A 57,671-nucleotide genomic window follows, 5' to 3' on the forward strand; every position below is an offset into this window, starting at 1 on the left:
TACATGGCATCATCTGAGGTGCCTGAAATGGAGCTTGTTGTGGAGTAGGTATAGCCGGGTACAGGTGAAAAATAATTATCGGCCGAAAAGGTGCCTATAGAATTGGTCACCTCCCCCCCTCCGGAGTTGATGCGGTACACTGCAGTGCCCGTACCCCCAGTATTATTATGTCCCTCTCCGGATAACTCAACTGCTAACGGAGTAGTGCTGCCTGAATGTGTTATGCTCATTTTGGCTACTTTTGTTCCCGCTGAAGCAGGTGTAAACTTCACGCTTATACTAGTTGAAGCACCGGCAGCTAAAATGAGCGACTGCGTAAAATTATGTGTAAATTCACTATTATTAGTGCCTGTGATAGAAACAGAAGACATCTCCAATGTGGTGGTTGTGTTATTAGTCAAAGTAACATCTTGTGCTTCGGAAGTAGTGCCAGCCTGCTGGGAGAAGAAATGCAGGCTGTTAGGTGAGGCGGAAACAGCATTTGTTCCTCCACTTAAGGCAATAACACTGCTCCCGTTCTGGCCGGAGTGGTTTATCACCATTTCCGCTCCTTGTGCTTCTGAAGTGGTAGGTTGGTATGTCACCGTTATATTCAAACTTTTCCCAACAGGAAGAACGAACGGAAGGGCATAAGGGGCATTGTAGGAAAAAGAACTGCCGCCGCTTATAGTAATGGAAGTTATAACTATATCCTGGTTGCCTTCTGAATTGCTTATCGTGACAGTTTTGCTACTACTTGCATTTACGTCAACAGTCCCGAAGCTCACTGTTGATGGCGTATTTAACCGGCTTTGCGTTAATGCAACTCCATCAGGAGAAGAAGGAGCATACATGTAAAAAGCTTCCTGAGTGCTTAACTCGGGGCTCCCCCCCCTGCTTCCAGAACCCGCAACAATATAGATGCCGTTATTGCTCGTGATGGCTTGTGTGCCATGTCTGCCCCTTACCAGGTCTGCTAACCTTCGCCAGGAGTTTGTCCGCACGTTGAAGGCCTCTGTTTCCACATGAGCTGTTGACTGTGAACCACTTTCGCCTCCAATCACAAGCAACTCATCTCCGAGCACAGCAGTGGCTGCACCGGCTCTTTGCGTTGGTATGTTACTACTGCCGGGGAGCGTTTCCCATTTATTTGTTTCAAAATCAAAAACGTCTACCTCCGGTACTGTCAATTTGAAGGTTTCGCCTGTGGCATCTGATGAACGGCGACCACCAGCCAGGTACAGTTTGTTATTGATTACTGCTGCATGGTAATGGTCTCTGGCCCGAGGAGCGTCTGGTAGCGTTTTCCATGTGTTTGTGAGCGGGTCATACTCGTCGAACCAGGCGACGTGTCCGGAACTATGCCCATCTGTAATACCACTAACCAGGTAAATTTTCTTATTGTGCACCACTACTCCTGCCGACCCCCTGCGTCTGGTTTCCGGTATTGTGGGCCCATCCAGCCATTTATCTGTTACAGGATTATAGATATACACCTTAGGCACAGGCTTTTCATATGGATAACCTCCTGTAAAAGCTCCTGCCACATATATTAAGCCGTCAATGGTAACCGCCTGGAAATGGTGAAGCTCTGTAGGGGTGCTGGCTTTGTTTGCCCAGGTTTTAGTTGCCGGGTCATATACCTGAACTGGCTTTACTCCCCGGCCACCCAAGAGGTAAAACTTGTCTCCTGCCTGTACAAAAGCGTTTTCATGCCTTGCCGTAGGAGCACCGCTGGCAGGAATGTCTGCTTGCCAATTACCTGTCGTTGTTGCAGGGTCAGTAGTTACCTTTATCACATCCCATGTAGCTGTAAAAGGCACAGCATCACGTGAAGTAGAAATAATACCAACAGCTAAAGCCGGTGAGCCCTGTATGGCCTCTAACAGAGCGCCGCTAACCTGAACAGGGGTCCCTAAGTTTATAACTGCTCCCCCATCCTGGCTGTACTTAGGCTGAACTGTCCCCGCAGCCGGATCTACAGACAAAAAGAGTTCGAGAGATGAGCCAGGCATTCCCCCGGTCAATGCAAACTGCTGGGAGCTAGGCTGCCCCGCATTCTCGTATACCACTTCTATTCCGCCCTGCCCGCTGTTGGCATTCAGCGTTATCTTCAGGTAATTATCCTGGTCGCCTGTGCCGATGTAGAGACCTTGTGATTGTGAATTTTGAGGGACTTTATTATCAAAGAATGGCCCCAGCATAGTGGTTTGCACCGTGAAGGGACCTGTTTTAGAACTTACATTCACACCAAATTGGAAACCGTTTTCCTGATTATTCAGTGTCCCTAATGCATCACCGGCTGAAACTGCCTCCACAGAAAATGCACCAACGGCCCCACCTGCAATCAAGTTTTCTTCAAAGAATAAGTTATACCAATCATTATCTGTCTGTTTATTGCTCATTAGCCCAGTGAATCCTAACCCAAAAAGCCCAGTTCCCGGATGGTTGTTGAACAGCTCGTAGTCAAGGGGAAGATATGTGGAGAGGCCATTCTTGGCATCTAACGCAAAATAATCTATATTATCACCTAAGCCATCGTTATCATCATCAGGGTCGTTTAAATCTGATAAGTAATCTTTGTCGAAGTCCGCAGGCATGCTGGAGGCCGAGCAGAGGTTTGTGGCATTGTCAATTTCATCCGCGTTAGAGTAGCCATCGCTGTCTTCATCTAAAGTAGTACTATACTCGCCGGAGCAGGCTATAAAATCTCCTGGCTCAAAAATGGTAATAACATCTGAACCATATGTGGCTGCCCAAACCGAACCAGGGAATATGTCAGCATCTCCCTGGGCCGTAACATCCAATGGCTGTGAACCAAAACCTGAAGCAAAAGCGATGTCTTGATTTAGCTTATTAGTACTCGATTTTAGATTTGTTACGTCACTTCCATCTTCGGTTAAGTTTATTTTAAAAATGTCACCATTATAGCCGGCAGCCAGTAAGGCCCCTTGCATAGAACCATCGAAGTTAGAGGCGGTATACTCCACCAGCCCATTGGTGGAGGTGGAGAAAGTGAGCAGCGCCAGGTCTGTTTCACCTGGGTTCTGGAAATCCCCCTCAACCGGATTCGCCATCGCTAAGGGGACAGGAGGCCAGTCTGCCGGCAAGGGGTGAGTGCCTGTCTTGCTGGTGCGCCATACGCCTGTTGTGCCGTCATGGGTGTACAGGCCTGCCCCGGCGGGGTTGGCACGCGTAGGTGCTGGGTGGCCGGCATAGTGGCTGCCAGGCACGTAGGTGCCTATGTTTCCGATGTAGTGCAGGTTATCCAGGTTGTTGACCTTCGGGTCGTTGGGCCCAGGGCCTGTAGACCCTGGCTCTCCACTAACATAGTTGTTGGTTACTCTACCGTCAGACCCTTCGTTCTCCGGATGCCCGCCCCAGCCACCGTTCGCCCCGTTGTCGATGGTGTACATCCTGCCTTCCTTCCCGGGTGTTTTGGTGATGACTAAGTCATAGGCATTGCGGTAGCCGGGGGAAAACACCTGCACGGGACCGCCCGCTACCAGCTTTGCCTGGTTCAGCCCGTCGTTTCCGCCGAAAGGGTCATTCACGTCCGAGCCGTCCGGATTGTTGGCCCTGGTAGGGTCGTCTAAAGTCGGCAAATTATACTTGTAAGCCGAACTGCCGCTTCCCTGTGTCGGCATGGCCTCTATGACATCTAAATCGATGGAGAGTATAGCCGCCCCCAGGGCATATTCTGTGATGAATGCGAAATTGTTGGACGGGGAACCTGCATTGGTAAAGCCCCCCACCGCCAGGTAGAGCGTGTTTGTCTGCTCATCGAGCTGCATGCCGTTCACGGCGTGGTTCTCCTCTGAGCGGGGCAATCCCCTTACCAGGTCCACCTTCTGCCATCCGCTGCTTGTCTTGGTCAACCGGGACACGATGCCTGAGTTGGTGTCGAGGTTCTTGTCACCGGAGGATGAGCCGCCGCCTATCCGGCTGTCGCTTGAGCTGACATAGAGGACAGGCTGTGCGGCAGTGCCTGTCACAAGAATGCCTGTTACCTGGCGTGTCTTGACGTTTGTGTTGAGGGCGCCGTCATCGTTGTAATTGGCAATCTGGTTTATCAGACCGATAGTCTCTGTGGCAGTGACAGCATAGTCGTTGGCTGCGTTTCTTTCGATAGTGAAGGCCTTGATGATGCCGTTCTGCTGCGAGACATAAAGCCGGCCGTCAGGGCCAAACTGCAGGGAGGTCGGGTTAACCAAAGACACCCCCTGCAGGCCGCTGGAAGAAAAGCTATATTGTATATTTGCCAACATCACACCGGTTAGGTCTTCCGGAGGGAGCTTCGCCTTTTTCTTCTTTTCCTTTTTTGGCTTATCGTTAGTTTGTGCCCAGCCATCAGGAACAGCAAATAAGAGAAAGATAATGGTGCATATCCAGAAAACAGTTTTCCAGACAGAGCGGGTAGTAAACGTTAGGCTCATAGGAGTAAAAATATAGTTCAGAAGAGGACAGTTAATGCGATAAAATCAGACATGTTCAGGAAGAGACCTCTATAACATCATGAGCAAGATTACCCAATAGGTAACCCTTGAGCAGGCTATTCCCTCTAAATGAAATGCCAGAAACATCGAAAACAATGCTTCTGCTTTTACCAGAGCGTGTAGTAACTGCTCAGAGGAATCCACTATAAATAGTTTCTTAAAATATATAGATAGAAACAGGGTTTCTATCTATATGGTGTGTTAATTATGCTTAATTCAAGATAAATCTGTATTGCTTATAATAACAGTAAATACAAGTATTTGATGTAAACTATTAAATGTATACTTAGTTTAAGCCGTAAAAGATGTTGATTAAACAACTTATACTATGAAATAAGTAATATTTTTTATTGATTTATTTCACAAATGGGTAAATGGCAGGATTTTGCTCGTAGATGGTTTAATATATCTAGTTACTATTAAAAACTACATAATATCATGGTATATTTACCTAATACATATTTAGCTTATTTATATAGAACATTACAATAATTCGTAGTTATAGCGATACTTCTGAAGCAGGAAAATTGCAGAAGTATCTGACAGTAAGAATTAACAAACACAGAGGAGCAATGTTAGGTAGCAAGATGATTTACAGTAAAAGAGACTGTTTCATCTGCACGACAATTGCTGTTATTACAAAATTGGGAAATAGTTTAACCAACATTCAATTTGAATGTATTTACATGAATCCTAGGCCCACTTATACTATTGGCACTACACCATGCTATCCGAAGCTACTATACAAGTAACCATCATTCACGACACTTAAGAAATCAATTACGTGAAATTAACCAACCCTAAAGTTGAACAATACTATAGAGGCAATTAATACTCCCCAGATTTAGGTCCACTATTTTAATTGACGTATAACTTTTAACTTAGTGAAACAATGAACGGGAAAAGAAGGAAATTCAGCGCGGCTTTCAAGGCCAAGGTAGCCCTGGAGGCTCTCAAAGAGCGGGAGAGCCCGGCGGAGCTGTCCAAACGCTTCGAGGTGCACCCGAACATGATCAGCAAATGGAAGCAGGAGTTTGTGGAGAACTCTTGTCTTTGAAAAGGAGAAGGGGATTTGCTACATTTGACTGGAGACTTTTGATAGGCAGATTTATGAAAGGTATTAAATTTGACTATTATGGAAAGACGAGTATTTGACGCCTCCTTCAAGCGGATGGCCATTGACCTCTCCTATGCGAGGGGATCAGTAAAAGAAGTGGCTGATGAGTTGGGGATATACTCTGGCCGGCTGAGCAAGTGGCGGCAGAAAGACAGCTTGACAGTCCGGTCCGCCGAAGGGCTGACAGAGGAGCAGAGGGAGATAAAGCGGCTGAAGGAGGCGCAGCTGGAGCGCGATGGACCCGATGCTGACGCACGTCTGCGGGTTAAAAAAGGCGGTGAGCATCTTCTCCTGGGGAGACGGAGGATATACGGGTTCATAAAGGAGCACCGAAACCAATTCCCCGCCTGAGAAGATGTGTCAGGTACTGAAGGTCAGTGCCAGTGGCTATTATTACTGGCTCAAGAACCCGGTGGGCCTGCGGGAGCAGAAAGAGCAGCACCTCGTAACTCAGATTAAAGAGGTTCATGAGCAGAGCAAGTGCCGCTACGGCTCCCCCAGGATTGCCGTGGAACTCAAAGAACAGGGTATTCACGTGTCGCGCCCCCGCGTGGCCAGGCTGATGCAGAAGCACCGGATAAAAAGCATCGTACGGAAGAAATACAGGGTGCAGACCACTGACTCCAACCATACATATACAGTGGCCGAGAATTTCCTCAACCGGGACTTCTTTGCCGAGCGGCCGGCAGAGAAGTGGGTGTCAGATTTAACCTGCATCAGAACCGGGGAAGGCTGGCTTTACCTGACGGTGGTACTGGATCTGGCCGACCGTAAAATAGTGGGCTGGGCGCTGAGTGAGACGATGGAGGCGGAAGCGACCACCGTGGCGGCCTGGCAGATGGCGGTGAGCAGCAGGCCCCTGTTCCACTCCCTTTTGTTTCACTCCGACCGGGGCGTGCTTACGCCTGCAGTGCCTTCCGGGAGCAGTTAGAGGGGATGCCGGTGCTGCAGCAGAGTATGAGCAGAAAGGGCAATTGTTGGGACAATGCGGTAGCCGAGAGCTTCTTTAAAACGATGAAGGCAGAGATGGTTTACCACCACAAGTTTGCTACCATAGCAGAGGCGAAGCTGGCCGTGTTTAAGTACATCGAGAGTTTCTACAACCGGAAAAGGAGGCATTCAGCGCTGGAATACCTGACACCTTGCCAATATGAAAGCCTGTTGTACAACCAAGCAGTGGCTGCCTGAGAAAGTCTCCAGTGAAACATTGCAATTCCATGGCACTCCTGCTTGATGGTTCGGATACACTCCTCCACATGTCAGTGCTTGGCTTTCACCTCTTCTTAGCGGTCTCTGCTGATTTGCCTGCACTGCTGCTGGTCAGGCAGGTACCTACATAGTGTCTCACGCGGCCTTCTTTGTCCATTATCTGAAACACCGTCACAAAACCGAAGCCCTTGAGGTGGGTAAAAAGGCCTTCCTGCGGCACCCCACCAGCTCATAGCGGCCCGGGGTGGTGGAGACGATGAGGTTTGTCTCCAGCCCTACCAGAAAACCCTCCTCCTGATGGCGGTAAACCCGGAAGTTAACAAGTACGCCTACGCCCAAGGTATCCGTATGAAAGAGTTTCATAAAGTTTAAACCCTTTACTGACCTGTGGTGCCTGCCCGAATAAAAATAACCGACCAACTCAGTGGCGCCAGGATCAGAGAAAGGTTTAACAAGCACCGAGTCATCCGCTGAGAGTACACTCTAATTTCAAGCCCTGCCTGACCACTTTGAAGAGGTCTTTACCGGTAAAGCTGTTGCTCAGGAGGAAGCGGTTTATCTCACCGTGTGACATTTCCAGCACCTTACTGGCCTTCACGCAGCTAACCTTTCGTGACTCGCTCAGCAAATAAGCTATGTATTGAGCAGATTCCATGGCTTTTTATATTCTTCTACGTTCTACCTGATAGGTGCGTATCACGGCACCTTCTGCTAATTATCATACAAAATATGATCGATAATCAAAATTTAAATAATTTTATTTATTCAAAAAAAATTCAAAAAATTATTCACCCTTCATTAATGCTCTTTAGCTAATAAAAGTACTATATACACATCATCAAAGTAGTAAATTTAGTATAAGTTGAAATATTATTACTAAATTTATAATGATTTAAATATTAGTTACTTTGTGAGAGGGTAGTACTATACAGCATTACTTACAATTCCTCTTGCTTTCATGTATTGAATCTATTTTATCCTAACGACACTTACTTTACCCATGAAATCAATTATTACTGCCGATTGATTATTCTGTGATTAATAATATCTGTACTATGGCTCAGAAATATTCCACCATATTTAGATGGATAAATGTCGTAGTGGACTATGCCCTTTTAAATGGGACCCTCTATGCCTCTTTTCTCATGTCAGATCATGATGTTATCTGGGTGGATGTGTATGATTATAAGCTGACGATATTACTTTTAAATTTCTGTTGGTTTTTTAGCGCCAGTACTTTTGACATCTACAGCCATGTCCTTAAGCGCGACGCAGTGCCTACTATGACGGCAAATATTGCCTCATTGTGTGCTTTTATAGCTATGGCTATCATTATCAAATTACTTCTACCTTACATTTATATACCTCCTACCCCTTTTATTTATTATTTTGCTCTATTTCCTGCGCTTCTACTGGTCTGGAGGTTTTTCTTTTTACTATTAAGAAAACACAAACGAAACTTCTGGCTTGGCTCTAATAGTATCGCTATTGTAGGAGCAGGCTCCGCAGGTATAGATCTTTATAACTATATTATGTCTAACCCCGAACTGGACTACCATATAGCTGGAGTTTTTGACGACGACCAAAGTAAGGTTCCGCCTTACATCAAATACCTCGGAAAGGCAGATGAATGCATTAACTATGCAAGTTCAAACAGAATAAGTGAGATATACTGTGCACTGCCCTACGATGAAAGCGAAAGAATAGAGAATTTATTACAGGAAGCGGATAAACATATGGTGCGATTCAGGTTAGTTCCTGATGTTAAAGGCACCATTCATCATAACTTTTTGGTGGAGATGTTTGGCTTTGTACCTGTACTGAAGCCACGAGAGGAGCCATTGGAAAATAAAGCGAATGAGATATTGAAAAGAATGTTTGATATCCTGTTTTCGTCTATGGTCATCATTTTAATTCTAAGCTGGTTGCTGCCTATCCTTGCCTTGGTGATCAAACTAGATTCTAAGGGTCCTGTTTTTTTTAAACAGTTGCGCTCCGGAAAGAACAACAAACCTTTTTACTGCCTGAAGTTTAGAAGCATGACAGTAAACAGTGAATGCGATAGCTTACAGACAAGCAAATACGATGCAAGGGTAACGCGAGTCGGAAGGATTTTGAGAAAGACCAGCATAGACGAATTTCCCCAGTTTATAAATGTATTTTTGGGAGATATGTCAGTCGTTGGTCCGCGGCCCCACATGTTAAAGCATACCCAAGACTATTCCCAGTTGATTGATAACTACATGGTGCGGCATTTTCTGACACCTGGCATTACAGGCTGGGCACAGGTTAACGGGTTTAGAGGCGAAACAAAAGAAACAACCGCCATGCTCAGCCGCGTGCAGGCAGACCTCTGGTACCTGGAGAACTGGTCTATACTACTTGACATCAAAATCATTTTCCTTACCATCTGGAACGGCTTAAGGAATAACGACAATGTTTATTAGCTTCTAATTAGTAGCAAAGCTATCGTAACGGCCTTACCGCTTCGTCTTTATTTACCCGGAAAATTGCCAGGCAACTAAGGCCTAGCGTAACTCAAAATACAGCAAAGCCAGTTTTTATACTCTGGTCAAAAGCATCAAAGGCACTTGTTCATGGGTTCCTATGCACGTCATCGGCCTGCAAACACAACATGCCCAGCGGGACAGCCGTATCACACCTTATAGCAGAATAAAGTAACGACATTTAAAAATAGGAATATATATCTTTATTCTGTTTTAACTCGTAACTCATATATATTGTAAAATTCACCGCTTCGGGTTATAAACACGAGGTGTTAAATTAATGTGAGACTTAAACAAAAAAACAAAATGAAAAAGCTATTTTTTGCAAGTGCCGTTCTTCTTGGTTCAATTAGTCTTTATTCGTGCGATGGCGGTGGAACCACCACAGAAGAAGGCACTGTAGTACAGACTGATACCACTGTATCTGAATTGGAAGTTGAGAGAACTACCATGGAAGTTGATACTACCATGGATACAGAAACTGAAACTATTGATATAGATAATGAGAACCAGTAAGATATAATATAATCTAAAGAATTATTTATAAGGTTTACTAAGTAACCTTTTTTTGAAGGGTGGTAGAGCACACAAAGCTTATTGTAGCTTTGATGCTTTACCACCCTTTATTTTTGAACTCTGTAAGGCCTCCTTCATAAAAAGCTGCTCATTACTTGCAACCCCTTATTCCTGAACATGATAGCCTTTCTGTTATTCAACTAGTCCATCATGGTTAACGTATGAGAAATTCATTCCTATATTATACCCATGCAGGAGAAACCAAGTCTGACAGAAACAGAAAAGCAGCAGGAGATAGCCGCCAATAAACTTGGTGAAGGCAGCGGTGGTGAACCGCAAGCCGCCCTAAGCATGACCGATGCCATAGCAGTGATAGTAGGTATAGTGGTGGGGGCAGGTATATTCCGAACCCCGTCACTGGTGGCGGCTAACACCGAAAGCAGCACCTGGTTTCTAATGACCTGGCTCCTGGGCGGAGCCGTGTCTTTTATCGGAGCGCTCTGTTATGCCGAACTCACCACCACTTACCCACATACCGGCGGCGATTATTATTTCTTAAAGCAGGCATTTGGCAGGCGGCTTTCTTTTCTGTTTGCATGGGCCCGAATGAGTGTTATCCAGACAGGCTCTATTGCGCTGCTTGCCTTTATTATTGGGGATTACCTGGCGCAGATTTACAGCATGGGCGAATATACCTCTGCCTTGTATGCCGTGTTGGTGGTGGTAGCTTTAACAGGCATCAATATTTTAGGGGTGAGTGTGGGAACAGGCGCACAAAAACTACTGATAACGCTGGAAGTGCTGGGGATACTGATCATTCTGCTGGCTGGCTTTTTTTTCGCACCGGCAGAGGCAGCTACTACAGAGCCTGCCTCTGAACAAAGTAACTCCTTAGGCCTGGCTATGGTTTTTGTGCTGCTCACTTTCGGGGGGTGGAATGAGGCAGCCTATATTTCGGCAGAGTTAAAGTCCGGGCACAGAGGCATGGTGAAAGTGCTGCTGTTAAGCATTCTGATTATCACAGCCATTTATGCGCTCATCAATCTGGCATTCCTAAATGTGCTGGGGCTAAATGGCGTAGCATCATCCGATGCCGTAGCAGGTGACCTGATGCGGTACACATTTGGAGAGGGAGGCGTTGTGCTGATTGGGTTGATCGTAACGATTGCGGCACTTACGTCTGCTAACGCCACCATCTTTACGGGCGCCCGCACCAACTATGCCCTGGGAAGAGACTTCAGAATTTTCAGCGCACTTGGCAAGTGGAATACACAAACATCCTCTCCGGCAAATGCTTTTATGGTGCAAGGTGGCATCGCATTGGCGCTGATAGGCTTGGGCCTCTTTACGCGGAACGGCTTCGAAACTATTGTAGAATACACCGCGCCGGTATTCTGGCTGTTTCTGCTGCTGATCGGTATCGCGCTCTTTGTTCTGCGCAATAAGAACCCGCAATTGGAACGCCCGTTTTCTGTGCCTTTGTACCCAATCACACCTATCATCTTCTGCCTTACCAGCGCTTACCTGTTTTATTCAAGCCTTGTATATACAGGGTTCGGCGCCCTGGTAGGAGTAGCTGTTCTGCTTATAGGCGCCTTGCTTCTGCTTGCCCTGCCAAAGCTTGATAAGCAGTCTCCTGCAAAGCCAACTCCTGAACAGTAGCTACACTGCCCAAGGGGATGCTCTTTCTATACCTGCCATCAGATTTATACTCAAAGAAAAAGACGTACCTATCATTCATTTTAACTTCAAGCCTAAACAACTGAATGACAATATAGTGCGTACTTAGAAGGGTTTCTACCGGGAGCCGTGCAAGCCAAAAAATGCCAAAGGCTATAGGGTATGGCATAGAAAAGCCCCCAGGATAATTTGTTTTAGATTTATGTGTTGTATACGGCAACACTTATCTATAGTCAGTGCATTACCTTGAGAACTTAAATAAAAAACTATGAAAGTAATTAAGAATTCACTCTCCACAATATTCATGGCTCTCTGTGCTATCGTTCTTATGCCGGCCCAGGAAGCAATGGCTCAAAACTTAGACGTGCCCTATGTGCCCACACGGCAGGTAGTAGTAGATGCCATGCTGGACATTGCCAACGTTTCAGAAAATGATGTGATATATGATCTGGGGTGTGGGGATGGCCGCATTGTGGTGACTGCTGCCAAAAAACACGGCGCAACAGGCACTGGCGTGGATATAAATCCAGAGCGCATTGCTGAGGCGAACGCCAATGCAAGAGAAGCAAACGTGACCGATAAGGTGAGATTTGTGGAAGGTAATTTGTTCGAGGTGGATCTCAGCGAAGCCACCGTCGTGAGCCTTTATTTACTACCCAAGGTTAACATGCAACTACGCCCAAAGCTGCTGCAGCTAAAGCCTGGTACCCGCATTGTTTCGCATGCTTTCGATATGGGCGACTGGGAACCGGACCAAACCATTGAGGTAGATGGCTCCACCATTCACTTCTGGACTGTACCAGAACGTAAATAACTTGGAATAGCCTCGCAGCTTAATATCCAGTTGTCTTGAAGACGCTGTGAGACATGTAAATTGCCTGAATAATTAAGTGCACGTACATAACTGAAATAGCCGCAGAAGGTACTCCTCTTGCGGCTATTTTTTTTAAAATCTAGAAAAATGGCTCACTTATGGGCAATAGGATCTGGAGTTTTGTCCCTGTCGCTTTTAACAAAACCACTGGTGTTAGGTTTGCCATTTGTCAGTAATAATACTCCTGCCACGTGCGGAGCAGCCATAGATGTTCCGCTGATGGTATTATAACCACCATCTTTCCAAGTAGATTTGATACTTACACCTGGAGCGCAGTAGTTTACTGGTGGGTTGCCATAGTTAGAGAAGCTGGCAAATATATCTGACGCATTCATGGCAGATACTGTAAAAATATCTGTTCCATTGGCGGCACGGGCTGGAGAAGAGTTATTTGCATCAGCACCATCATTTCCTGCCGCCAAAGCAAAAAAGACACCTTTACTCGCTGCAGCTACAACAGCATCATCCAATGCCTGTGAAACAGGTCCGCCTAAACTCATATTCGCTACGTCACCGGGCGCTCCATTGACCGCTACATAGTCCACACCCGCAATTACGCCCGAGTAAGAACCACTACCGCGGGAGTCAAGTACTTTCACAGGGACCACTGTGGCACCAGCAGCAACACCTATAACGCCAATAGTGTTGTCTATCGCCGCAATCGTACCTGCCACGTGTGTCCCGTGTCCGTTTCCATCATCAGCGCTCCTACCATCTTTTCCGCTTGTGAAAGCATTGAAACCGCGACCTGCATTTACGTTTAAGTCAGGATGGTCTAAATCAATACCTGTGTCTATTATCCACGCTGTTTTTCCCAAACCGCTATCTGTTCCAACACGTTTTATTCCCCAAGGGGTTTCTTCGGTAGTAGAGCCTCCACCTCCACCAGATCCGGGTCTGGCCAACACCATCATGCGATCCGGCTCCACATAGTCTACACGGGGGTCATTTTTCAGGCTCTCTACCTGGGCTTCGGAGAGTTTGGCTGCCACCCCTATGATAGCTTTGCCATACGCCTGCTCTATGGCTACCTCCCCCACTCCGTTTGCTGTCAACAACTCATGCCCCATTTCACGCACAGCATTAACACGCTGCTCATAAGTGGCTGTGGCATTTAAACGCAAGGTACCGTTATCCTTGAAAACCACAATGTACTGGCCGGGTATGATAGCACCATTCTCGCTGCTGGTCTGTAGGGTGGATTGAGGTGCTATGGCTTCTTCTATCTCTGCGTCGCAGGCAGTGAAAGTACAGGCTGCTGTTGCCACTGCAGCACTGCATAAGACGGAGCGCATTACTTTGCGCATGTGTAAAGCATATTTCATACCTTCTCTGTTTAATGAAAAATGGTTAATAGATATTTATCGAAGCGCAGATTTCCCCCCTAGTTTATTCCCCTAGTATAGTAGTGTGCAGGTTGAACGATAAGGCACCTTATGAGCGCATCATCCTGCTTATCCTTTAAGAAACAGTGTTTAATTATCTACAGAAAATATTATAATGTTTCCTGTGTTAATATACCTCTTCTTTTTCTTAAAGTTGGATTATTAACTAAGTAAAATTAAACGTTGACATCAAATTATTATAGAGGATTGCCTTAAAGTTTAAAGTCCAGATAAAAGGAAGTGTTACAGGTCCATCAGACCTGTTTAATCCCTTACATGTGCACTGCCAGCTCGAAAAGAAGAAGAGATTATTCCTGCTATTGTACAATTTATAACTCAAGCAGAAGGTAATGCAACGCACTCTTATATTCTATTGCTGTTCACAAGGCTGCTGTTTAAACACCCTTGATGCGAAGTAGCCAGGAGGTCTTGTTAGCATAAAAAAGCCTCTCCATATACTGGGAGGCTCTTGTATGCTTCTATAGCGAAGTATGTACTAGGCGAAGGAGCTTCAGAAAATCATTTATGTTTTTACTGATGCGCTTATAGTTACCACCCACTCGCCAGCACATCGGCAATGTGCATGGTTTTAATAGGCTTGTTCTGCCGCTGGATATAAGCCTCTAAATGCATCAGGCAGCTGCTGTCGGTAGACACAATATAATCAGCACCGGTGGCGATGGCATTCTCTACTTTCTGCTCGGCCATGGCCGTGGAAATTGCCTCGAACTTTACGGCGAAGGTACCTCCAAAGCCACAGCAGGTTTCATTGTCCTCCATCTCAACGAGCTCCAGCCCCTGCACTTTACTGAGCAGGGCGCGAGGGCCTTCCTTGATGCCGCATTCGCGCAAGGCACTGCAGGAGTCGTGGTAGGTGAATCTGCCTTGTAAAGCAGCTCCCGGAATACCAGTCACACCCAGCACATCAGTCAGAAATTCCGTCAGTTCATACACCTTCTTCTGCATGGCACGGTACTTCACCAGTTTCGACGACTTCACGAAAATATCCTGGTAAGCATTGCGCACCATGCCCACGCAGGATGCCGATGGCGCTACAATATAATGGGATGTCTCGCTCGAAAAATCATCCAGAAACTTGTTGGCTACCTCCCGGGCTTCGTCAAAGAAACCGGCATTGAAGGCGGGTTGCCCGCAACAGGTTTGATTTTGGTTATAATTGACTTCACAGCCAACCTTCTCCAGCACTTTCACCATGTTCATACCCGTCTCCGGAAAAAGCTGGTCTACGAAACAGGGGATAAATATATCTATTATTATTCTTCTTGCCATAGTTAAGAAAACACAGCGCCAGACTGCGCCATTGCGGATGCAAACGCTGCTTTGTTCAGGTTCAAATTTAAACCAATATTTTCGAAGTAAGCGATTAAATTCTCAGTAGGCATGTTTCCCACCAATTCGTCTTTTGCCATAGGGCAGCCGCCATAGCCGCGCAAAGCGCCATCAAAGCGACGGCATCCAGCTGTGTATGCCGCCTCCACTTTCTCCTGCCAGGTGTTGGGGTTTGTATGCAGGTGTGCCCCGAATTCTATATCCTGAAAGGCGGGAATAAGATGCTGAAACAGGTATGTGATACTGGCCGGGTCAGACACTCCGATGGTATCAGACAAAGAGATAATTTTTACCTGGAGCTGTTGCAAGTCCTCCACAAACCGAATCACCGTCTCCGCATCCCAGGGGTCGTTGTAGGGATTACCGAAACCCATGGAGATATATGTAACCAAAGTTTTGCCGTGTTTGTGGCAGATATCCTGGATCTGTACCAGCTGCTGCATAGCCTCTGCAATACTTTTGTTAGTGTTGCGCTGCTGAAACGTCTCCGACACTGACAGCGGAAAGCCGAGATATGCTATCTGCTGGTGCTGGGCAGCCTCCTCGGCCCCTCGTACGTTGGCAATGATTGCTAACAGTTTAGAAGTAGTCTCCTCCAGTTCAAGGTTCGCCAGCACTTCGGCCGTGTCACTCATCTGCGGAATGGCTTTAGGAGACACAAAACTACCGAAATCAATGGTGTCGAAACCGACTTTCAGAAGCTGGTTGATGTAGGCTATTTTCTGTTCTGTCGGTACAAAAGCCTTCATGCCTTGCATGGCATCGCGGGGGCACTCAATTATTTTCATCGTGTTGATTTACGTCTTCAAAACCATTTTGTGGCCTTTCCCAAAGATACAAATTCAAGGGAGCATTCCCTGTAAAATATACATGCCCAAACTTTCTGAAAACCATATAATTTACTTACTTTAATCTGTTGATTCCCGTGTTGCATTCAAATATAGTCTCCCATGACTCAGCTACGAAACAGTACCATACTCATTACGGGCGGCGCCTCCGGCATTGGCAGACTCATGGGCCTATTGAGTTTGCAAAGGGGCGCTAAGCAACTTATCATCTGGGACATTAACCGGCAAAACCTGCTAGAGGTTACAGCTGAGTTGCAAGCCATGGGATATCCTGTTTTGCCTTACGAGGTAGATGTAGCCAACACTGCCGCTGTTGAGGCGGCTGCAAAACGGGTACTGCAGGAAACAGGGCCACCTGATATACTTATTAACAACGCGGGGATAGTAGTAGGTAAAGTTTTTGCCGCGCACAGTTATGCTGATATTGCGAACACCCTAAACATTAATGTATTGGGTGTGATGGCAGTAACACGCGCCTTTTTGCCGGCCATTATTGAAAGAGGATCCGGACATGTGGTAAATATTGCTTCGGCAGCGAGCCTTATTCCTAACCCACGCATGAGTGTATATGCCGCCAGCAAGTGGGCTGTTCTGGGCTGGTCAGAAAGTTTCCGCCTGGAACTGGAGGCCTTGAAACTGGACCTACACGTCACCACTGTAACACCAAGCTATATAGACACGGGGATGTTTGCCGGTGCAAAAGCCCCGCTGCTCACACCTGTACTACAACCCGAAGAAGTGGCTGACGCCATACTGAAGGCTGTGGAGAAAAATAAAATTTTGCTGCGCAAGCCGTTCATCGTGCATTTGATACCGCTGCTGCGTGGCCTGCTGCCCACCCGCCTCTTCGACCTATTTGTGGGAAGAGGTTTTAAGGCCTATTCAACAATGGAAGGTTTTGTTGGGCACCCGGCTAACAAGACAGTCCCACGCCATAATTCATCCTTAAAGGTTTAAAGTTATGCCAGTCAGACATACTGCTCCCACTACAGTCCCCCCCTCCGGAAACGACCTGCTGCGCATACAGCAACTGGTACAGAAGCAACGCACCTTTTTTGCTACCGGGAAGACAAAGGAGCTGGATTTCCGGAAAGAGCAGCTCCTGCAATTGCAGCAAGCCATCAGAAAACATGAGCAGGAGCTGATAGACGCCATGTATGCCGACTTCCGCAAACCTGAGTTTGAATCTTTTATCTCAGAAATTGGCTTTGTGGAATTAGAGCTGAAACTCACCCTGAAAAACATCGAAAATTGGGTAAAGCCTAAGCCGGTGAAGGAGGCGCTTCTGAATTTCCCCTCCCGCAGCTACGTTTACTCCTCACCATATGGGATTAACCTCATCATCGGTCCCTGGAACTACCCTATTAATCTCCTGATTACGCCGCTCCTCGGAGCCATGGCCGCTGGCAACTGCATCATACTCAAACCCTCGGAAATAGCAGCCAACACCTCCGCCGTTATTGCGAAAATGATACGGGAAACCTTTGACGAGGAATATGTTGCCGCCGTAGAGGGGGGCGTAGAAACGACACAACACCTGTTGGCACAGCGCTTCGACCACATCTTTTTTACCGGCAGCACCCGGGTTGGGCAAATCATCATGAAATCCGCTGCAGAACATCTGACACCGGTTACGCTGGAGCTGGGCGGAAAGAGCCCTGCCATTGTAGCCGAGGATGCCGACCTGGAGCTGGCAGCGCGCCGCATTACCTGGGGAAAGTTCCTGAATGCGGGGCAAACCTGCGTAGCGCCGGACTATTTGCTGGTGCATGAACAGGTAAAAGAGGAACTGGTACAACTTATCACGCAATGCATCACAGATTTCTACGGCGATGACCCGGATAAAAGCCCCGATTTTGCCCGCATTATCAACGACAGTCACTACGAAAGGCTGAGTGGCCTTCTGCGGCAGGGCACCATCCGTACAGGTGGCCAAACAGATGCGAAGCAACGGTACATAGCCCCTACCCTGCTGGACCAGGTTGACTGGGAGCACCCGGTGATGCAGGAGGAAATTTTCGGTCCAATCCTGCCTGTGCTGTCCTACAGTAATCTGGCAGAAGCCATAGAGCTTGTGAACAGGGGCGAAAACCCGCTGGCGCTGTACTTCTTCTCATCCAGCAGAAAAAAACAGCAGACGGTGCTGCGTTGTACGCAGTTCGGGGGCGGGTGCATCAACGATACTGTTTCGCATCTTGTGAACCCCAACCTGCCCTTTGGTGGCGTTGGTGGAAGCGGCGTAGGAAGCTACCACGGCAAGAGCAGTTTTAATGTTTTCTCCCACCAGAAAAGCGTGCTGCACCGCGGCACCTGGCTCGACCTGCCCCTGCGCTACCCGCCTTACCAGAACCGCTTGCCCCTGCTCCGCAGACTTTTTAAATGGCTGTAACTGACAGCCAGCATCTTCACCCTCTTTTGAGCTTTTCCGGCAAACCTAGCAGCATATAGCTACGTTTTTAAGATGTATAACCGGTATTCGAAGTGTTTCGGGTACCGGCTACGACACCACTTATCACCTTTATACAAAATAGATCAAAATGGAAAACCTTGTAGAGTACCTTGATGAGTCGCTGGTGCCACTGGAGGAGAAGACAAAAACCTACCTTGACGTGGAGCATAACATTCGCTTGCTAGAGGTTGAACTGCTATCACTGCAAAGCATCAGGCCGGATTTTTCTCCTGACAGCCAGGATGCGGAGCAGAGTGCTTCAGCCGGAAACCTCAGCAGGAAATTGAACGACAAGGAGAAGCGGCTTGCAGAGTTGGTGGAGTACTATAAAGCACTGCGGCAGGAAGTAATAAATATGCTGCCCGAAACAAACAGGTTGTTTGAGCTGAACCTGGGGTATGGACCAAGCATGGTGGGTTATTTTACTATAGACCCGGAAACCCACCAACCGTTGCCTGAACCGGTCCTCCGCATAGTGCATTAAATCATGTAGCCGCCAGGGCGGCTGCCTCTGTTTTAATTGTCGCTATCTGCTTTATACTATACCACGTAGTCAAACCAATGGGTTTACTTTTACTATACTTATTTATTGCGCTGTTATTTTCATTTTTATGCTCCGTTCTCGAAGCCGTTCTGCTAAGTATCACCCCTTCTTACATCAGTATAGCTTCCCAGGAAGACCCTGCATTAGGTAAAGACCTGGAGAAGTTTAAGGACAATGTAGACAGGCCGCTGGCCGCCATCTTAACGCTTAACACCTTCGCCCACACCATTGGCGCAGCCGGTGTAGGTGCGCAGGCACAAGTATTGTGGGGAGATGCCTACCTCTCTGTCACCTCTGCCGTCCTGACCATCATCATTCTCATCTTTTCCGAAATCATACCTAAAACCATTGGTGCCAACCACTGGAGGCAGCTGGCCCCCTTCACTGTCCGCACGCTGAAGGTCATGATCTATTCACCACTCTACCCTATCATAATCCTGTCTCAGTTTATAACAAAGCGGCTCAAAAACGAAAAAAACCGGAGTGTGCTAAGCCGGGCTGATTTTACGGCCATGGCGGAAATAGGCATAAAGGAAGGAATATTCAAGAAGGGTGAATCACAGATCATCCGGAATATCCTGCGATTCAACAAAATTATGGTGCGCCATGTTATGACTCCCCGCACCGTTGTGGTGAGTGCCCGGGAAGACATGTCCATCATTGAGTTTTTCAGAAGTTTCCCGGACCTGCGCTTCTCCCGCATTCCTATATATAGAGAGAGCCTGGATGATGTTAGCGGCTATGTGTTAAAAGATGAGGTGATGTATAAACTCATCCAGAATGAAGGAGACAAACCACTGAAGTCCATCGCCAGAAAGATTCAGGTAGTACCGGAGCACATGCCCATTCCTACTCTCTTTAACCGCTTGATGGAGCACCAGGACCAGGTGGCCCTGGTGGTAGACGAGTACGGGGGCACAGCAGGGCTGATAAGCATAGAAGACATCATCGAAACCTTGCTTGGCATGGAAATTATTGATGAAATGGACCAGATAGCTGACTTGCAAAAGTGGGCACGCAGCAATTGGGAGAAGCGCTCCAGGCGCCTGGGCTTCAGACCTGGAGAAGAGGCATAAAGAAAGCACTCAATCAAGTCATTAACTTCCTATCCTCCACATGCTACGGCAGCCTTACACGTAAGCCCAAAAGCAGGTTTAGCGGTTTGCAGGTAAAGCTAATATCAAGGCGCCTGGTACAAAAACTTAGGCTTTTTTAGCTGTTTAGCCCATACTATTCCTCCACATCTCACCACCTTAGATTCCCGGAACTTCATTAAAAGTAAGAGGAGCAATCTCTGCCTCCCGCTACGCCTGCTTCTCAAGGCAAAATGGGGTGCAGTTCTACAATATGAGGAATTTCTCCCCAGCCTACTGCTTCCTGACTTAATACCGCTTAAAGCTTTGAACAAATATATCATTGATATATAGCAACTTACAAAAGGTTGCCTTAAATGGCATAGTTATTCCTATTAGCTGCCAGAACTTAGGTATTGTAAGAATTTTCTAAAGATGTATAAAACACGGGGTTTAAAAATCCTTTTAGTAACAGCACCGGCAATTGCCTTAACACGAAACGCTGTATGATGGATTTCTACAGCTTGATATACCAAATAGAGCCATTGCTTGAGCGGCATGAAAACTTTTACGCTCCGTCTGCAGAAGTGTTACCCTTATCTATAGCTTTTCCATTTTCTTCTCTAGCAGAAAAGCTTTCAAAATGCTCCTATTTTCAAATCATTACCCTTACGAATGATCAGGAGCCCCAAAGTACGGGTTTTTACATTGCAACTTCTTTATTTTGTATAATAAAAATCAATATTCTCCGACTTTTCAATTTACATGAAAGAATTTTTACCTTATCATTTGGAAACCAAATAAGCGATATGAATAAACACATACACCTTAACCACACATGCTAATTAACAGAAGCTACGCAATCAAGATAAATATTTTTATTTTAATATAAAGGACTTTGTGCACTTTACCATTTTTTGCACAGTTTTTTAAAAAATAGTTTTGAAGATATTTTTTGATATGTGTTTTGTTTAATAATATTAAGCATCAGAAGCTTAATTAATAACAATAGTACAAGTTAAGCTAGTTAGCAAATCAAACATCATTGCATTATTAAAAGCATTTTCTCTATGACACACATTCAACAAAACATACATAATCTAAGAGAACGAAATATCATAACTAATAAATATATGCCATAACTAATTATAAATTTTCTGTTGTAACACCTATTTAATTTGTTCTACAACTTCCCATTTGCTTTGGAAACACCGTTCACAATCCAATTTCCACCAAAGCAAACCGACGCCACCCTTCTATTTACAAACTTATTATTGTTCAATTAACCTTATTAGCCCTAAAACACATGAAACTTTTTACAAAACACGCACTTATCACCCTACTGATAAGTTATTTTTATGTCTTTCAGTCCTATTCTCAGACCATACCTGTTAAAACTGCCAATGAGTATGTAAAGCCCTACTCAGGCAGTTTTAAAATAGGTAGTAACCTGGGCGTTTATGGCAACGGATGGACCGATGAAAAACTGGTAAGCGCTTTACAAAAGGCGGGCGGCAACTCTGTAAGGCCGACTTTACCAGAGCACTTTGTCGAGAAATGGGGCTATGGTGTTCGCCTTGATGCCTTTAAAGGATATGTGGGTACCGCGGGTATGTCAGAAATCACCTGCTTTATTGAGGGACCGTCAGATGCACACCGCGACAAGACAGTTTATACCGGAAGTGAGTCTTCGAAACTGTTCGCCAACATGTATGAGCCTATCTGGAATGGAGATGGCACAGTTAATCCGAATAACTACTATGCCATCTACGTTTACAAACTCATCCAGACCTACGGGGACTATATCCGTTTCTGGGAAGTGTTGAATGAACCGGATCTTGGTAACGGAAAGCCTTCTGAGTGGTTGAACCGTGCTCCTTATCCTTCGGAGTCCATGAACACGCGCGCTCCCATTTATAACTACATCCGTATGCTGCGCATTACGTGGGAAGTAGTTAAAAAGTACAGCCCCGATGATTATGTGACAACAGGAGGAATTGGCCACCCTGAGTACCTGGATGCCTTACTCCGTTACTCAGACAACCCTAGCGGCGGCAGTGTTACTTCACAATATCCAAACAAAGGTGGTGCTTATTTTGACGTTGTAAGCTATCACTTCTATCCGCAGCACGTGCTGAAGTACTGGGATGGCGTAATGAAATACACCCGCACCTCTGACCATGCCGCTACTTCAATTATTACTCATAAGAAGGCGATGGAATCCACTTTAAATAAGTATGGATACAATGGTTCTTCTTACCCTAAAAAGCACTTCATTGTAACGGAGTCAGGTGTTACCCGTCGCACCTCCGACGATCACATCAGCTCAGATGAAATGCAGCGGAACTTTGCTGTGAAGGCAGTGGTGCTGTCTCAGAAAAATGATATCAGGCAACTTCAGTTCTTCACTATAGGTGAAGGAATTAATTGCCCGCCTCCAGGGTCAACCATACTTACTTCCCAGAGATACGACAACATGGGCTTCTATGAAAACCTAAAAAGAGACGCGCCGGGAAGCGAGAAGCTAACAGATCAGGGCAAAGCCCTTAAAACCACTACCAATCTTTTGAATGGCTACACATATGATGCGTCCCGCACAGCAGCGCTTAGCTTACCAAGCCAGGCAGAAGGTGCCGCATTCCGTAATGGAACGAACTATGTATATGTGCTTTGGGCTAAAGCTTTAGAAGATACCAAGGAAACAGCCAGCGCTACTTACTCTTTCCCATCAGGGCTCAACATTTCCAGCGTGGAGCGCTTCGAATGGAATTACTCTGCCACTAACAGCTCTACAAAGCAATCTGCCCAGGGTATAACTCTTACCGGTTCACCTGCATTCTTCAAGGTTGGCTCCACGACAACAGTTTCAAAAGAGTCTCAAACTATCACTTTCCCGTCTATCCCGGCTAAAACTTATGGCGACCCTGACTTCACTGTCAGTGCCACGGCATCTTCTGGTTTACCAGTGGCTTTCAGCATTGTATCTGGGCCGGCTAAGATCACAGGCAGCACCATTACCCTGACTGGTTCAGGAACAGTAGTGGTAGAAGCAACACAGAGCGGCAACACTACCTACAATGCTGCGACTCCTGTACGGCAGAGCATCAGTGTAAGCGCTGCACCGTCTGAACCGACTCCAACTGAGCCGACTTCCTGCTCCGCCACTGGCAGCATCCTGCGCGAGCACTGGGGCAACGTATCAGGCAGCAGCGTCTCTGACATTCCGTTGAGCACCAAGCCGAGCAGCACCAGCCAACTGAGCCTGTTCGAGGCGCCCACCAACCTGGGCAGCAGCTACGGCGCCCGCGTGAGCGGCTATATCTGCCCGCCGCAGACCGGCGACTACACCTTCTTCATCGCAGGCGACGACAACGCAGAGCTCTGGCTGAGCACCGACGAGAGCCCGGCCAACAGGAAGAAGATTGCCTCCGTGACCGGCTGGACCTACTCGCGGGAGTGGAACAAGTACGCCTCGCAGAAGTCTGCGGCCGTACGCCTGGAGGCAGGCAAGAAGTACTACATCGAGGCCCTGCACAAGCAAGGATGGGGAAGCGGAAACCTGGCCGTGGCCTGGAAGATGCCTGACGGCAAAACAGAAGCCCCGGTAGCCGGAAGCAGACTCTCGCCTTACGCAGGAAGCACGGATCAAGCGCCTGCGCCATCTGAACCGACTCCAACTGAGCCGACCTCCTGCTCCGCCACTGGCAGCATCCTGCGCGAGCACTGGGGCAACGTATCAGGCAGCAGCGTCTCTGACATCCCTTTGAGCACCAAGCCGAGCAGCACCAGCCAGCTGAGCCTGTTCGAGGCGCCCACCAACCTGGGCAGCAGCTACGGCGCCCGCGTGAGCGGCTACATCTGCCCGCCACAGACCGGCGACTACACCTTCTTCATCGCAGGTGACGACAACGCAGAGCTCTGGCTGAGCACCGACGAGAGCCCGGCCAACAGGAAGAAGATTGCCTCCGTGACCGGCTGGACCTACTCGCGGGAGTGGAACAAGTACGCCTCGCAGAAGTCTGCGGCCGTACGCCTGGAGGCAGGCAAGAAGTACTACATCGAGGCCCTGCACAAGCAAGGATGGGGAAGCGGAAACCTGGCCGTGGCCTGGAAGATGCCTGACGGCAAAACAGAAGCTCCAGTAGCAGGAAGCAGACTCTCGCCTTACCTGGCTACCTCTACAGGCTCCGGCCTGGTAAGCGCCTCTAACCTGCAAGAGGAAGAGCCGCAGCTGAACGAAGCGCAACTGAAGGCTTACCCGAACCCCTTCACCACAGACGCGACGGTACAGTTCACGCTGACCGCCTCAGAGGAAGTTTCGCTGGACCTCTACGATATCCAGGGCAGGCTGGTACGCCGGCTATACCAGGGAACGGCAGAGGCAAATGCAACGCGCAGCTTTGAGCTGACAGCAGAAGGCTTAACCCGCGGAGTTTACATCATCAGGCTGATGACAGGCTCTAAAGTGCTGACGCAGAAAATAGTGCTGGAAAAATAACCACTTTCACAGCCCATACTTAAAACCCGCTCCGGTATTCCGGAGCGGGTTTTGTTTTTTAACGAGTCCAATTGTTATATATTTATCAGATAAGTATACATAATTGAGCGTGGCACATCAGCTGAGGGCAAAACCGCTATGCAGCTAAATCTGGGCTCAACAGGAGTAAATCCATTTTCAAACCTTTGTCTGATATCTCTTATTGCGTGGCATCCTTTTATCTCTTCCTGCACAAAGCTACCTTTGTAAAAACTTACCCTTATGAAACTGCAGTCTGATTTTCCGCTTAAACCTTATAATACCTTTGGTATCGAAGCCAAAGCTAAACTTTTTGCCCGTTTCGAAAGCGTGCAGGAGCTGCAAACGCTCTTACAGATGCCGGAGCTACGACAGGAGGAAAAGCTGATATTGGGAGGCGGCAGCAACCTGCTTTTTACCAAAGACTTTGACGGCTTGGTGCTGCAGAACGGCATCAAAGGCATACAGGTAGTACATGAAGATGAGGCGCATGTATTAGTTAAAGCAGGAGGCGGTGAAGTATGGCACGACTTTGTGCTGTACGCCCTGCAGCAGAACTACGGAGGCGCGGAGAACCTGTCGCTTATACCAGGCACGGTGGGAGCTGCCCCGCTGCAAAACATCGGAGCCTACGGCGTAGAGTTGAAGGACATTTTTCATGAACTGGAAGCCGTGCATCTGGAAACTGGAGAAATTCGCACCTTCGATAATGCCTCCTGCAAATTCGGTTACCGCGAGAGTATCTTTAAAAACGAGATGAAGGGGCAGTATATAGTGACCTCCGTTACCTTCAGGCTGTACAAGAAACATACCCTTAACACCTCCTATGGTGCTATTACAACCACACTGGAGGAGATGCAGGTGCAACAGCCAAATATACAGGACATAAGTGCAGCCGTTTGCCACATCCGCCAGAGCAAGCTCCCGGACCCAAAGCAGATCGGCAATGCCGGCAGCTTCTTTAAAAACCCCGAGATTCCACTGGAGCAATATGAGCAGCTAAAACAGCAGTATGCTGCTATCCCCTCCTACCCTGTTTCTGACACCACCGTAAAGGTGCCGGCTGGCTGGCTGATAGAGCAGTGCGGCTGGAAAGGGAAAGTTCTGGGCAATTATGGCGTGCATAAAAACCAGGCACTGGTGCTGGTAAACTATGGCGGTGCCAAAGGCGAGCACGTGCGGCAGCTGGCCTATAACATTATTGCTTCCGTGGATAAGAAGTTCGGAATTCGGCTGCATCCGGAGGTGAATATCCTATAGCTTAAGAGCATGTTTAAATTTCGTTTTTGGATGCGAAAATTGTCCATGAAGGGTTCTGGCGAAACGGTTTTGGAGCTTCATAGCAGCGCTATGGAGCGAGAAAACTGTGAAGTCAGGTTCCTTTATGGACAGTTTGCAGCGCAAAGGATGAATTTTAAACATGCTTTAAGTAAATTTTATGATAATGTGCGAATGAAGCATCTTTTTCTTTAAAAATACCGTTTCCTCAATATTCAATCGAAACATTACCATAAACCAGGAAACAATGATACGCAAGCACCTTCAATTGCTATGTCTAATCGCACTCGCCCTACCTTTTTTAACTGCCTGCAAAGAGGACAAAGAATTTGTAGCGCCCTCTAATAAACAACTTCTGGTTGCACACGAATGGCAAGGAGACGAGATGCTGATGATGGGAATAAGCGTATCAGAAGCTGGTGCGATCCCGAACGGCATTCCGGACATCCAGACCATAACATTAACGTTTAACAGCGACAACACCTATGTTGCCAAAAGCAGTGATGGGATGATATTTGAAGGAGACTGGCGCTTTAATGAGGAAGAGACCAAAATTTATTTTGATTTTTTAGGTTTTGGAGAGTTTGACATCAGGAAGCTCACGAGTGAGAACTTAAACCTCAGTACAGGTATCTCCAAGGGGCAGCTTACCCTGCTGGCACAGATGCTGAACATTGATTTGAGTCTCATCAATATGTTCCCGGATGGAACAGAATTTGAAACGGAGTTACGGTTTGTGAAACCCTGATAAGACTGATTTAAAACTATTAAACCATCAAAATTTAAGTATTCATTTAAAGCCTTTAAACAGCATATTACGTATAGAATCATTTTAAAATTCACTATGAAGAAGTTACACCTGATTGCCCTACTTTTAGTAGTCCTTTGCACCTTCTCCCTTACAGGTTGTAAGGATGACGACGAGAATGTTTCACCTAGAACGGCGTTTTTAACTGACGGTGTATGGAGGGGAGATGGTATATATGTTCGCCCCACTTCTTTTCTCCCCTTCACCAATGTTACCTCATTGCTCAGACCACTTGGGGAAGAGGAGTTAGCCGATCAATTAGACATCACAACCACCACATTTGAGTTTGAAAGAGATGGAACTTTCACAGCAACAAGAAATGGCGATACACAAACCGGCTCCTGGGAGTTTACCAACAATGAACAGAGCATCACTATCTCCGGGGATGATATTGTTCTTACAGGCAACAACACGAATGAAGCTACATTCGATATAGTAGCATTAACCGAAACGCAATTCACATTAGATATCAGTGTTTCAGAAATGGGGTATGATTTATCAGATTATCAAGGGTTCGATATTGACAGATTTGAACTCCGTTTGGTAAAATAATACCCTGATACGCTACAAACACTTAATTAAACAGCTCCCTCAGAGGGAGCTGTTTTTGTTTAAGGAGCGGGCATACCATATATCCACGAATCTTTAAAACAGTATTTTCCTTTTTTTCTGAGCTCCAGATACAAATTCAGGTAAAGAAGGAGCAACTAAATTAGCTTTTGGTAAGTACCTAACTATACCGCCCCGTTCCAAACTATTTATTCTTGACTCATGAACAAACTCAGACTATTACACTTTTTCGTTGCCACATTATGCCTGATTTCCTTTACAAGCTGCGACAATGACGATGACGCAGAGCCATCTCAACAGGCTTTACTCACAGCAGGAGAATGGCAGGGAGCTTCGGTTTATCTTAACGGGGCAGACTCCACTCAATTCTTTAGCAGTGCAGCTGACTTTGAGGTGAATGAACTTTCGTACAGGTTTGATGATAACAGCGAATACCGCCAGATATACGACCCTGTTCCTACCATACTTGGCACCTGGGAGTTTGCAGGCACAGACCCGGAGGCAATCATTTTTGACAGAGGAGAAACCTACGAATCACGGGCAACTATCATTGCGTTAACTCCTACAGAACTTCACCTGGAGAGCAACAAGTGGTTTGGCTCACAAAGCCCACCCATAGAAATAAGATTTACACGACCGTAACAACAAAAAAAGGCTTCCTACAGAAGCCTTTTTTTGTTACAATAACCAGCAAAGCCAGAACAATAATATAATGTATCAATAAGATGATGAGCCGGAGGAAAAAACAACCTCTGTTTCAAAAAAATCATACTTTCAGCTTGCTAAAGAATTAGAATATAGGTATACTTATAAGCGATTCAAACAAAGCAACTGCCAATTATTGTACAATTATTTTTATAAGTTCCAAAACTGCTTATTGTAATGAGAAACCTGAAACTTTACACTTTATTAATTGCCTCCTTCTTCATGTTAACTTTAGTTAGCTGCGATAAAGATACAGAGGATGATGTTTCTCCGTATGTTTCCCCTAATGTAACGCTATTAACAGCAGGCGAATGGACGGGCAGATCCGTGTTTCAAAATGGAGAAGACCAGACAACCGTGTTTGAAGAATCCAATCAGTTTGACCTGAGCAATTACACTGCAGTTTTTAAAAGAGATGGCACTTATGCAGAGCGTTACGAAAATAATACCATAGCGGATGGAGTCTGGGAGTTTGAAAACAATGAGCGGGGTATTGTACTCAATAAAGGTACAGATGATGAGTACAACGTTGTGATCTCTAAACTGGATGAAGATGAATTCTTCTACATACAGTCAGGTAATGAGTTTCGGTTGGCAAGATAACAAAAGGTAAAAACCAGGTTTAACCAGTTCACATTTTTCTGAATACTTTCTTTTCTCATAAAAGAGAAAAGACCTGCCGTAAAACCAGCGAAGGCTTCCTGTAAAGGAGCCTTCGCTGGTTTTACGGCATATGCCTATGACCACTTCGTTACAGCCAGAGTAGTACCTTACAGTCACAATCGGAGGCTTTGTTTACCACACTTGCCGCTTTCAGCACAACGTATTCATGCCAGCCTTACCGGCAATTCCTAATAGAGCACTTCATCACTCTTGTTTAAGTCCTAAAGCATGCGCTATGGCAAGAATTTTAGTATGAATCTAATACCTTTTTTAAATAATGCGTATATTAACCAATTCTTCCTTTTTAGCTAACACTTTTTACATTTTTAACCCACAAATCTTACATTATGAAAAAAATCTTACAATTGTTCATGGTTCTTGCAATAGCACTGGGCCACACAGCTTGTGAAGGCGATGAAGGACCTCCAGGACCAGCAGGAGCTGCAGGAGCTCAGGGGCCAGCAGGACCAGCCGGACCACAAGGGCAGCCTGGTGAGTCAGGTGCAGCAAGGGTACTTGATTTTTCAGTTGACTTTGAGGCTGACACTGCCGGCAACTACTCTACAGGTATTAATTTCGCTGAAACAGAGAACTTTGATTTAACAATATTAGATTCTGATGTGGTGCTGGTTTATGCACTGGCAGGAGCAATTGATGATCCCGAGGATCCAGAAAGTAGCCTACTATTCTGGAGCCCACTACCTCAGACTTATAATCTTGAAGGTGGAGGAACGGCAACCTATAATTATGCTTATTCCAGATTGTTTCTGTTTCTGTTCCTACAGTCAGGGGCTAACCTGGCTGATTTTCCAGCTTTAACTGATGATCAGGTATTCAGGCTAGTGGTTGTTCCGGGAGATCTTTTGAATGGAAGAAAGGCTAATCCAACAGTAGATTTGAATAACTATGAAGAAGTTATTAAATACTATAACATTGATGACAGCGTTGTAAGAAAAATTCAGGTAAAATAAAACAGGTGAATGAGCTGCCATATTCGGCGGCTCTTTCATTCCTATCAAAGCTACAGTACCAGAAATTACCAGCGGCAGGCTAGCAGTACAGAATTACATCGCTGTTACTGCCACTCCTAAAGCTGGTATCAGAATTTAAAGGTTGATTTTATAAATCAACAGATTTAAGTAGTACCAGAGATTTAGTGCAAACCCAGGGTTCCACTATGTTATTCATTACAAAATGAGCATAGCTACGTCATCATGAATCATAACTCACAAAATAAAAAGGCCTGGATTCCGTCGTTGCTGCTGATGGCTCTCTTTCACGCTGCATCGATTCACCCTACCCAAGCCAATGCCATTGTACCACCCCAAGCTGTTCAGAACCTTGTTACTGTAACAGGCACTGTAAGATTACAGCCAGGCAGTGGTGCTGCTGTAACTTTACCGGGTGTAACAGTTCTGGAGCAGGGTACCACCAATGGAACAGCCACCGATGTGAACGGTAATTTCCAGATACAGGTACAGCCAGATGCCGTGCTGGTGTTTTCCATGGTAGGCTATACAACACAAGCTGTAGCTATAGACGGCAGAACAGCCATCGATGTAACGCTGGAAGAAAGTGATAACACCTTGAAAGAGGTGGTGGTGACAGGCTATCAGACCATTGATCGCAAAATGTTTACTGGTTCAGCTGCCCTATTAACCGGCGAAGACGCAAAAAGAGAAGGTATTACAGATGTAAGCCGGATGCTGGAAGGACGTGTGGCCGGAGTTTCTGTGCAGAACGTATCCGGCACCTTTGGGGCCGCACCTAAAATAAGAGTACGGGGCGCTACCTCTATTACCGGAGACAACAAACCTTTATGGGTCGTAGATGGCATCATCCTGGAGGACGTGGTAAACGTATCTAATGAGCAGCTTTCCACCGGCGACCCTGCCACGCTCATTGGTTCTTCAGTTGCAGGCTTAAACCCCGATGATATTGAGAGCTTTCAGATACTGAAGGATGCCTCTGCCACTGCCATGTATGGTGCACGTGCCATGAATGGTGTGGTGGTGATTACGACAAAAAAAGGACGTGTGGGAAAGCCGCTGGTATCCTATACCGGAAACTTCTCTACCTACCTGAAGCCAACCTATCGTTCCTTCGACATCATGAACTCCGCTGACCAGATGTCGGTGTACGCAGAACTGGACCGCAAAGGCTGGCTCAACCATTCCGACGCCTCCAGGAGACAGAACGGGGGTGTCTATACCAAGATGTATGACATGATTAATACTTATGACCCAGCATCCGGTACATTTGCCTTACAAAACACACCAGAAGCAAGAGCGGCATTCCTGGAGCGCTATGCCAGGGCCAATACCGATTGGTTTGACGTGCTGTTCAACAACTCCTTCATGCAGGAGCATTCTGTGAGTATATCCTCCGGTACCGAAAAAACACAGCTCTATTTTTCTACCAGCTTTCTGAAGGATGAAGGGTGGTCCGTAGCCGACGAAGTGAAACGCTTTACAGGTAACGCGCGGGCAAATTTCAATTTCTCAGATAAGTTATCGCTTGGCCTGATCACACAGGGCTCCATCCGGGATCAGCAGGCGCCCGGAACAATTGGCCGGATCAGTAACCCGGTAAGCGGCGAATTTAGCCGCGACTTTGACATTAACCCCTTCAGCTATGCTCTTAACACCAGCCGCACGCTGACAGCCTTTGATGAAAACGGGAACCCGGAGTATTTCAGGAGAAACTTCGCTCCTTTTAACATACTGAACGAGCTGGAGAACAACACACTGGACATATCGGTACTGGACCTGAAACTGCAGGCAGACCTCAATTATAAGATATTCAGTAACCTGAACTATAACTTCTCTGGTGCCTTGCGCTATGCCAATACCAACCGGGAGCACAGGGTGCGGGAAGACGCCAACATGGCCATGGCCTATCGGGCCGCAGACGATGCAACGGTTCAGGAAAGAAACAGATTCCTGTACCGCGACCCGGACAACCCGGAGGCACAGCCAGTGGTGGTGTTACCGTATGGCGGTTTCTATAACACAAATGATGATAACCTGGTCAGCTATTACCTCCGCAATACACTGGACTGGGATAAAACGTTTGACATTCATACCTTCCGCGTGTTTGCATCGCAGGAGTTGCGGTATGCTGACCGCCAGAATAAATTCTTTAACGGGTACGGTTACCAGTACAACAAAGGCGGCGTGCCTTACATCGATCCCAATATCATCAAACAAGGGGTAGAAGGAAACTTTAACTACTATGGCATGAGCCTGCGCTACGACCGTTTTCTGGCTTATATGGCAAATGCTGCCTATTCCTACAACGGGAAGTATAACCTGAACGGCACCGTGCGCTATGATGGTTCTAACCTGCTTGGTGAGTCCCGCACGGCACGTTGGCTGCCCACCTGGAACGTCAGCGGCTCATGGAATATAGACACCGAGCCTTTTATGCAGCAGCAGGATATGGTAAACAGGCTGACGCTGCGTGCCACCTACGGCCTCACAGCAAGCATGGGCAATGCCACAAACTCCAGCCTGGTGTTGCAGAGCGGCAGTACCAGAAGGCCTTACCTGTCAGAAGTAGAGTCCATGATTTATATCCAAAACCTGGAAAACTCGGAGCTGACCTGGGAAAAGCAGTATGAAACAAACGTGGGTGTGGATGCCGGTTTGTTCAATGAGCGGCTGCAGTTAACGGTAGATGGCTATATCAGAAATGCATTTGACCTGATAGGCCTGATCAGAACATCTGGTATAGGTGGTGAGGGACTGAAAGTTGCCAACTACGCTGATATGAGATCCCATGGTGTAGAAGTAACACTGGGTGGTGGCGTGGTTGAAAGCCAGGACTGGAACCTGAAATCTCAGTTCACTTTCGGCTATAACGAAGGCGAAATCACCAACCTGAAAAACAACCCGGACATCTGGTCGCTGGTAACGCCGGAGGGTGGTCCTAAAGAAGGCTATCCTTACCGTGGCCTGTTCTCCATCCGTTTCGACGGACTTGATCCGGACAATGGCTCCCCTCTTTTTATGAATGAAAACGGGGAGAGAATCGGGAACGTGTACCTGCAAAGCGACGAGACACAATACCTGAAGTATGAAGGCCCTGTGGACCCAATTGTGAACGGTGGCTGGTTTAATTCGCTTCGGTATAAAGACTTTACCCTTTCGGCACTGGTAACGTATAGCGGAGGCCATAAAATCAGGCTTAACCCTGCTTTTAAAAACAGTTATACCGACCTGGACGCCATGCCTTATGACTTCCTGAATCGTTGGGTTTTGGCTGGAGATGAAAACACCACAAACATCCCTTCTATTCTGGATCGTGTGGAAGCAGCAGAATTAGGGGGCACTTATCCTTACAACAACTATAATTACTCAACTGCCCGTGTAGTGGATGGCGACTTTGTGCGCATGAAGCAAGTATCCCTTAGCTATAATCTGCCAGCTAGCCGGGTAAAATCCATTGGTTTTAGTAGCCTCTCGTTAAGTTTGGTGGCTAACAACCTGTGGCTGATTTATGCGGATGACAGGCTGAACGGACAGGACCCGGAGTTTTTTGGTGCTGGTGGTGTGGCTATGCCAGTTCCGCGTCAGTTCACATTATCATTGAAAGCAGGTCTTTAATAGCATGAAAAAGATAATTTTATATACTTGCCTTGCCACTTTAGTTGCGTCCACTGGCTGCGAAGACTACCTGGAGCAGGCTGTAGACCAGCGGACTCAGCTGGAAACGGAGCAAAACATAAGTGAGCTATTAGCTACAGCTTACCCACAGGCTGGCTATACCACTTTCACAGAGGCGATGTCGGACCTGGTACTGGATAAAGGTACCGGAACAGTAGTGGTGAATGAAATTAACGAGAACGCTTACTTTTTCCGCGATATAGAGGACAGAAACCAGGACTCTCCAGATTATTACTGGAACGCCTGCTATGCCGCCATAGCTGCGGCAAATCATGCCTTGGAAGCGATTGAGCGTGCACCTGATCCGACGGTTTATAATGCCCAGAAAGGCGAAGCTTTGGTAGCCCGCGCCTACGCTCATTTTATGCTGGTCACCCTCTTTGCCAAGGTCTACGATCCGGCTACGGCCGCTTCCGACCCGGGGGTGCCATATGTAACGGAACCGGAAAAGGTAGTGATGCAGCAGTATGATCGCAGAACAGTGGCTTACGTATATGAGCAAATCGAGCGGGATTTAACAGAAGGCTTGCCGCTGATTGATAATAATTCCTACCGCGTACCTAAATACCATTTCAACACGGCCGCTGCGCATGCTTTTGCTACCAGATTCTATCTGTTTAAAAGAGACTATCAAAGGGTTATAGATCATGCCAACCAGGTTTTCCCGGGAGGCAACATTGGTCCAAACCTAAGGCCATGGGTCAGTGTGTACAGCAACCTGACAGCGAATGAAGGACTCGCAAGGTATACACAGGCTACTGAGAGTTCAAACTTGCTTTTGGTGGAGGCCCCTTCTTTGTGGGCGCGTAACTACGGGCGTTACCGGTATGGCCTGGCCACGCCTATTGTAAACGAGTTGTTCAGAAGTGAAAACGTGACCGGTGCCACATGGATTTACCCCTTGTATACTCAGGGAACCGAGAACTGGCTTGTCCTGAAATTCCGGGAGCACTTTGTACGCGCCGATGTGAACGCGGATATAGGTTATCCTTACACTATCTACCCACTGCTGACAGCGGAAGAAGTGTTGTTCAACAGAGCCGAAGCTTATCTTGAATTAGGATATACCGAGGCTGCCAGAGACGACCTTAACACGTTTGCCAGTGCACGAATTGAAAACTATAATGCCGCTACCCACAATATTTCTGACACGAAGTTAAGAGCTTATTATGGCACCAGAGATATTAAAGAAGGACTAATGGCCGCTTTACTTGATTTTAAAGCGGCAGAGTTTGTGCAGGAAGGCATGCGTTGGTTTGACATTCTGCGGCATGACATTACAGTGGAGCATCCTACTGCCGACGGGCAGGTAGTTGTTTCAGCGCCGGGCGATCCGCGCAGGGTCCTGCAAATACCGCAGGAGGCTGAACTGGCAGGCGTAGCTCAAAATCCACGTTAAAGAGAAAGACATGAACATAAAATACATCAGATTATTCCTGCTGCTCTTTTCATTGAGCTTTATTTCAGCTTGCTCTGAGGACGACGATGCAGACACACCGCTTCCAGATCTTGGTGGCGAAACCTGGGTGCAGGGGCCATTAGATACATGGCTTTATCAGAATTTTGTTACCCCTTATAACATAGAAGTCAAATACCGCTTCGACAGGTATGAGGTGGCCCTGAACAGAGTATTAGTGCCCGCCAGAGAAGACAGGGTAATTCCGGTGATGGAAACGATACAAAAGACGTGGATTGCCCCTTATGAACAGGAAGCCGGCCCGGCATTTATTAAGAGATTGGCTCCGAAGCAGTTTGTGTTGGTGGGCAGTGCCGAGTATAACACCAACGGCACCATTACACTAGGTACAGCGGAAGGCGGACGTAAAATAGTACTGTATGTGGTGAATGACTTCGACCAAAAGCTTGAGTCAGAGGTAAAGCAGATGCTGCATACCATTCATCACGAGTTCGCCCATATTCTGCACCAGACCGTCATGTACCCCGAAGAGTACCGGCGGATTACAACCGACTATACTGCCAGCTGGAACGACTTCTCACTGGCTGATGCCCGATCGAGAGGCTTTATAACCCAATATGCCAGAAGCAGCCCGGATGAGGATTTTGTAGAGATGATATCCATTATGTTGATAGAAGGCAAAGCCGGCTTTGACGCTATTGTAAACAGTGCCCCGGAATCAGCACAAACCGCCTTGAGGCAGAAGGAACAGCTCGTGGTTCGCTATTTTAAAGAAGCCTGGAACATTGACTTTTATAGTCTGCAGGCCAGATCTGAAACAGCTATTGATGCCCTGTAATTTCGCTCCCAGGCTCCGTACATTAAAAATAAGTATGAGAAAAATATGGCTACTAGGCCTCCTGATAGTCTCTATGCTATCGGCCTGCGACAAAGATAACAATGAGGTGGCTCCCGGAGAAAGACCAGACGAACGCCTGAACCAGGTACTAGGTGAGTATAAGTCTCAGTTGGTGAATGCTGAACATGGCTGGAAAGCAACCCTTTTTCCCGAGGGAGGTTCCGGCTACAGTTTCCTGTTTGATTTTGCTGAAAACGACCGGGTAGTAACCCGCAGTGATATAAACGCCGGCGCTGCCACTGCCCTGGAGAGTACGTACCGCTTAAAGGCAGCGCAACGCCCTTCCCTGCTTTTCGACACCTATACTTACCTGCACATTCTAGCTGATCCGGATGCAACCAAGAGCGGCGGCGAGTGGGGCCAGGGCAGGATCTCTGATTATGAGTTCTCTTTTGACACTGTTTCACCTGACTCCATGGTACTAACGGGTAACTATAACGACAGCAGGCTGGTACTGGTGAGAGCAACAGCAGATGAGGCCGAGAACTACATCAGCAGGGTAAACGAGCAAGCGCAGACATTTGAAAACATCAACAATTTCACACTGTACTTCAAACAGCTTGAGGTAGGCAGCCAGACTTTTGACATCACGGTAGACACCGACCTCCGCAACATTACCTTTACATACAACGATGGAAGCGGTGTCAGAACCTTTACCACGAGCTACTATTTCACACCGGAGGGACTTACATTGCTGCAGCCTTTTGTTAGCGGCAACCTGACGATTACTACTTTACAGGACCTGCAGTACAATGCTTTCAGGAATAGAATTACCCTCACCGTAAACGGAACTGCTGCCAGTATAGAAGACACTGCTGCACCTGCCACCGTAGATCCTCAAACTGCCAGAGCCTTCTATAACAACCCTCCAAACGGCGCATTCTGGCGAACAATAGATGGCTTTACAGTTGAAGGCGTAGTGGATGCCTTTAATGTAGGCTCTATCACAAATTTAGACATCATAACTTTATACATACAAGCCTCTCCTCCCTATGACGGACTGATTTTCTGGACTACAGATGGAGAATTCTTCGGCCCGGCCTTACGTTCCCGTATTACGAACGATGGTAGAATCGTCTTTACCTATGGTGGAGATTTCGGCACAACACCTGAGCAGGCTGCCCCTATGGTAAATGCCACACGTGAACAGTTAACAATACCGGAGGGATATTATGTTATCAGAACCGGTCCCAGTACATATGACCTGGTCAGTGCTAAAGACGGAAAAGCGTGGATTAGTTTCCAGTAGGCGTTCAAAATTGATACAAAACAGTAAAGGCTCCTTAGAAGGAGCCTTTACTGTTTTGTAGTGGTATATATTACTTCAGCACAGCCAAAGTAGCACCGTCGCCACCGCGTTCAGAGACTTCATTTCCTACACTTGCCACTTCCTGCACCGAGTACAGGTAATCACGCACGACCTGGCGCAGTACGCCATTGCCCCGGCCATGGATGATTTTAATCTCCGGGATACCCAGCATGATGGCCTCATCGGTAAAGTTCATCAGCTTCGTTAAAGCATCCTCGGCATATTCTCCCCGGATGTCGATGGTAGTGGTAAAGTCGGCCATACGTTGGGTGATGTTCATGCCACGGGTATACCCTTCGCCCGCAGCAGCTTTTTCTTTCTTCGGCTTCGTGGCTGCCTGTCGGTCTAACTTCTCCAGGTTGTCTACTTTCACGATAGTCTTCAGCCCACCGAATAGTACTTCCGCTGTTTTCCCTTTAATGCTGACCACCTGCCCGGATGAGTCCTGCCCTACCAGCGCCACATAGTCGCCTTCTTTTATAGCGCCATTGCTCACGCGTTTATGTGCAGGACGCGGTTCTTCTTTACGCACTTCGGTGGCAAAGCTTTCCAGTTCCTGACGGGCCTGCTTGGTCTGCTCCTTCTCCGCCTGGCTTTGCTTAATCTGCTGAATCGTGGACTCGATTTTCTGGTTCGCATCCTTCAGCAGAAGTTTTGCCTTGCCCTTGGCCTCGCGCATAATATCCTGCTTGCTATCTTCGAGGTAGTTCTTCAGGTCCTGGTACTCCTTCACGTTCCGCTTCAGCTTCTCTTCTAACTTGGTCGCCTCGCGCAGTTTTTTCTCCAGTTCCTGCTTCTCTGTCTCCAGCTCCTCCAGCAGGCGGTCGTAACGGATTTTATCTTTACCTACCAGGCTGCTGGCCTTGTCTACGATGTGCTTTGGCAAGCCGATTTTACGGGCAATCTCAATCGCAAACGAGGACCCTGGCTTACCAATTTCAAGTTGGTAGAGTGGCTGCAGGTTTTTATGGTCGTAGCGCATGGCGCCGTTAACCACACCGGGGTTTCGCTCCGCAAAGTTTTTCAGGTTGGTATAGTGCGTCGTAATCACACCGTACACTTTACTGTCGTTGAGGTTCTGCAGCACCGCTTCGGCGATGGCACCACCCAATATAGGCTCTGTACCGGTACCAAACTCATCTATCAGCACCAGGCTCTTTTTATCGGCCACCGTCACAAACTTTTTCATATTGGTGAGGTGCGAACTGTAAGTACTAAGGTCGTTTTCTATAGATTGCTCATCCCCGATATCAATAAAAATATCATGGAAAATACCTGCTTCTGAGTTATCAGCCGTGGGTATCAGCATACCGCACTGCAGCATGTACTGAATCAGTCCCACCGTTTTCAAGCTTACCGATTTACCACCCGCGTTAGGTCCGGAAATCAACAGGATGCGTTGATCTTGCGTCAGCTCCAGGCTCATGGGCACTGTTGGCCTGCCCAGTTGCTTATGCGCCATGTACAGCAGCGGGTGTATGGCTTCGTCCCACTTAATGTGCGGGTACTTGTGCAGCTTTGGCATAGTAGCTTCCACACGACGCGCGAAGGCCGCCTTTGCCCGGATAAAGTCCAGCAGGCCCAGGTACTGGTAAGCCTTTCGCAGCTCTGGTATGTGGTTGCGCAGCTGATTCGTCAGCCCCACCAGGATGCGAATCAGCTCCCGGTGGTACGCATTTGTCAGGTCTTTGATATCGTTGTTAAGTCCGAAAATTGCTTCAGGCTCTATGTAAACCGTCTGCCCTGTATTGGACTCATCGTGTATTAAACCTTTTACACGTCGTTTATGCTCCGCCAGCACCGGAATAACCAGGCGGCCACCACGGATGGTTGGCTCCACATCAGCGGGTGTCCAGCCTTCGCTTTTGGCGTGTTTGATGATAGAGGTGATAGATTTCCGGAGTACCGCCTGCTGCGCAATCAGGTCACGCTTCAGGCGCTGCAATTCAGGCGTGGCGTCGTCACGCACCGCTCCGGCATCGTCCACTACTTTATCCAATGCGGCAATCAGGTTACGCTCTACGGTAACACTGGCACCCAGGGCTTTCAGCGATTCATATTTCCCTTCTTCAGCAGAAGATATAAAGCGCAAAGAATCGCGGATAGTACGCAGCGACATCTTTATTTCAAAGAAGTCCTGCACATCCAGGTAAGTGCCCTGTATCGCGGCGCGGTCTAAACTGGCCGTTACATCGAAATAGTGCTGCAGCGGAATCTCAGCGTCCGACTCCAGCAGTTGTTTAAATTCATTTGTTTGTTCTAACAGTCGCTGCACCAGGTCGTGCCGGTTCAGGAAAGTCATGCGGTTTACAAAATGGCGGCCCAATGGGCTAAGGCAGAGCTCTAAAAGCATCTCGCGCACCTGTGCAAATCCTATTTTTATTTCAAAATTCTCTGGGTAGATCAATTCTTATCTCTTAATTTATGCAAAATTAGCAATATTTATAACAACTAAGCAGGGCTGTTTTGTTCGTTTTACTTTTGCGTATTTCGTATCCCGTAGCACGTATCAAGACACTTAACTTTTTACTATTAAAGCTAACTTTTTAACCCTCTAACTTTCTAAATTTCTAACATGGTTCTAGACTCACTACAAAACGCATACCGTTACTACACCTTGCACCCGCTGTTTGAACAGGCTTTCCGCTTTTTACAGGAGACGGACCTGATGGCGCTTTCACAGGGGCAGCAGGCCATTGAGGGCCGCGACTTGTTTGCCATCATTTCTGAAGGCACAGGCACAACAGAGAAAGAAGCAAAGCTGGAAGTGCACCGCAAGTACATTGATATACAGTACGTGGTCTCCGGCACAGACCACATGGGCTGGAAAAGCCTGACGTTTTGTAAGCAGCCTGATATTCCGTATATTGAAGAACGCGACGCGGCCTTTTTCCCCGATAAAACAAGCAACTGGTTTGACGTACCTGCTGGCTACTTCACCATCTTTTATCCCGATGATGCGCATGCAGCCATGATTACGGAGGAAACAGTACGAAAGGTGGTACTGAAGATAGCAGTGTCCTGATATAGTTCTGTACCCGCTACCTTAGGTAGCGAAGCAATGCTTTTTGAAAATTAACTTGAAATTAAGTAATCCCCGATGAAGGCACTTTTAAAATTGATTCTCTTATCAGGGTGTATGCTGTTGATTTACAGCTGCACGAACAGGACAGAGAGCAGCAATGAATTTGAGGCAAAGATACCAGTGATTTTTGACACAGATGCAAACAACGAACTCGACGATCAACATGCCCTGGCTTATTTACTACTGAACCAGGACACGTTCGACGTGAGAGGCATTACTGTGAATGCAACCAAAAACGGAGGAGACATAGACGAACAGTATGCCGAAGCTGAGCGCGTTTTAAAGCTCCTGAAGTCGGATCATAAAATTCCGCTGCTAAAAGGAGCAAACGGTTCATTCAATGATATTATGGATCACACTGCCAATGCTGATTTTGATGGTGCTGAAGGTGTCAACTTTATCATTGAAAATGCGAAGCAGACACCGGAAACGCTGACAGTTATTGCTGTTGGCAAATTGACCAATGTTGCCCTGGCCTTAAAGAAAGATCCATCTATTGCAAATAAGCTGAGGGTGGTATGGTTAGGCTCCAATTATCCCGAGCCAGGAGAATACAACCAGGATAATGATATACCTTCCATGAACTATGTCTTAAGCACAGATGTGCCATTTGAGATGGTAACTGTCCGGTATGGCAAGCCTAGCGGCACAGATGCGGTTAGAGTGACCCCGGAAGAAGTCAAAAACAGGGCCGCAGGCAAAGGGCCCAGAACATCAGAGCCTGTTACAGGCAGACATGGAGGCGAATTTTATACTTTCGGCGACTACTCCCTCAACCTCTTTGAGCATATTACCCTGCATGGCAATCCTCCTTCACGTGCCTTGTTTGATATGGCCGCCGTTGCCATCGTTAAGAATCCGAACTGGGCAGAGGCCGTCACCATTCCCAGCCCTGTTCTACAAGAACAGGAAAATAAATGGGTGGAGCAGCCGGGCAACCAGCGCCAGATAGTTGTATGGCAGAACTTCGACAAAGAAAAGATCATAGCCGATTACTTTGCCTCACTTGAAAAGTAAATTTGCGCAAAAGTCCCAGCGGGACGACCAGTTAACAGAAATTATATCTATTAATATGCAAGCTCCAGCGGAGCGAACTGTTGACTAAACCCACTTAGGCCGCGCTGGAGGTAAGGTTCTCTTTAACATCATACTTCACTGATCATCCCGCTGGGACTTAAAGCACAAAGACGTAGCTCTAATAACTCCAACCCGCAAAAGGAACAGCCACATCAAAGCTATTGGTGTGGCTGTTCCTTTTGCTGTGCGCCTGCTTACAGGTGCAGACTGGTCTTTTGCCTTACTGCGTATATTTCTTTCAAAACTACCCTTTCACAGTTTCCTTTTCGAGGTCAAACAGCGCACTGAAACTTTGTAACAAGGCATCTGATTCGCCACGCTGGCAGGCTGCCTTTAGTTCGAGCGCGGGCAGCTTTACTATCTTGTTCAGGATGTTTTTAGTTAAGGCCTCTACCAACTCTTTCTCTTCCGCGCCCAGCTTTTTTAGGTAGCGGTTCAGTTCCTGCTGCCGGATCTCTTCCAGACGGTTCTTGAAGTTCTGAATAGCCGGTGACATCCCCATTTCCTGCGTCCAGGTCTCAAATTCCGAGACAGCCTCAGCGATGATCTGCTGCACCTGCGGAATAGCTATCAGGCGCTTTTCCAGTGCTTTCGTGGTACGGTTGCGGATGTTATCGATGTTGTAAACGCGGGTTGCCGGCAAGGTTTGTAAATCACTGCTGATGCTGCGTGGCATCGAAAGGTCTATGAAGAACTTTGGTGCCTTTGTTGCATGCTTGTCAATGTCCTGCTTACTGATATAAAAGCAATCACCGGGTACAGATGAAATCACCACATCTGCAAACTTTATCTCTTCCCACACATTCTCCCAGTAGGCCGCTTTCACATTGCATTTCTGTGCCAGGTCCATCGCTTTATAATGCGTTCGGTTTACCACCACAATGTTACTGATAGCCGATTTCTGAAAATTATCACAAACGTCTGCACCAATCTCCCCCACTCCTATCATGAGCACGCGCGGATTCTCCATTGCCTTCGTGAGGTCCTCTACCAGTTCTACTGTGGCATACGAAACAGACGCCGCCCCATTGCGGAAGCAGGTTTCGTTTGCTACACGTTTACTGGAGAAAAAGATAGTGTGCATCAGCCTGTGAAGAAAAGGGCCGGCCGTACCAGCATCAGTTGCCCACTGGTAGGCGTACTTCACCTGGTTCATAATCTGCATATCGCCCACCACCTGCGACTCCAGCCCCAGCGCCACATGAAACAGATGCTGTACCGCTTCTTTGTGGCAGGTAATATGCTTGAAGTAGGGTTGCACAGCCTTTGTGGCAATAAAGCCTTTTTCAATGGCCAGCAGCTTGATGATTTCCAGAGAATAATCCGTTACAGAGGAGTAATAAATCTCCGTGCGGTTGCACGTAGAAAGCACCAGCACGTCGCTTGCCCCTGTGAATTCCTTCACCTTATCCAGCAGGTTTCTACTGGCTATCTCATTTAAGGATACTGCCTCACGCACAGTGATAGGTGCATACTTGTAGGATAACGTAAGTACTTTGAACTGGCTTTGCATATTATCTACCTCGGTTTACATTGCAAACTTCCGAAAACAGGGAAAGGAAAAACATGATAAATGTCACTCCCGCTGATGATATTAAGCAAGCTGACTGTATCCGTGACTTATCTGTATCGCCCTCAAAAGCACCAGAGAATCAAGCGACTGGTTCATAAAGAAAGGCATCACAATCATACCAAAGGAGAAAAGCAGCAATAAATACAGCAGGAAAAGCTTCATGATCCCGACAAACACGGCGGAGGCTCGTATGTAGAAAATGAAGCCTCTTGTCAGTTTCCTGGCTTAATGAACAACAGGCCTTCCTTTTACTTATGTTAAAAATTAGCAGTCGGCCATTGTTATTGCATGAAAGCTGGCTGCACTCGTAATCAGCCCTTGGGCCACTAACAACCGTTTTATGGCAGACGACAATACCATTGACAAAACCTCGCAGGAAAGCGATATCCCAAATAACCACAGTGATGCCCGCCGTACCTTTATCAAACAATCCTCTCTTTTGACGGCACTTGCTTTAGCTCCAGCCTCTGTAGTGAAAGCAGCGGAGGGAAAAATCGATGAAAAGGTAGCGGATAAGTTTGAAAACGTGCCGGTGACACTGGAGATAAACGGCGTTAGAAAGAAGCTATCTATCGACCCACGGACCACCACACTCGACCTGCTGCGTGAGCAGCTAGGTTTAACAGGCACGAAAAAAGGCTGCGACTACGGCCAGTGTGGCGCCTGTACTGTACTAATGGATGGCGAACGCATAAACTCCTGCCTCACCTTTGCCGTGATGCTGAACGGAAAGAAGATCACAACCATAGAAGGACTGGCAACAGGCGGTGAACTGCACCCCATGCAAGCGGCTTTTGTTAAACATGACGGGTTCCAGTGCGGCTATTGTACACCGGGCCAGATAATGTCAGCGGTGGCTTGCATACGCGAAGGCCATGCCAATACCGATGACGAGATACGCGAGTACATGAGCGGTAACATCTGCCGCTGCGGTGCCTACCCAAACATTGTAAACGCGATTAAGGATGTCAAAAACAGCGGACAGAAGATATGAAGCAGTTCCAATACATGCGGCCTACAAAACAGAAAGCAGCCACAGATGCCGTCGCCAAAGATCCCACTGCACTTTTCATTGCCGGAGGCACAAACCTGATTGACCTGATGAAGCGGGAAGTCATGCAGCCGGAGAAGCTGGTGGACATTAACATGCTGCCCCTCAAAAAGATTGAGCAAAGAAACGGCAGTGTACGTATCGGCGCTTTGGTTTCAAACAGCGCAGTGGCGGAGGACAGGCTGATTGTGGAGAAATTCCCCCTGCTCTCACAGGCGCTGGTCTCGGGTGCCTCCGCACAGCTGCGTAACATGGCAACTGTGGGTGGCAACATGATGCAACGCACGCGCTGCTATTATTTTTACGACACAGCCCTGCCCTGCAACAAGCGGGAACCCGGCTCCGGCTGCGGTGCCATCGAAGGCATCAACGACCAGCATGCCATCTTTGGCTTCAGCGAGAACTGCATTGCTGTAAACCCAAGCGATATGAGCGTGGCCTTAGCGGCACTGGATGCTACTGTGCTCCTTTCAGGTCCGAAAGGTGAACGGCGCATTCCCTTCATCGATTTTCACCGCCTGCCCGGCGACCAACCGGAGGTAGACACCAATCTCATGCGTGGCGAATTAATTGTGGCGGTCGATGTTCCGGAGTCGCCTTATGCACAAAACGCACATTACCTGAAGGTGCGCGAGCGTGCTTCCTTTGCTTTTGCACTGGTTTCAGTAGCAGCCGCGCTGGATATCCAGAACAACACCATTCAGAGTGCCCGCCTGGCGATGGGTGGCGTGGCGCATAAGCCCTGGCGTTTGTTTGATGCGGAAAAAGCGTTGGCAGGAAAACCAGTTTCAGAAGAAAGCTTTTGGCAGGCAGCAGAGGTGGCTATGCGCGGGGCAAAGGCTTTTGAACACAATGCCTTCAAACTCAAACTGGCTCCCAACTCCATTGTGCAGGCCCTTAAAACTGCTGCAGGTATAGCGTAATACATCAATCATGACGAAAGAGAGAATGACACAGGTAAAAATGGGCGACCCGCTAAGCCGCGTGGAAAGCCTGTTAAAGGTAACAGGCGGAGCAAAGTATGCAGCGGAGTATAACCTGCCAAACGAAGCCATTGGTGTGCTGGCAACCAGTACCATAGCCAGAGGCCGCATCAAAAACATCGACACCAGGGAAGCTGAAAGAGCGCCTGGTGTGGTGGCAGTTGTTACACATGAGAATGCTCCTGAAATACCCGGTTACAGTGCCTCTGTCGATAACGAGGGCTCCAGGGTGTATGGGCAGGAGTTCCGTTTGTTTTTTGACGGCACAATCTATCATAACTATCAACCCATCGCGCTGGTGATAGCCGATACGTTTGCCCGGGCTGATCAGGCAGCCACACTACTAAAAGTAACCTACGAGGAAGAGTCTCATGACACAGATGTAAGAAACAGCTTGGACAAAGCCTTTAAGCCGGAGCGCCACGACGACTATTCCCGTGGCGAAGCTGGTGCATATAAATCAGCCCCGGTTAAAATAGAGCAGGAGTACCAGACGCCAATCCAGGTGCACAACCCCATGGAGCCGCATGTCACGACTGCCGTTTGGGAAGGAGACAACAAGGTAACGGTTTACAATAAAACCCAGGCCACAAAAATATCGCAGAAAGAGATCGCGAAGTCGTTTGAGTTAGATGAAGAAAACGTGCGGGCGTATTCTCCTTTTGTTGGCGGGGCCTTTGGCAGCTCCTCCCGTGTGTGGCCGCAGGAAATGGCTGCCATTATGGGAGCAAAAGTAACAGGCCGGCCGGTGCAGGTGGTGCTAAAGCGTAACCAGGTGTTCAATATGGTAGGTTACAGGCCCCGCTCTGTTCAGAAATTCAGCATTGGCGCCACCACTGATGGCACTTTAACCGGCATTACGCACGACGCCTATGGCTCCACCTCGCAGTATGAGCAGTTCACAGAGCGCCTCCTTGATCCAACCAAAACGATGTACAGTTGCCCGAACTTAGACTCCAGGTACAAACTGGTGCGGCTGGATATGAGTACGCCCTGCTGGACACGCGGCCCCGGCGAAACAAGTGGTTCCTTTGCTCTGGAGTCTGCGATGGATGAGTTGGCCTATGCGCTGAACATGGACCCTTTGGCCCTGCGCCTCAAAAACTACGCTGAAAAAGACCCTGAGAATGACAAGCCCTGGTCGAGCAACTATCTAATGGAGTGCTATGAACAGGGGGCAGAGCGCTTTGGCTGGAGCAAACGCAACCCAGAGCCCCGCTCAATGCGCGAGGGGGACTGGCTAATCGGTATGGGTATGGCTTCTGGTATATACAAAGCCGCCCGCGACAGGGCCGTAGTTCGGGCAAAGCTTTCTCCTGATGGTTCACTCCTGGTGCAAAGCGCGGTGGCCGATACAGGTCCTGGCTCAGCAACTATTTTCACACAAATAGCAGCTGACGTAATGGGTACCGCTATAGAAAACACCCGCTTTGAATGGGGCGACTCCACCCTACCCTATGCACCGGGTCAGTTTGGTTCACATACCACAGCCTCAGTTGGCTCAGCTGTATATGAAGTTTGCACGGCGCTGAAGCAGCGACTCCAGCAACTAGCTACAGGCACAGCAAGCGCGGCTATGCAGCAGGCCGGCCCCGACGAACTGGTGTTTGAAAACGGGACAATGGGACTAAAAGACCGCTCTGCCAGCCTCAGCTATGGGGAAATCCTGAAACAGCAAAACCTGCCGCAACTGGAGGTTATCAAGGAGTCTGAAGGCGGCCCTTTACTGGATGAGTATTCGAGCAAGTCTTTCTGTGCCAATTTTGTGGAGGTGCGGGTGCATGCGGCCACCGGTGAGGTAAGGATAAACAAAGTAGTATCAGCTGTGGACGCCGGCAAAATCATGAACTATAAAACTGCCGAAAGCCAGGTGTATGGTTCTGTTGTCTGGGGTATAGGTATTGCTTTGATGGAAGAGGGAAAGATAGACCATCGCTTCGGCCGGCATGTAAACAACGATCTGGAGAAGTACCACGTGCCGATAAGCGCAGATGTGCCTGAAGTAGATGTTATCCTCATCAACAAACCGGACCCTGTCGTGGACCCGATGGGTGCGAAAGGTATAGGTGAGATTCCTTTGATAGGCTTTACTGCAGCTGTCGCTAATGCGGTGTATCATGCCACCGGCAAACGCATCCGTGAACTACCTATTACACCTGCCAAGCTTGTATAGCTGAACTAGCTGCTAACGCCTGCGAACCTTCTGTTACAGCAGTAGCTCCGCCTTCATTGTGACATATCACCTGTAAAAGCTTGGACAGCACTTTACTTTTACCTGATTTTCAAGATATTATAACAAACATAAAGCTAGGTGGATAAATGTGTGTAAAAATAAAACTAACCTTATTAGCTTTATTTAATCGTCAACTAAGTAAATTAGCGGCTGTTTAGTTACAATACTCAACTTTCCTGATGCAGCACCTAATCATATTAACGACATCTTTTAGTTTATCCTATAGCTATATGAATTAAAGTCTTAAATAAATCGCCCTTGCTGTGTATCCTGGGCAGCTAGTTGTTAGGGAGAACGCACAACACCAGCTCTTAAGGCAAAGCTGCATTATTCAGCATGGTATTCATAGCATCCTGATAACTATAGTATCTAACCTACAAACTCCTTACAAAGCCAAAAGTGGTTTTCACTTAACCACACATTATTATCTATGTCTGCAACAGAACCTAATGATTTCTTTAAAGAGAGGCGGAGCTTTACGGAGATAAAACAAGAGATCCTGGGTTCATACTTCAATACATGGTGTAACATCCGGCTCGCTACTTTGAAGGCTGAAGCTAGAGAAGCCATGCTGTACATTGACCTGCACGCCGGGGACGGGCAAGACATGGCAGAAAATCCTGAACTGCCTGCTATATCCAAAGAGTATCTTTTAAAAAGTATCATAAAAAGCCCACTACTAAACAATTCGGTGAGGACTTTCTTCTGTGACAAAAGCAAAGCTGCACTGGAGCATGTAAGCCACAGTATGGAAGCGCTAGGGTTTTATGATGAACTTCTCCAGCCACCTGTCCCGCTGAACAATTCAGATAACAAAGCACAGATGGCAGAGCTTTTAGAAGCAGGCTGTCCGTCTCTGGCTTTTACCAATCCTTTCATTAGTGGTTATTCACAGCAAATGCTAATACAAGCTATCCATGCATGGCGCACAGACCTGTTCATGCTCTTGTGCCCGGAAAACATGGTAAAGGCCTTAGCTGGGAAAAAAGTAAGTCAGCCGCTCATTGAGTTATTTGGAGAGCGGCTTCAGAACGTCAGCAACTATTGCAGAAAAGAGAAGGATAACTATAGGCGCCAAGAGTATATCCTGGACAACCTGATGGGTGTGCTCCAGGACAAAGGATATTATACGCTGCTGTTCAAAGTAAATCAACCCGGGGTGGAACAGCCTTACCACTATCTGCTCTTCTCCTCCCCTGACAGCCATGCCTACCGAATCTTCAAGGAAACTATCCTGCCTTACAGCACTTACCAGGAGGATAATATACCTGTTTTTGCTGCCAATGAATTTGTCCAGGCGCAATTCTCCCTCTTTGAGCAGCGCCCGACCTACACAATTCCGAACCTGGTGGATCGCTTAGTAAATCAGGCGAGTCTTTATAAATACAAGTCCATCGAGAAGATATATGAACTTGATAGCTGTGGCACTAACTACACCAGAGAGAATTATGTAGCAGCATTTGAGCAGCTACGGAAAGAGGGAAAGATAGAACTGCTGAACGCCAAAACCATGCAGTCAATCAGGCAGCCTACGCCTGCTTCAGTGGTGAAATACAGCCTGTAGCACAGCATTCACCTAACGCACCAAAGCAGTGGCATGGCAGAATAACGCTCTAAAGCTGCTATCTTCTCTTATCAAAAATAACTGCAAAAATCAGTAAGGAAGAAGCAAAAAGTGCCACCGTAGTAAGCAGGCTTCCGTGCAAAAGAATGCCTCCGTCTTTGATCTTCCTTACATTTTCCGCCGCATCAATCGGCTTTGTTTTCTTATTGTTGATGTCGAATTCAACGTAATCACCAATGCGAAACTCACCTCTTGTGTCTTCGTACCAGACCACTGACTTGGCTTTCCTTAGCACCCTGCTTTTAAGTTTATCTTCGTAAACCTCAATGTAAAGCAAATTGGCTGTAGGAAGCGAATTTTCTGTGCTACGTGTAGTGCTGCTGGCTGTTTCTGTTACATTAGCCTTCATAAGCTGAAGTTCGCTAGCAAAACCAACCGGTTTTACGGCAATGACTGTTCCTTGAGGCATGGCTATAGGTGTTTATGTTTACATCATGAACAAAAAAATTAAATAGAAAAAGGTGACAGAGGACTGAAACAGGGCAATTTCTACGGCTAAACCTTTCTCAAGTCATACCCAAACTTAAAAGGGACTCTGCCAACTTTAAAATCGAAAACTGTAGCATCGGGGTTATTACATTCTCCATCTCTGAAATCAGAAGGCAACTGATCCTCACGTATCAAAAAAACAATTTTTTCTCGTGGCTCTACGTTTGGCTCTCCTTTAGGATCACAAACATCAAGATCTCCTCGTAAAATCCTTTGCCTGTCAATCCCCTTGAAATGTGTTTCTATAATTTCATTGAACTCATTCTCATGCAGTCCAACTGGCTTAACAGCTATTACAGTTCCTTGTGGCATAATACAACTATCTTATTTTTTAGACTTTGATACTTAATATATAATGACGTTTACTTCAAATAAAAGTACTAAATTATATTTAAATAAATATACACCGTATATACATTTAATTTTATTTATTCATAATTAATTAACATGATTAAATATTTCCTCTTTACCTTATCCTTTCTGTTAGGTAGTAACAGGGTGTTGGCGCAACTGGGCGATCCTTTTGTGCAGAGCTATCCTCCATCTGCCTATCAAAATAAAGGGTTTGTCTCAAGCCCACAGAACTGGGATATAATACAGGACAACAGAGGCATTATGTATGTCAGCAACACCAGTGGTGTGCTGGAATATGACGGCCTTACCTGGCAGTTGGTCAAAGGAACAGCTTATGAGAGTCGATTTCAATTAGCTAAAAACAGCGAGGGCAGAATATTTGTCGGCAGCACCAACGATTTTGGCTACCTAGCACCAGACACTTCCGGCAAAATGCAGTTCATTTCCTTGCTGCCACACCTGAAAGGCAGGTATCCAGAAGTACGTATAGGCAAAATAGCAGCTGTGGGGGCAGATATATATTTTAGTGCCCAAAACGGCCTCTTTCGCTGGTCTGGCAAGGGTTTTAAGGTTTGGGAGAGCAAAACCGGACTCGGCCGTATTTTCTCTGCCCAAAATAAACTTTACCTCATCGATAAGAAAAAGGGACTCTGTGTACTGGAAAACGATCGCTTTAAAACCTTGCCAGGGGGCAAAAGTTTCATTGGCTTAAATACGATAGCCCTTCTACCCTTTCCAGAGCATACAGAAGCAGCAAGCAGCTTTTTTGTGGTCACTTTCGACCAAGGCTTGTACACGTTCAGAGACCAGGAACTGAAAAAGCTAGAGGCTACACCTGCCAAAGTGCTGGAACAAGAGTATTTTATGCAGGGGCTAATGTTAGCAGACGGAACCATTGCCCTTGCTACCCTCTCTAACGGCGTGGTGGTAATGAATTACGAAGGGCAGATTAATAATGTGATAGACAAACAAAATGGCTTAAGCGACAACGGTGTTTTAAACCTCTACACAGACAAAGAAGGAGGCCTGTGGGCTGGCTTAAATAAAGGTATTAGCCGCATTGAATACCCCTCTCCTGTGACTTATCTGAGCGCATCTTCGGGTCTGGAAGGTATAGTACTAGATGTGCTGAAGAAAAATGAGAGATTATACGCCGGCACGTCTTCGGGCTTGTTTGTATCAAACGAGAAGGAAGCACTTCCTTCGTTCCGGAAGCTACCTGAACTGCAGAATGAGGTATGGCAGGTGCTCGATGTAGGCAACTCACTGCTGGTAGTAAGCACACCCGGGGTATACTTACTGAAAGAAAACAAGTTGACGAGGATTTCCCCTCCAACAGAAAATATTATTTATAAGTCCATTTATCGCTCAAACCGCAACAAAGACAAATTTTACATAGGATCCTCCGATGGCCTGTCTGCGCTCACCCACCATAAGGGAAGGTGGAAATGGGAAGGAAAAATAAAAGGAGTAAACCACGATGTTATCTGGCTGGCAGCCGACAAGGACGATGTGCTTTGGGCCTCCTGTGACAATAACATCTCTGCTATCGACGACTCAGAAGAGTATGGTTTACAACCTCCTGTACGAAACCTCAAGCCTGCGGCTAATATGGCTAAAGACCTGCGCAGGTTTCAAGCACATTCCATAAACGGCAATATATACTTCGGTACCAGCAAGGGCATTTATACTTTTAAGAAGCATGGAGAGCGGTTTCAGCTAACACCTGATGCTACGTTTGGCGCTAATTTGGCAGACGGATCCCGCGAAGCAATAAACCTGACCGAAGACAAAAAAGGACATATATGGCTGACTTCAGAGTTCCGCACCGGACGGTTACGCAAACTCCAGGACAAAGCTTATGTCTGGGATACTATCCCTTTAAGCCGGATGCCCCGTGTGGATGTCTGGACAATTTACACGGATGCAGAAGGCGTAGTATGGTTAGGCACTACCGAAGGCATTTTCCGGTACAACCCACATGTTCCCAAAGACTATAAAATGCGGCAGCACACTGTTCTCAGGAAAATAAAGCTGTCAGGTGATTCCACGGTGTTTTTTGGAGCCTTTGCTAAAAACGATGCTGCTACAGTAGAGCAGTCGCCCAGATTTAAGTTTAAGCTGCCGCATGCCATTCGATCCATCAGCTTTGAATATGCAGCCACTTCTTTTGATGCACCCGGCCAGCATCTGTACAGCTATATGCTGGAGGGCGAGGACGAAAAGTGGTCGCACTGGACTTCAGAAACAAAAAAGGAATTTACCGGACTGGATGAAGGGGATTATGTATTTAAAGTGAAGTCAAAGAATGTATACGGTGCTGTTAGCCCGGTTTCAACGTTCGAGTTTGCTTCCTTGCCTCCGTTTTACCGGACCTGGTGGGCCTACAGTCTCTATGTTATCCTCTGGGGCCTCATTGTCTGGGGTATCATCAAAATTAAGCACCAGAACCTGATCGAGTCCAAAAGAAGCCTGGAAAAACTGGTGCATGAGCGGACGGCGCAGTTAGAGGCCGAAAAGAAAAAGTCCGATGACCTGCTTCTAAACATCCTGCCTGCTGCAACCGCCGAGGAACTGAAAGCCAATGGCCGCACCGTAGCCAGAAGCTATGATAAAGTGACCGTCTTGTTCACCGACTTCAAAGACTTTACCAGGATAAGCGAAGACCTGACGCCGGAAGAATTAGTAGCTGTCATTGACTTTTACTTTTGCGCCTTCGACCGCATCATAGCGAAATACAACATAGAGAAGATAAAAACGATTGGGGATGCTTATATGTGCGCGGGAGGCATACCGGACCCGAATGCAAACACACCTGCCGATGTGGTGAAGGCCGGGTTGGAAATCTTATCCTTTGTAGAAGGCCTGAACCCGGAGAACCGGCCAAAAAAGCATAAATTTGAAATTAGAATCGGTATTCATACCGGGCCAGTGGTAGCCGGCATTGTAGGCACACAAAAGTTCGCATACGACATCTGGGGTGACACCGTGAACACAGCAGCCCGTATGGAGTCCAGCTGCCAGGAAGGGAAAGTGAACATCTCAGGAGCAACGTATGAACTTGTGAAAGACGAGTTTATTTGTTCTTATCGGGGTAAAATAGACGCAAAAAACAAAGGCGAGATTGACATGTACTTTGTAGAAGCAGTTGTTCCTTCACCAGTATTGATATAAAGCTTTATAGACCTCTTCGGCACCACCTTAGAAAGATAGTTCGCCCCTGTAGGCTGCTTCTCCTCTCGCTTGTATTAAACTCACGCTAAAAACTCCCTCTTTTCAGCAAAATGAAACAAACACTGGCTTTGTCATCCAGCTTTGCTCGGCTCGCCAGATGAAGCCATGTTTCCGTATCAGGAGTATACAGATTTATCTTTAAAGGAAATCCAGTAAAATCAGTGGCGCATGAAACAAGCTATTATCATATCTTTAGGAAGCATAAACAAGGACATACAAGTAAGAACAGAGCGCTGGCCTGAACCAGGAGAAACGCTTTTATCCCAGGATTATATGACGCTAGGAGGCGGAAAAGCCGCCAACCGCGCCTACCTGGTTCGCAAACTGGGAGCCCCTTCGCTGTTGCTGGCCAGAACCGGAGATGATGAGGAAGCCAAAGAAGCACTTCAACCACTGAAGGAGGCGGGCGTAAACCTGGAGCATGTAAAACAAAGAAAGGGCCAACGCACAGGCCTTTCCATGGTCGTTGTTCGCGCTGACGGCAAGAAAACCATTATCCTCTCCGCAAACGCAAACCAAAAGTGGGAACAGGAAGGACCCGACCTGGTAGAGCAGGTTATTTCAGAGGCTCCTGAGGACTCTGTGCTTGCCGTTGATCTGGAAATACCCGCTGCTGTGGCAGGCAAAGCACTGCAAGCAGCTAAAAAAAGAAATTTTCAGGTAGTTCTGGATCCTTCACCCACTCACGCCCTCAAGGCAGAATACTATGAATTAGCCAACTTTCTGACACCCAATAAATCGGAAGCAGAAAGTATGGTTGGTTTTGAAATTGAAAACAAGGAAGATGGCTTTCGGGCATGTGAGGCTATTCAGGAGAAGGGTGCACGCCATGTAATAGTAAAATTAGGGAAAGAGGGTTATGTGATGCTTTCAGACAATGAGCGGCATTTCGTTCCGGCGCCAGATGTGCAGGTAACCGACACCACAGGTGCAGGCGATGCCTTTGCCGGGGCACTTGCTTTTGCACTTTGGGAGAAGCAGGATGCTTTGAGTGCTTTACGATTTGCTGTAACCGCCTCGTCTCTGGCTACAGAAACGTATGGTTCACAACCAGCATATCCAGACCGAGCAACCATAGAGAATAAAATGGCTGCGTTTGAACTATAGAATAAGCTCTGCCTGTGTTATACCTTAGAAAAAATCAACGTAAAGCTATACCTGTAATAAAATCAAATAGGCCACTTTCTGCAGTAAAGAGACTAAAAGTCCGAAGCAGCAGGTGAACTATAACTTTTCATTAAAAGCATAACTGTGAGCCAACAACCTGATAAACATTCTGATCCGAAAAAGTACATCAAACGTAATATAAGCCGCCGCAAGTTTTTAGGTGGTTCACTGGCTCTTGGTGCTGCAGGTTGTGCAGGTTACACAGGTGCCTTCGCTCAGGCTGCCAAGTCATCAAATCCACAAGCAGACACAAGCCTCCCGGTGCAGGGCCACTACCTGATTAAAAATGCCTATGTACTTACGATGGACCCTGCTCTGGGTGAATTTAAATCTGCGGATGTACTTATACGCGACGGTGAGATTAAGCAGGTTAGGCCAAATCTTAGTTCAACTGGTGCGGAGGTATTGGATGGAGAAGGCAAAATTGTAATGCCAGGCTTGGTAGAAACACACTGGCACATGTGGACATCACTGCTACGCAGCATGGCAGGCAATGTAAAAGGACGTGGATATTTTGCCATCATCAGAGACGTAGGGCAGCATTATACGGCAGAAAGTATGTATGCTGCCACAAAACTCGCCCTTGCAGAAGCTATCAACTCTGGTATTACAACCGTGCATGACTGGAGCCACAACGTACGAAGTCCGGAGTTTGCCGAAGCGAGTCTGCGGGCACTCAGAGAGGCAGGCGTAAGAGGCAGATACTCTCTTGGTGTGCCTGCTGGAGAAGGCGCAAAACAGCTGGACCTGCAACTATTGGAAAACCTGCACAGCAACTGGCCTAACGATGCAAACAGGTTGCTTCACCTGGGCATGGCATGGGCAGGTATTGAAAACAGGATGGATACAGGCATAAAAGAAGTAACCAAAGCCCGGCAACTGGGAATTCCCGTTTCCGTTCATGCAAGTTCCGCAGGCGTTATCAGCGGACTGGCAAAAGCAGGCTTACTAGCTGAAGGGATGCAGATTATTCATTGCAAGGACGCTACAGCGGCTGAAATCAAAAGTATTGTGCAGGCCGGTGCTGTCGTTAGTCTTTCACCATTCTCAGAGTTGCGCATCGGGTATGGCATTCCACCTGTGAAAGAGCTTTTAGATGCAGGCGCTACAATTGGTTTGTCCGCAGACACCACTACCCTGTCAGGCAACGCCGATCTTTTTGCTGTCATGAAAGTTTTCCTTAACCTGGCGAATGCCCTGGACAGAAGTGAGTTTTATTTGACCGCTAAGGGAGCACTGGGAAAAGGAACCATTGAAGGCGCTCGTTCTTTAGGCATTGCCAACCGCACCGGTTCACTCACCCCGGGCAAACGTGCCGACCTGATTATGCTATCTACCAATGCCCTGAACCTGGGATATGTGACAGATCCTTCTTCCATTGTGGTGGAAGCCGCACAACCAGCCAATGTGCACACCGTGCTGATAGACGGCAGAATATTAAAAAGAAACTACGAGCTCACACACCTAAACAAAGAAGCAATGATAGAAGAGGCTAAAGAAGAATTCCAGCATTTGATGCAAAAGAGTGGCTGGTAAAATGCACCAGTCTATCTTTTGCTGCCAACTCACCCCACTTGTCTCTGGTATCGGCGTTGACCCTATCCACCCGCTCGAAAACCAGGGGCTTTACCTCAGGTTGAAAAAACTGTGCTTTACCTGAAAAGACATCCATGGATGATACATCATTTTAACCAGAACCTACACCACCCAATATCTCCTGCCGTTTATAATCCTAAAATAAAATATATTTTTCTCAATACTATGTAGATTTTGGAGAAGCTATCTGTGCACCTGCAACACAAAAACCGCAGATTTACTTTTGCAACAGGCGCACAGATAACTCTCCGGAAGAGCTTATTTACTCCTGCTATTGTCACTCAGCAGGCTTCTGGACTTTACCAGCCTGATAAACTCCGCCCTGTATCCTTCACTGTCTGTGCCCTGGGCGCCTTCCGCTAAACTCAGTACCTGCGCATAGGTGGCAGTGCCTTTAAACTCTGAATCGCGGAGCAGCATACCAAAGGCAGCCACTGCAGCGGAGAACCTAAAGTTGTCTGAGGAGGCGCTTTCAGGAACCGCTTTATTTAAAACAGTAGTGGTAATAAGTTTGCTCTGGCTGCCTTCCGGAGCCTTGTAGCGCAGCTTCAGCGTCAGGATGTCATCTGTTTTAGCAGCTTCGGCACTCAGGTTCTTTTCCTGGTACTTTAGGTCGTCTACCTTGCCTATGGCTGTGTTAGAATCGTTTGCACTGGCAGGTACAATTTCATAGAGTGCCGTCACTGTATGCCCAGATCCCAACTCGCCGGCGTCTTTTTTGTCGTCATTAAAATCTTCGTCCTGCAGGGCGCGGTTCTCATACCCTATCAGGCGGTAGGCCTTTACTTTGGCAGGATTAAACTCCAGCTGCAGCTTTACGTCTTTGGCAATGGTAAAAAGCGTGCCGCCGAACTCATTCACAAACACTTTCTTCGCCTCCAGTATGTTGTCGACATAGGCATAGTTGCCGTTGCCTTTGTCAGCCAGTTGCTCCATGCGGGAGTCTTTCAGGTTTCCGGTGCCAAAGCCGAGCACGGTCAGGGCAATACCTGTTTCACGTTTCTTTTCGATGAGTCGTACCAGTTCACTGTCGCTGCTGACGCCAACGTTAAAGTCGCCGTCGGTGGCCAGTATTACCCTGTTGTTCCCATCCTCTATAAACTGCTCCTGCGCCAGCATATATGCCAGATTAATGCCTGCCCCGCCAGCCGTAGAGCCACCCGCTTCCAGCATTTCAATGGCCTCATTAATCTTGTCTTTGCTGCTGCCAGCGGTAGGAGGCAACACTAAGCCTGCTGCACCTGCATACACCACAATCGCCACTTTATCCTGCGGCCGCAGTTGGTCTACCAAAAGCTTGAAACCTGCTTTTACCAGCGGCAGCTTATCCTGCGTATCCATTGACCCGGACACATCAATCAGGAACACCAGGTTGGAGGCAGGCAGGTTGTCTGTCGGAATGGCTTTGCCCTGCAGCCCGATGTGCAGGAGTTGGTTGTCGCTGTTCCAGGGGCACACCGATAGCTCGGTGGTCACAGAAAAAGGCGCGTTGCCAGTTGGCTGCGGATAATCATAGGAAAAATAGTTCACCATCTCCTCAATGCGCACCGCATCAACGGGTGGCTTTTGCCCGTTGTTCAGAAAGCGGCGCACGTTGCTGTAAGAAGCCTTATCCACATCAATGGAGAAAGTAGAGAGCGGGTTCTTCTTCGCATTCTGAAAAGTACTTTCTTTGATGTAATCATAGTTCTCGGTGTTGTGGTTGAGAACTTCCGCATCCGCCATTGTCACGTATCCTCTTTGAATTTGCACACCCACTGCTTGCCCCTGCAGCGTATTGTTTCCCCGGAGCCGCACCTTTCTTTCTGCACCGTAACCTGTTACCACCATTTCTTCCAGTACTTTGTTATCCCTCTTCAGGCGCACATCCACCACCTGTTTCTCTCCTACCTTTACTTCTGTTCGTTCGTAGCCGATGTAAGAGAAGACAAGTATGGCTTTTTCATTTGGCACAATGACACTGTACTTGCCGTGTTTATCGGTGGCAGCGCCCTTTTGTGTCCCTTTCAGTTGAACAGAAATGCCCGGCAAAGTCTCGCCGGAGGTAGCGTCTGTTACAGTGCCGGTTATAGGTCTTTCCTGTGCCTGCGCACGCAGCCCCACAAACAAGAGGGCCAGCAGCAGCATGTAAATTTTTCTTTTCATGGTTTTATATGTTTTAGTTTCTTAGATGATGTAGCATCTCATCCTATTCCATAAAAAACTTTCACATTTTTTTATGCTGCTTTTTTCCTTTCTTTAGGAGACAGAAGCCTTCCTATGCTGCCCATGTTCCTCAAGCTTTTCTCTAACTCAAAGCCGCCTCCCGACGACCTGGAGTTGGTGCGCCTCTACAGGCAGACAGGAG

The 57,671-nt window shown here is 47.3% G+C and carries 44 protein-coding genes (1 of these 44 running past the window's edge); 33 read left to right on the forward strand and 11 right to left on the reverse strand.

What is annotated here, in order from left to right; translation table 11 throughout:
- Window positions 1-4,415, reverse strand: a 4,415-nt coding sequence (locus tag DXT99_RS22805) for a Kelch repeat-containing protein (RefSeq protein WP_115567910.1), incomplete at its 3' end; no start/stop codon positions are given.
- 952 nt (window positions 4,416-5,367) lie between these two features.
- Between DXT99_RS22805 and DXT99_RS22810 the strand changes: the two genes are divergently transcribed.
- From DXT99_RS22810 to DXT99_RS22825, 4 genes are all read left to right on the forward strand, one after another.
- Window positions 5,368-5,532 carry a transposase gene (locus DXT99_RS22810; RefSeq protein ID WP_115567911.1) on the forward strand — a complete coding sequence of 55 codons (165 nt, stop codon included), beginning with the start codon at window positions 5,368-5,370 and terminating at the stop codon, window positions 5,530-5,532.
- Window positions 5,533-5,610: 78 nt separating this feature from the next.
- Window positions 5,611-5,943: a transposase gene (locus tag DXT99_RS22815; protein WP_115567912.1), complete on the forward strand. Its 333-nt coding sequence runs from the start codon at window positions 5,611-5,613 to the stop codon at window positions 5,941-5,943.
- A 4-nt stretch (window positions 5,944-5,947) separates the two neighbouring features.
- The gene (locus DXT99_RS22820; RefSeq protein ID WP_115567913.1) at window positions 5,948-6,523 is read left to right on the forward strand and encodes an IS3 family transposase; all 576 of its coding nucleotides are present in this window, start codon (window positions 5,948-5,950) and stop codon (window positions 6,521-6,523) included.
- Between the two features lie 26 nt (window positions 6,524-6,549).
- The gene (locus DXT99_RS22825; protein WP_181885227.1) at window positions 6,550-6,780 is read left to right on the forward strand and encodes an IS3 family transposase; all 231 of its coding nucleotides are present in this window, start codon (window positions 6,550-6,552) and stop codon (window positions 6,778-6,780) included.
- A gap of 192 nt (window positions 6,781-6,972) precedes the next feature.
- Here DXT99_RS22825 and DXT99_RS26885 read toward each other — a convergent pair whose 3' ends face one another.
- Both DXT99_RS26885 and DXT99_RS22830 read right to left on the reverse strand, forming a co-directional pair.
- A complete protein-coding gene (locus DXT99_RS26885; RefSeq protein ID WP_147294284.1) occupies window positions 6,973-7,164 on the reverse strand; it encodes a hypothetical protein in 192 nt (63 codons plus the stop codon).
- 100 nt (window positions 7,165-7,264) lie between these two features.
- On the reverse strand, window positions 7,265-7,456 hold the full coding sequence (locus DXT99_RS22830) for a hypothetical protein (protein WP_115567915.1): 192 nt from the start codon (window positions 7,454-7,456) through the stop codon (window positions 7,265-7,267).
- 400 nt (window positions 7,457-7,856) lie between these two features.
- On the opposite strand from DXT99_RS22830, the gene DXT99_RS22835 reads away from it, so the two are divergent.
- The 4 genes from DXT99_RS22835 (at window position 7,857) to DXT99_RS22850 (ending at window position 12,318) form a co-directional block, all read left to right on the forward strand.
- Window positions 7,857-9,248, forward strand: a complete 1,392-nt coding sequence (locus tag DXT99_RS22835) for an undecaprenyl-phosphate glucose phosphotransferase (protein ID WP_115567916.1) — start codon at window positions 7,857-7,859, stop codon at window positions 9,246-9,248.
- A 366-nt stretch (window positions 9,249-9,614) separates the two neighbouring features.
- Window positions 9,615-9,824, forward strand: a complete 210-nt coding sequence (locus tag DXT99_RS22840) for a hypothetical protein (protein WP_115567917.1) — start codon at window positions 9,615-9,617, stop codon at window positions 9,822-9,824.
- A 249-nt stretch (window positions 9,825-10,073) separates the two neighbouring features.
- Window positions 10,074-11,486 carry an APC family permease gene (locus tag DXT99_RS22845; RefSeq protein ID WP_115567918.1) on the forward strand — a complete coding sequence of 471 codons (1,413 nt, stop codon included), beginning with the start codon at window positions 10,074-10,076 and terminating at the stop codon, window positions 11,484-11,486.
- Between the two features lie 286 nt (window positions 11,487-11,772).
- Window positions 11,773-12,318 (forward strand): SAM-dependent methyltransferase, encoded by a 546-nt coding sequence (locus DXT99_RS22850; protein ID WP_115567919.1) that lies wholly within the window; start codon window positions 11,773-11,775, stop codon window positions 12,316-12,318.
- Window positions 12,319-12,470: 152 nt separating this feature from the next.
- Here DXT99_RS22850 and DXT99_RS22855 read toward each other — a convergent pair whose 3' ends face one another.
- The 3 genes from DXT99_RS22855 to DXT99_RS22865 form a co-directional block, all read right to left on the reverse strand.
- The gene (locus tag DXT99_RS22855) at window positions 12,471-13,703 is read right to left on the reverse strand and encodes a S8 family peptidase (protein ID WP_115567920.1); all 1,233 of its coding nucleotides are present in this window, start codon (window positions 13,701-13,703) and stop codon (window positions 12,471-12,473) included.
- A 609-nt stretch (window positions 13,704-14,312) separates the two neighbouring features.
- Window positions 14,313-15,053, reverse strand: coding sequence for a (Fe-S)-binding protein (locus DXT99_RS22860; RefSeq protein WP_181885228.1), 741 nt, complete (start codon window positions 15,051-15,053; stop codon window positions 14,313-14,315).
- Between the two features lie 2 nt (window positions 15,054-15,055).
- Entirely contained in the window at window positions 15,056-15,901 is an 846-nt protein-coding gene (locus tag DXT99_RS22865) for a hydroxymethylglutaryl-CoA lyase (protein ID WP_115567921.1), read from the reverse strand.
- 162 nt (window positions 15,902-16,063) lie between these two features.
- On the opposite strand from DXT99_RS22865, the gene DXT99_RS22870 reads away from it, so the two are divergent.
- The 15 genes from DXT99_RS22870 to DXT99_RS22950 all read left to right on the forward strand — a co-directional run bounded on the left by DXT99_RS22870 (window position 16,064) and on the right by DXT99_RS22950 (window position 36,798).
- Window positions 16,064-16,918 (forward strand): SDR family oxidoreductase, encoded by an 855-nt coding sequence (locus DXT99_RS22870; RefSeq protein WP_115567922.1) that lies wholly within the window; start codon window positions 16,064-16,066, stop codon window positions 16,916-16,918.
- Window positions 16,919-16,922: 4 nt separating this feature from the next.
- The gene (locus DXT99_RS22875; protein WP_220273434.1) at window positions 16,923-18,350 is read left to right on the forward strand and encodes an aldehyde dehydrogenase; all 1,428 of its coding nucleotides are present in this window, start codon (window positions 16,923-16,925) and stop codon (window positions 18,348-18,350) included.
- A gap of 148 nt (window positions 18,351-18,498) precedes the next feature.
- Window positions 18,499-18,894, forward strand: a complete 396-nt coding sequence (locus DXT99_RS22880) for a hypothetical protein (protein ID WP_115567923.1) — start codon at window positions 18,499-18,501, stop codon at window positions 18,892-18,894.
- Between the two features lie 77 nt (window positions 18,895-18,971).
- Window positions 18,972-20,030 (forward strand): CNNM domain-containing protein, encoded by a 1,059-nt coding sequence (locus DXT99_RS22885; protein ID WP_115567924.1) that lies wholly within the window; start codon window positions 18,972-18,974, stop codon window positions 20,028-20,030.
- A 1,303-nt stretch (window positions 20,031-21,333) separates the two neighbouring features.
- Complete coding sequence (locus DXT99_RS22895; RefSeq protein ID WP_115567926.1) at window positions 21,334-24,525, forward strand: PA14 domain-containing protein; 3,192 nt, start codon at window positions 21,334-21,336, stop codon at window positions 24,523-24,525.
- Between the two features lie 261 nt (window positions 24,526-24,786).
- Window positions 24,787-25,803, forward strand: a complete 1,017-nt coding sequence (murB, locus tag DXT99_RS22900) for a UDP-N-acetylmuramate dehydrogenase (protein ID WP_115567927.1) — start codon at window positions 24,787-24,789, stop codon at window positions 25,801-25,803.
- Window positions 25,804-26,068: 265 nt separating this feature from the next.
- Window positions 26,069-26,569, forward strand: a complete 501-nt coding sequence (locus tag DXT99_RS22910; RefSeq protein WP_147294285.1) for a hypothetical protein — start codon at window positions 26,069-26,071, stop codon at window positions 26,567-26,569.
- A gap of 96 nt (window positions 26,570-26,665) precedes the next feature.
- Window positions 26,666-27,181 carry a hypothetical protein gene (locus DXT99_RS22915; protein WP_115567930.1) on the forward strand — a complete coding sequence of 172 codons (516 nt, stop codon included), beginning with the start codon at window positions 26,666-26,668 and terminating at the stop codon, window positions 27,179-27,181.
- Window positions 27,182-27,400: 219 nt separating this feature from the next.
- The gene (locus tag DXT99_RS22920; protein WP_115567931.1) at window positions 27,401-27,841 is read left to right on the forward strand and encodes a hypothetical protein; all 441 of its coding nucleotides are present in this window, start codon (window positions 27,401-27,403) and stop codon (window positions 27,839-27,841) included.
- Window positions 27,842-28,081: 240 nt separating this feature from the next.
- Window positions 28,082-28,507, forward strand: a complete 426-nt coding sequence (locus DXT99_RS22925; RefSeq protein WP_115567932.1) for a hypothetical protein — start codon at window positions 28,082-28,084, stop codon at window positions 28,505-28,507.
- A 407-nt stretch (window positions 28,508-28,914) separates the two neighbouring features.
- A complete protein-coding gene (locus tag DXT99_RS22930; protein ID WP_147294286.1) occupies window positions 28,915-29,538 on the forward strand; it encodes a hypothetical protein in 624 nt (207 codons plus the stop codon).
- Window positions 29,539-29,781: 243 nt separating this feature from the next.
- The gene (locus DXT99_RS22935; protein ID WP_115567934.1) at window positions 29,782-33,174 is read left to right on the forward strand and encodes a SusC/RagA family TonB-linked outer membrane protein; all 3,393 of its coding nucleotides are present in this window, start codon (window positions 29,782-29,784) and stop codon (window positions 33,172-33,174) included.
- A gap of 4 nt (window positions 33,175-33,178) precedes the next feature.
- Window positions 33,179-34,633, forward strand: coding sequence for a RagB/SusD family nutrient uptake outer membrane protein (locus DXT99_RS22940; protein WP_115567935.1), 1,455 nt, complete (start codon window positions 33,179-33,181; stop codon window positions 34,631-34,633).
- 10 nt (window positions 34,634-34,643) lie between these two features.
- Window positions 34,644-35,489: a zinc-binding metallopeptidase gene (locus DXT99_RS22945; protein WP_115567936.1), complete on the forward strand. Its 846-nt coding sequence runs from the start codon at window positions 34,644-34,646 to the stop codon at window positions 35,487-35,489.
- A gap of 34 nt (window positions 35,490-35,523) precedes the next feature.
- Entirely contained in the window at window positions 35,524-36,798 is a 1,275-nt protein-coding gene (locus DXT99_RS22950) for a DUF4302 domain-containing protein (protein WP_181885229.1), read from the forward strand.
- A 70-nt stretch (window positions 36,799-36,868) separates the two neighbouring features.
- Here DXT99_RS22950 and DXT99_RS22955 read toward each other — a convergent pair whose 3' ends face one another.
- Window positions 36,869-39,265, reverse strand: coding sequence for an endonuclease MutS2 (locus tag DXT99_RS22955; RefSeq protein ID WP_115567938.1), 2,397 nt, complete (start codon window positions 39,263-39,265; stop codon window positions 36,869-36,871).
- A 168-nt stretch (window positions 39,266-39,433) separates the two neighbouring features.
- Here DXT99_RS22955 and DXT99_RS22960 point away from each other — a divergent pair, with 168 nt between their 5' ends.
- Together DXT99_RS22960 and DXT99_RS22965 are read left to right on the forward strand one after the other, a co-directional pair.
- Window positions 39,434-39,883 carry a YhcH/YjgK/YiaL family protein gene (locus DXT99_RS22960; RefSeq protein WP_115567939.1) on the forward strand — a complete coding sequence of 150 codons (450 nt, stop codon included), beginning with the start codon at window positions 39,434-39,436 and terminating at the stop codon, window positions 39,881-39,883.
- A 75-nt stretch (window positions 39,884-39,958) separates the two neighbouring features.
- The gene (locus DXT99_RS22965) at window positions 39,959-40,960 is read left to right on the forward strand and encodes a nucleoside hydrolase (RefSeq protein ID WP_115567940.1); all 1,002 of its coding nucleotides are present in this window, start codon (window positions 39,959-39,961) and stop codon (window positions 40,958-40,960) included.
- A 304-nt stretch (window positions 40,961-41,264) separates the two neighbouring features.
- Here DXT99_RS22965 and hemA read toward each other — a convergent pair whose 3' ends face one another.
- Entirely contained in the window at window positions 41,265-42,533 is a 1,269-nt protein-coding gene (gene hemA, locus DXT99_RS22970) for a glutamyl-tRNA reductase (RefSeq protein ID WP_115567941.1), read from the reverse strand.
- A 400-nt stretch (window positions 42,534-42,933) separates the two neighbouring features.
- Between hemA and DXT99_RS22975 the strand changes: the two genes are divergently transcribed.
- From DXT99_RS22975 to tcmP, 4 genes are all read left to right on the forward strand, one after another.
- Window positions 42,934-43,587: a (2Fe-2S)-binding protein gene (locus tag DXT99_RS22975; protein WP_115567942.1), complete on the forward strand. Its 654-nt coding sequence runs from the start codon at window positions 42,934-42,936 to the stop codon at window positions 43,585-43,587.
- Entirely contained in the window at window positions 43,584-44,567 is a 984-nt protein-coding gene (locus DXT99_RS22980) for an FAD binding domain-containing protein (RefSeq protein ID WP_115567943.1), read from the forward strand. The genes DXT99_RS22975 and DXT99_RS22980 overlap by 4 nt, the downstream gene beginning before the upstream one ends.
- A gap of 10 nt (window positions 44,568-44,577) precedes the next feature.
- Complete coding sequence (locus DXT99_RS22985; RefSeq protein WP_246000968.1) at window positions 44,578-46,800, forward strand: xanthine dehydrogenase family protein molybdopterin-binding subunit; 2,223 nt, start codon at window positions 44,578-44,580, stop codon at window positions 46,798-46,800.
- A 490-nt stretch (window positions 46,801-47,290) separates the two neighbouring features.
- Window positions 47,291-48,424 carry a three-Cys-motif partner protein TcmP gene (tcmP, locus tag DXT99_RS22990; RefSeq protein WP_115567944.1) on the forward strand — a complete coding sequence of 378 codons (1,134 nt, stop codon included), beginning with the start codon at window positions 47,291-47,293 and terminating at the stop codon, window positions 48,422-48,424.
- 58 nt (window positions 48,425-48,482) lie between these two features.
- Here the strand turns inward: tcmP and DXT99_RS22995 are convergent, their stop codons facing one another.
- Both DXT99_RS22995 and DXT99_RS23000 read right to left on the reverse strand, forming a co-directional pair.
- The gene (locus tag DXT99_RS22995; protein WP_115567945.1) at window positions 48,483-48,893 is read right to left on the reverse strand and encodes a hypothetical protein; all 411 of its coding nucleotides are present in this window, start codon (window positions 48,891-48,893) and stop codon (window positions 48,483-48,485) included.
- 86 nt (window positions 48,894-48,979) lie between these two features.
- Window positions 48,980-49,285: a hypothetical protein gene (locus DXT99_RS23000; protein ID WP_115567946.1), complete on the reverse strand. Its 306-nt coding sequence runs from the start codon at window positions 49,283-49,285 to the stop codon at window positions 48,980-48,982.
- A gap of 135 nt (window positions 49,286-49,420) precedes the next feature.
- On the opposite strand from DXT99_RS23000, the gene DXT99_RS23005 reads away from it, so the two are divergent.
- From DXT99_RS23005 to DXT99_RS23015, 3 genes are all read left to right on the forward strand, one after another.
- Window positions 49,421-52,501 carry an adenylate/guanylate cyclase domain-containing protein gene (locus DXT99_RS23005; protein ID WP_115567947.1) on the forward strand — a complete coding sequence of 1,027 codons (3,081 nt, stop codon included), beginning with the start codon at window positions 49,421-49,423 and terminating at the stop codon, window positions 52,499-52,501.
- Window positions 52,502-52,729: 228 nt separating this feature from the next.
- A complete protein-coding gene (locus tag DXT99_RS23010; RefSeq protein ID WP_115567948.1) occupies window positions 52,730-53,668 on the forward strand; it encodes a ribokinase in 939 nt (312 codons plus the stop codon).
- Between the two features lie 144 nt (window positions 53,669-53,812).
- Window positions 53,813-55,264, forward strand: coding sequence for an amidohydrolase family protein (locus tag DXT99_RS23015; protein WP_115567949.1), 1,452 nt, complete (start codon window positions 53,813-53,815; stop codon window positions 55,262-55,264).
- Window positions 55,265-55,582: 318 nt separating this feature from the next.
- Here DXT99_RS23015 and DXT99_RS23020 read toward each other — a convergent pair whose 3' ends face one another.
- Window positions 55,583-57,469, reverse strand: a complete 1,887-nt coding sequence (locus DXT99_RS23020; RefSeq protein ID WP_115567950.1) for a vWA domain-containing protein — start codon at window positions 57,467-57,469, stop codon at window positions 55,583-55,585.
- Window positions 57,470-57,592: 123 nt separating this feature from the next.
- Between DXT99_RS23020 and DXT99_RS23025 the strand changes: the two genes are divergently transcribed.
- Window positions 57,593-57,671 carry the beginning of an RNA polymerase sigma factor gene (locus tag DXT99_RS23025; protein ID WP_115567959.1) on the forward strand. Its footprint extends 512 nt past the window's final position, so the window shows 79 of its 591 coding nt (coding positions 1-79); the start codon lies at window positions 57,593-57,595; the stop codon falls past the right edge of the window.

The organism is Pontibacter diazotrophicus, assembly GCF_003367245.1.
GTDB classification, from domain to species: Bacteria; Bacteroidota; Bacteroidia; order Cytophagales; family Hymenobacteraceae; genus Pontibacter; species Pontibacter diazotrophicus.

What these genes read in the sequence shown, in the direction of transcription:
- DXT99_RS22810 (WP_115567911.1), top strand. Translation starts at nt 5,368, where the DNA reads ATGAACGGGAAAAGAAGGAAATTCAGCGCGGCTTTCAAGGCCAAGGTA.
- DXT99_RS22815 (WP_115567912.1), top strand. Translation starts at nt 5,611, where the DNA reads ATGGAAAGACGAGTATTTGACGCCTCCTTCAAGCGGATGGCCATTGAC.
- DXT99_RS22820 (WP_115567913.1), top strand. Translation starts at nt 5,948, where the DNA reads ATGTGTCAGGTACTGAAGGTCAGTGCCAGTGGCTATTATTACTGGCTC.
- DXT99_RS22825 (WP_181885227.1), top strand. Translation starts at nt 6,550, where the DNA reads ATGAGCAGAAAGGGCAATTGTTGGGACAATGCGGTAGCCGAGAGCTTC.
- DXT99_RS26885 (WP_147294284.1), bottom strand. Translation starts at nt 7,164, where the DNA reads ATGAAACTCTTTCATACGGATACCTTGGGCGTAGGCGTACTTGTTAAC.
- DXT99_RS22830 (WP_115567915.1), bottom strand. Translation starts at nt 7,456, where the DNA reads ATGGAATCTGCTCAATACATAGCTTATTTGCTGAGCGAGTCACGAAAG.
- DXT99_RS22835 (WP_115567916.1), top strand. Translation starts at nt 7,857, where the DNA reads ATGGCTCAGAAATATTCCACCATATTTAGATGGATAAATGTCGTAGTG.
- DXT99_RS22840 (WP_115567917.1), top strand. Translation starts at nt 9,615, where the DNA reads ATGAAAAAGCTATTTTTTGCAAGTGCCGTTCTTCTTGGTTCAATTAGT.
- DXT99_RS22845 (WP_115567918.1), top strand. Translation starts at nt 10,074, where the DNA reads ATGCAGGAGAAACCAAGTCTGACAGAAACAGAAAAGCAGCAGGAGATA.
- DXT99_RS22850 (WP_115567919.1), top strand. Translation starts at nt 11,773, where the DNA reads ATGAAAGTAATTAAGAATTCACTCTCCACAATATTCATGGCTCTCTGT.
- DXT99_RS22855 (WP_115567920.1), bottom strand. Translation starts at nt 13,703, where the DNA reads ATGAAATATGCTTTACACATGCGCAAAGTAATGCGCTCCGTCTTATGC.
- DXT99_RS22860 (WP_181885228.1), bottom strand. Translation starts at nt 15,053, where the DNA reads ATGGCAAGAAGAATAATAATAGATATATTTATCCCCTGTTTCGTAGAC.
- DXT99_RS22865 (WP_115567921.1), bottom strand. Translation starts at nt 15,901, where the DNA reads ATGAAAATAATTGAGTGCCCCCGCGATGCCATGCAAGGCATGAAGGCT.
- DXT99_RS22870 (WP_115567922.1), top strand. Translation starts at nt 16,064, where the DNA reads ATGACTCAGCTACGAAACAGTACCATACTCATTACGGGCGGCGCCTCC.
- DXT99_RS22875 (WP_220273434.1), top strand. Translation starts at nt 16,923, where the DNA reads ATGCCAGTCAGACATACTGCTCCCACTACAGTCCCCCCCTCCGGAAAC.
- DXT99_RS22880 (WP_115567923.1), top strand. Translation starts at nt 18,499, where the DNA reads ATGGAAAACCTTGTAGAGTACCTTGATGAGTCGCTGGTGCCACTGGAG.
- DXT99_RS22885 (WP_115567924.1), top strand. Translation starts at nt 18,972, where the DNA reads ATGGGTTTACTTTTACTATACTTATTTATTGCGCTGTTATTTTCATTT.
- DXT99_RS22895 (WP_115567926.1), top strand. Translation starts at nt 21,334, where the DNA reads ATGAAACTTTTTACAAAACACGCACTTATCACCCTACTGATAAGTTAT.
- murB (WP_115567927.1), top strand. Translation starts at nt 24,787, where the DNA reads ATGAAACTGCAGTCTGATTTTCCGCTTAAACCTTATAATACCTTTGGT.
- DXT99_RS22910 (WP_147294285.1), top strand. Translation starts at nt 26,069, where the DNA reads ATGATACGCAAGCACCTTCAATTGCTATGTCTAATCGCACTCGCCCTA.
- DXT99_RS22915 (WP_115567930.1), top strand. Translation starts at nt 26,666, where the DNA reads ATGAAGAAGTTACACCTGATTGCCCTACTTTTAGTAGTCCTTTGCACC.
- DXT99_RS22920 (WP_115567931.1), top strand. Translation starts at nt 27,401, where the DNA reads ATGAACAAACTCAGACTATTACACTTTTTCGTTGCCACATTATGCCTG.
- DXT99_RS22925 (WP_115567932.1), top strand. Translation starts at nt 28,082, where the DNA reads ATGAGAAACCTGAAACTTTACACTTTATTAATTGCCTCCTTCTTCATG.
- DXT99_RS22930 (WP_147294286.1), top strand. Translation starts at nt 28,915, where the DNA reads ATGAAAAAAATCTTACAATTGTTCATGGTTCTTGCAATAGCACTGGGC.
- DXT99_RS22935 (WP_115567934.1), top strand. Translation starts at nt 29,782, where the DNA reads ATGAATCATAACTCACAAAATAAAAAGGCCTGGATTCCGTCGTTGCTG.
- DXT99_RS22940 (WP_115567935.1), top strand. Translation starts at nt 33,179, where the DNA reads ATGAAAAAGATAATTTTATATACTTGCCTTGCCACTTTAGTTGCGTCC.
- DXT99_RS22945 (WP_115567936.1), top strand. Translation starts at nt 34,644, where the DNA reads ATGAACATAAAATACATCAGATTATTCCTGCTGCTCTTTTCATTGAGC.
- DXT99_RS22950 (WP_181885229.1), top strand. Translation starts at nt 35,524, where the DNA reads ATGAGAAAAATATGGCTACTAGGCCTCCTGATAGTCTCTATGCTATCG.
- DXT99_RS22960 (WP_115567939.1), top strand. Translation starts at nt 39,434, where the DNA reads ATGGTTCTAGACTCACTACAAAACGCATACCGTTACTACACCTTGCAC.
- DXT99_RS22965 (WP_115567940.1), top strand. Translation starts at nt 39,959, where the DNA reads ATGAAGGCACTTTTAAAATTGATTCTCTTATCAGGGTGTATGCTGTTG.
- hemA (WP_115567941.1), bottom strand. Translation starts at nt 42,533, where the DNA reads ATGCAAAGCCAGTTCAAAGTACTTACGTTATCCTACAAGTATGCACCT.
- DXT99_RS22975 (WP_115567942.1), top strand. Translation starts at nt 42,934, where the DNA reads ATGGCAGACGACAATACCATTGACAAAACCTCGCAGGAAAGCGATATC.
- DXT99_RS22980 (WP_115567943.1), top strand. Translation starts at nt 43,584, where the DNA reads ATGAAGCAGTTCCAATACATGCGGCCTACAAAACAGAAAGCAGCCACA.
- DXT99_RS22985 (WP_246000968.1), top strand. Translation starts at nt 44,578, where the DNA reads ATGACGAAAGAGAGAATGACACAGGTAAAAATGGGCGACCCGCTAAGC.
- tcmP (WP_115567944.1), top strand. Translation starts at nt 47,291, where the DNA reads ATGTCTGCAACAGAACCTAATGATTTCTTTAAAGAGAGGCGGAGCTTT.
- DXT99_RS22995 (WP_115567945.1), bottom strand. Translation starts at nt 48,893, where the DNA reads ATGCCTCAAGGAACAGTCATTGCCGTAAAACCGGTTGGTTTTGCTAGC.
- DXT99_RS23000 (WP_115567946.1), bottom strand. Translation starts at nt 49,285, where the DNA reads ATGCCACAAGGAACTGTAATAGCTGTTAAGCCAGTTGGACTGCATGAG.
- DXT99_RS23005 (WP_115567947.1), top strand. Translation starts at nt 49,421, where the DNA reads ATGATTAAATATTTCCTCTTTACCTTATCCTTTCTGTTAGGTAGTAAC.
- DXT99_RS23010 (WP_115567948.1), top strand. Translation starts at nt 52,730, where the DNA reads ATGAAACAAGCTATTATCATATCTTTAGGAAGCATAAACAAGGACATA.
- DXT99_RS23020 (WP_115567950.1), bottom strand. Translation starts at nt 57,469, where the DNA reads ATGAAAAGAAAAATTTACATGCTGCTGCTGGCCCTCTTGTTTGTGGGG.